The sequence below is a fragment of the Bacteroides sp. HMSC067B03 genome (genome assembly GCF_001811315.1).
Taxonomy (GTDB): Bacteria; Bacteroidota; Bacteroidia; order Bacteroidales; family Bacteroidaceae; genus Bacteroides; species Bacteroides faecis.
On record NZ_KV804450.1, the window covers coordinates 123,764 to 181,434 of the forward strand.

Consider the following 57,671-nt stretch of genomic DNA (forward strand, 5'->3'; position numbering starts at 1 on the left):
TGCAGTATCAGAATTGAATTAATTAGTCATAATTAAAAATTACGTAGCCACATTGAAAACATTGGAATCGGCAGAAGTGATTCTCCCGCATTTTCACATTTGGTTGTTAGTAAACAAAAACCATATAATGTATTCAATATTACAGAATAAGTGTAAATAGCATAAATTCTAGTAAACAAAAGGCCCGGCTTGTGAAAGCCGGACCTTTCTGTTTTTATATCCGGCGGTCTGTATTTACAGTTTCCATCCCGATGTCTGTTCCTGTATATTCCAGAGTTTGGCATACAGTCCCGGCTGACTCAGCAACTCATCATGAGTACCCTGCTCTGCAATTCTTCCTTCTTCCAGTACAATAATCTGATCGGCATTCTTAATTGTTTTGAGCCGGTGAGCGATGACAATTACCGTTCGTCCCGCAATCAAGGTATTGATGGCCTGTTGCACTTCTACCTCATTTTCCGGGTCAAGAGAGGCAGTAGCCTCATCCAGCAATACTACCGGAGCTTCTTTCAAGATAGCGCGGGCGATGGAAATCCGTTGTTTTTCTCCTCCCGAAAGCGTGCAGCCGCCCTCTCCTACCATCGTATCATACCCTTTGGGCAGGTGCATGATGAATTCGTGGCAACAAGCCTTTTTCGCTGCCGCTACGATCTCTTCATCCGTAGCATCCGTCCTGCCGAAACGGATATTGTTCTTCAGCGTGTCCTGAAACAGATACACATCCTGAAAGACCATAGAGCAATGCTTCATCAACGACTCCGGCTCCAGCTCCTTCATATCCATTCCGTTAAAACGAACCGCACCTTTACAGGGATCATAGAAACGTGCGCAAAGTTTCAGCATGGTACTCTTTCCACTTCCGGAAGGACCGACCAGAGCAGTGAGTGTTCCTTTTCTAAGAGTCACGGAGATATCATGCAATATCTCTTTTTCCTGATAGCCGAAGGATACATGGTCAAAGGTAATGTCTCCGCTTTCGGGCACGTCACGGTCCCCCTTCATCTCCGGTTCGTTCATCAACGAAAGGATACGTCCTCCCGCAATGGAAAAGTAGCGGAACTCGGCAAAGTTAGTCAGAGCGGACGTCAGAGGATCGAAGACACGGGAACCGACTACCAGAAACATGACAAACGTAAGCAGTGAAAGTTCCCCTCCTATCAACAGATAAGTACCACAGAGTATCATGAATGTCAGTCCGGCACGGATCAATGTGACCGAGAATAAGATAAAAGGACCGAGAAGTGCTTCCTGCCGGATACAGGCGCGACGAAGATCACTGAAAGCCATTTTCAGGCGTTCGAATTTACCGCCCAGCAGATTGTATGCTTTCATCACCCGTATCCCTTGCAGATATTCTTCCAGACGGTTTCCGGCATTAATCTTGGCTTCAATCTGCCGTACACTCAATTTGCGCTGGGCAATATTGCTAAGCAGCAGCACGGCAACTGCAAGCGGTAAAGCAACAAACATAGCCACTGCCATGCGCCAGTCAATCCAAAGCAACCCCAAAAAGGCAAGGACCGGCATCACCAATGCTCCCATCAATTGAGGCAAGTGATGCGAGATACCCGTTTCCGCCATAGTAAAATCAGTGATCAGCATCGAAGAAAGATCGCCCGGATCTCTGCGGGACAGGAAGCCTAATGATAATTTACGCAGATGCTCCGCCAGATGAATGCGCCCTTCGGCACTCATTTCATAAGCCCCCCGAAAGTTGGCACGATAGGCGGCACGTTCGGCAAAAGCCATTACCAGCATATACACCACCAATACAGCAAAAATCATCCAGAGACGATTGGTATCCAACGGTGTACCGCTACCGTCGAACGTGCGGAATATCACATTGATAGCTTCGATAGAAAGACAGAACGGGACAATATTCACCAGATTGGCAAGCATCGTGTAACCGACAGGCTTACGCAGACGTTCGGTATGTCCTACCGTAATATTCTTGATTACATTCATTTTGTTTCCTCCTTTTTAACAGTTAATTGCCAACGGAACGCGCTGGTATAGGCATCCCACATTCTTTTGTATACTCCATCCGTTTTACTTAATACTTCATGGCGCCCGCTTTGTATGAGTCTGCCTTCTTTCAGCACCAGTATTTGCCCGGCTGAAATAATAGACGAAAGCCGGTGGGCAATAATGATGACCGTTTTATCTTTTATAAGTCGCTGAATAGCTTGCTGCATCTTATATTCATTCTCCGGATCAGCAAAGGCAGTCGCTTCATCAAGCACCAGTATCGGCGCATTTTTCAGAATGGCCCTTGCCACACAGACCCGCTGCGATTCACCACCGGACAAATACACTCCTTTATCACCGATACGGGTATTATAGCCATCCGGCAGACTTTCTATAAAATCATGACATTGCGCCGCACGGGCAGCTTCGATCACCTGCTCGCGTGTAGCGGACGTATTGCCAACCCGGATATTCTCATAAAGGGTATCGAAGAAGAGAAAACTATCCTGAAAAACAAATGAAACAAGGTTCATCAAATCCTCGGTCGCTATCTCTTTTATATTGATTCCGCCTATACAAATCTCGCCTTCGCTGACATCCCAGAAACGGGGTATCAGATTGGCTACCGTAGACTTCCCGGAACCGGACGTCCCCACCAATGCAGTAATCGCTCCCTGCGGTGCAGTAAAAGAGATGTCTTTCAGTGCTTCGGTACGAGTCGTTTCCGCTTTGTTCTCATAGGCAAACGACACCTGACGAAACTCGATATCATAGGAAACAGGCAGACGCGAAACCTCTGCTTCAGGAAGTGCCTGTTCATCAAATATGCGGTCGATACGTTTCACTCCCTCATCGATTTCGTTCGTACTTGAACCGAGATACATCAACTTATAAATAGGAGATGCCACACCGGGCCCCATGATAATAAAGAAGAGGTAAATTGCCGCCAGAACAATATTCTGCGGTTCTCTGCTCAAAAGCAACAAGCCGACGGGCAAAATAAAGGTGATCAGCGAGTTCAGCAATACCGTAAAGGCGGTCATACCGGACTGATAGGTATCGCAGACCCTTAAGGCATAGCTCTTGTAAGCTTCTATCTCGCTATTAAACTGACGGAACGAACGGACACTCTGACCAAAGATCTTCACCACAGGCATACCCCGCACATACTGAACAGCCGAAGCACTCATACGCTCCTGCGTGTCATAATAGATCTTCATAAACTCTTTAGCTTTCTTGCCAAAGAAATTCATAAACTGCAAACCGATGCTGCAAACGATACAGACCACACAAATGGCTGCCATCCACCCGTTCAGCGAAAAAAAGATGATAAACATCAGCACAACGGTTGCCAGCACATTGACTAAATCGGGAATCGTGTGTGCCACAAAATTCTCGATCTTCTCTATATTCTGCTCCATCGTTTTCTTGATTGCTCCGGTAGAAGTACCATTCAGGTATCCCAGCGAAAGTCGTCCGATATGTTCGGACAAACGGATGCGCAACCCATAAAGAATACGGAATGCAGCTACATGAGATGCCATCAATGCTCCATACAGCAAAAGCAGTCCTGCCACCAGACCGATAAACGCTACCCATCCCCAGTGCATAAGTACACTGCTATCCAATTCATTGATCTTGCTGCCATGCAACAAAAGTTCTTTCAGCACTTCATATACTGACCAATAGGGAACCAACATACATAAGGCACTGACCGCCGAAAGTATTCCGGCCAATATCAGCAAGCCCTTCTTCTCGCCTGCTATCTCAAACAAGCGGGCTACACCACTCTTTCTTTTCTGTTTTTCTTTCATACCATTTATTTATATATCACTAAGTCTTTAAAAAAGAACAATCTTTCGAATCGTTCAAAAAAAAGAAGGAGCTCATGCGTTCATGAGCTCCTTCCAACCTGCCGTTTCAAAGGCTATATATTCTGCTATAAATTTCTGCATTTCTTCTTTCTTCACGTGGTGCAGCACCAGTTCTTCGAGCAAAGCAAACAGCCACACCGTATTGAGATGAATAAAGAAATCGGTGATACCTATATTCAAATGTGGATACTTCTGCTTCATTCCCTGGAAAAAGACAAAAATAGTACGTGTCATCGCATCGGTATATTCGGCGCGGAAGTTTTCCAGAGACGATCCCTGTGCCTGAAAAAGCAACATACGCAATCGGATGCGGTGCCCGGAAACCAAATCAATATACTCCTGCACAGATGCCTGCTGAAAATCTGAACTTATAAAAACATCTATCGTCATCTGGTTAGCATCATGACTGTATATCTTGGCATACAATTCATTCAGCACCGGCTTCAGAATCGTACGGAATATCTCATCCTTATTGGTGAAATAGTGATAGATGTTGCTGACTGTTATCCCCGACCGGGAAGCAATTTCGCGCATGGAAGCATCCTTATATCCTTTTTCGGAGAATACTTCTTCGGCTATATGGAGAATCTTTTCCTGTATGTCTTCTTTCAAATATTGCATAGTGGCGTTTTATTCACTCTGCAAAGTTGAGAAGAACTTTTGGTTTGAGAAATACCCATTTATAGGGATATTCTTACAATGTACTACCTATAGAAATGAAGAATGAAGAATTACTTTGCAGCGTGATAGCGCAGCCAATTCTTCATTCTTCATTCATCATTCTTAATTCTTCAGCCATTCTTTCGGGAGAACTTCCTTTTCGCCCTTTTCATTGACCAGTTCCATTTGCAACACTCCTCCGTTACAATCGAAGTAACGTACTTCCATCGGATGCAGTCCGGCTTTCAACGCCTTCTGTACAATGATCTCAACCGGAGAGTGTGCTCCGTCATTATCGCCCAGCAGTTCGCCATCCAGTTTCAGTGTACTGCCATCATCCGAGAGAAGAGCGAAAGTATAAATACCGTCAGCAGGTACTTCCAGATAGCCGGTCAACACAAGGCCGATATCACCTTTCACTTCTTCGGGAATGGAAACAGATTCTACGATATATTCTCCATTCACGGGAGCTGTATCAATATCTTCACAAAGATTGCCGCGGAATTTATGCCATACAGCTTTCAATCCGGGATTCAGAGAAGTCCGGGCCATTACCGCTTCTGCATAAGGAGCTTTGACATACCGAGTACGTGCTACATCCGAAGGAGAACCGTCGGGACGGAAGGTACGGAAAGTAAAATCTGTCGTTTCCGTCACTTTCAGATTGCCTTCGTAAAGAGTAGATTGCTTCGTCGGCATGCTGCCGTCCGTAGTATAGCGAACTTCAATGCCGGGTAGCGGACAGGTTAAATCAACCGAAGTCTCATCAAGGAAAGCATTCACTTGATAGAATCCTTCCAGATCGGGTACCCGATAATTCAAACCCATTACGTCCATCCGCTTGAAGTGCGGAACAAGCTGGCGATAGAACTCTTCCAGATTCGGTTTTGCCTCCGGCTGTACCCAGGCTATTTCACTCAATGCCACCATACGGGGAAGAATCAGGTATTCGACACGCTTCATAGACGGAATCCATTCTGCCCAGAGATTAGCCTGTACACCCCAGAAACAATCTTTCTGTTCCGGAGACAGGCGGTCGTCCGCATACGGGTCATATGCGAGTATCTTCTTCACGGAGTTTTTATCCTGCGCATAATCAAAATAGAAATATTCATTCGGACAGGCAATCACTTTTTGTCCTTGTGAAGTGGCCATAGGCACCGCCTCTTTCGACCAGCTTCTCCACCAGGTAATGGCAGCATCCGAGGTCAGACCGTCGGCTACGACCTCATCCCAGCCTATCAGTTTCTTACCATTGGCCAGGAAGAACTTCTCCATATCACGCACAAACCATGCCTGCAATTCTTCCACAGATTTGAGTCCTTCCGTATGGATTCGTTTCTGGCAACGGGGACATTTCTTCCAATTGGTTTTCTCTACTTCGTCACCACCCATGTGTACATATTCATAAGGGAAGAGATCGAATATCTCTTTAAAGACGTCCTGACAGAATTCGAGAGTAGCATCTTTCCCCGGACAGATAGGAGAAGAAAAGGTTTCCCCCCAACCAATCAGCCCGTCACAAGCGAGATCGGGATATTGGGTGATGGCAGCCAAGAAATGTCCCGGCATATCTATTTCCGGAATTACATCAATTCCTCTCTGCGCAGCATAATCCACAATTTCCTTGATATCTTCGTGTGTATAGTAACCACCGTACAGGGTATCCCCTTCCACAATCCGTATCTTATTTTCCGGAATCAGGAAGTCGGTGTTATCCTCTTCTACTGCACGTTCCATACAACCACGATCGTGTTTATTGAACTTCCGCCACGCTCCCTTTTCCGTCAGCAACGGGTATTTCTCGATTTCGATCCGCCATCCCTGATCATCCGTCAAGTGCCAATGGAACTTATTTAGTTTATACAGGGACATCAAATCCAATACATGCTTCACCTCATCCTTATTCCAGAAATGGCGGGAGGCATCCAACATAAATCCCCGCCATTCAAAACGTGGTGAATCTTCTATCTGCACAGCAGGAATAGAAAAAGTCTGCTTCGTACCCTGCACTTCTATTTCGGCAGGCAAGAGTTGGTGAAGGCTGGCAATAGCGGAAACAATACCCGAATAATCTCCGGCTTCTATCTGAACAGACTCGGGGGTAGCCTGAAGCTTGTAAGAACCCGATTTTCCATCGGTTTGTTCCAGTTGAAGATAAATATCCGCCTGACCGGCCTCGGTCACTTCTACTGAGGTAGATACTATATTCCGCAGAATATCCTGCAAATATCCGGCAGCCGGAAATAAAGACTGATCGGAAACACCGATTTTCATTCCATCCTTTAAGACGAAAGCACCCGACTGTTCCGTCAGACTAACGGGGGTAGGTAAAATTGCGATCTCTTGCTTCACCGTAGGCGTACAAGAGGATAAAATACATGCTGATACAATCAGTAAAGAAGTACTTAGTTGTTTGAGCATAAGGTTAACTGTTTAATAAATTGATTACTTTGACTTTTATTGACTATCTATATATAATACAACTCAAACAGCAAAACTACTAAAAGAGAAAGAGAAGTTTTTAGTGATTCCCTACTAAATGCACACCCTAAAAGGGTGGATACAACCTGCCAACAGCTAAGATATCCTATTTTTAAGAACTTCCTCATTTATAAAACATCCGGGAAGCAATCGTTTCATCACATTCCCGGATGCATAGTCCGCTACTCTGGCATCGGAAAATAACAGACCGGCATTGTTATTAATAACTAATCTTTACTCCCGCAAAAAAACTTCTCGGAAGTGCGGGGCCATAGATATAGCCGGAATCCCGGTTAGCTCCCCTGTCGAAGTCCTTCTGATAAGATTCGAAGATATTCTGAACACCTCCGCTAAGCTGTAAATCTACCGTTTTATATAGCTTAAAGTCATAGGCTATTTTTACTCCCAGATCGAAGAATTTCGGTGTAAGTATCGCTTCTGCTTTCCGTTCGGGCATATCTCCCATCGCTGCATTTTCTGCTGTGATATCCATACGCTGCACAAGCATATTACCGGTATATGTACCGGATAAAGCTATTGACAGAGGTTTGATCGGAGTATAAGTAGCGGTAAAATAGCCATATGTATCGGGAGTACGGAAGATTTTTCTTTCTGCCGGGGCGTCATCGTGCCATTTATGCGCTTCATCATAGCGACTACGCTGCAATGTTAACCCGGCTTGTATTTGCAACAAGGAAAGATAAGCCAGTTTTCCTTCCAAGGTGATTCCCATTACTTTAGCCCCCGGGCCATTGCTGCGGGGCTTCACCAATATACCATCTCCCCGGTCATAGGGTTCTCCCAGTACAAAGACGTCAGTCAGTCTTGTATAGAATCCCTCCACCAGCAGATTAGTCTGAAAAGCACCGAAACGATGATACATATCGGCAGACATACTAAAACTCTGCGATTTTTCTTCCTTCAAATCTTTAGCACGCTCAATCATAGCGACCGTTCCACCTACATTTTCGATATGCATATCTTCATCAAATGCTTGTGGGGCACGGAAACCGGAGGAATAACTCAAACGCAGATTGATATTATCCGTAGGATTGAAACGCAAGTTGGCACGCGGGCTGAAAATGATATCATCCACCATATTGTGTTTATCCAGACGACCACCAATCAGAATCCCCCAGTGTTTGTTCTTCCATTCGTTCTGTAGAAAGGCACTGTAAATATTGACAGTCTGATCCGTGTGGCGATCGTACCCCCACATATTATCCTTCAACCGGTCGCGATTGTATTCAAGCCCTGCCGTCAGATCGGAAGGCATGAACAACAGTTTATCAAAGGAGTGTACATACTGCGCGCCGCCCATCGCAGTGAGGTCCGTCGTTTTTCCATATGCTTTGAGCGGGTCGTTACCAGGTCCGTAATAGCTGTCACGATCCGTATTAGCCGCTGAAGCGAATACACTTAAACGATTCTTCTCATCCGGTGAGAAATAATCGTACTTCAGGCTTCCGCCATCTATGGAGTGCTGTAACTGTTCGGCAATATGGGCTTCATGCGGAGGACGGTTCAGCATATCGCCGCCACGCCGGAACTCCTGCATATGATGGTATTCAAACGTCAGTTTAGAATAGGTGCTCGTTTTCAGGTAAGAGCGGAAACCTACCGTCTGATTCTTCAGTTTCGGAAGTTCTGTGAATCCGTCTCCGTCGTAATCATATCCCGACCGATGACGATTCTGCCCGAAAATATATAATCCGGCACGATGATCGTCCGTCACCAACGAAGCATTCAGCGAGGTGTTATTGTCAAAGGATGAACTGCCGCCTATGGAAGTAATTGTATGCGATAACCGGCCGGAGTTTCGCAAAGGCTCTTTCGTGATGATATTAATCGTACCTGCAATAGCCGATGAACCGAACAATGCCGATCCTCCTCCACGCATCACTTCCACACGTTCAATCATGCTGGCGGGAATCTGCTCTAAACCGTACACACCTGAAAGGGCACTGAACACAGGACGGGAATCGATGAGTATCTGTGTGTAGGGGCCATCCAGACCATTGATTCGGACTTGTTGGAAACCACAATTCTGACAGTTTGTTTCTACCCGCACTCCGGGCTGAAAATTCAGTCCCTGCGATAAGGTGGAGGAGTTAGTAGTCTCAAACAGCTTCAAATCGACCACATTCACCAAAGTCGGAGCCAAACGCCGTGTTGTCTCACTACGATTGGCAGAAACGACGACTCCGTCCAAAGCAATCGCGTCTTCTTCTATTTCGAAATTTTCTTCCAATGTTTTCCCTTTCTTCAAGGTTACATTCCGGCTGATCGTCTTATATCCTACCGAACTGATTTCCAGTACAAAATTCCCCTCCGGCAAGTTTTTCAGAAAATAATGTCCGGTAGCATCCGTTACCGTTCCGATAGTAGTCCCTTTCAGTGCTACTGTAATATACGGCAAATGTTCGTTTGTTTTTTTATCTAATATATGACCGATGATATTCGCATCAGATTTTCTCAGTTCAGGGTACTCCGGGTGCTCAGCCAATGCAGGCAACAGGGCACAACACAGGCTGACCAGGACTAAAAGATATTTTTTCATTGTCGTTAGTCTTTTAATGTTTTTAATCAGAAAATAATAAGGTAGCGGAAGCAAATAAAGTATTTGTTTCTGAATGATAAATATCTGCCTCCTAAAGTGTAGACTAAACGGCGGGAGGTGCCCTTAAAGAAACGACACCCGGGCAAGAGCACGCATATCGCATGCCTCGCGGACGGGTGAAAAGAATACATAATATAGATAAAACAGCAGCAACAAATAAAGGAATGATTCCGCTATCTGTTGTCAATACATGATTCAATAAATGAAGTAACTGGAACTCAACAGTCGTATGGCTGTGTTCACTGCCTTTCTTAAAAGGGTGTGAATGGACAATTGTTACACCATTTACCACATGGGAGTGGGTAAACAAAGTAATCCCTGCCATGTACGATATAAATAGTACAGGCAGAAAACACTTCATTATATTCAGGTATAATTGTTTCATTCGTTCGTTTTTGTGCAAGAAATCTAATATGTTTAGTTTTGCGTGACAAATATAGGGATTGTTTCACAGACGGACAATCCCTATATATAACGATTTTAGAGCTAAAAAGGTTCTTAAACCATTATTAATAGCTAATCTTCACGCCGGCAAAGAAACTTCTCGGCAGTGAAGGACCGTAAATATAGCCTGAATCACGGTCGGCTCCCTTATCAAAATCGTTCTGATAAGCATTGAAGATATTTTGTATTCCGGCGTTCACCTGCAGGTTCACTGATTTATATAGCTTGAAATCATAAGCCGCCTTCAATGCAATATCAAAGAAATCCTCCGTATTTACTGTTATCGGCTTATCCAGGAATCCGGGAACGGGTTCGTGAGGCACCAGCATCGAACCGGTATAGGTGCCCGAAAGAGCAATAGACAACGGTTTTACCGGAGTATAGGTTGCAGTAAAATAGCCGTAAGTATTCGGAGTACGCATCATCTTCTTCACTGCCGGAGCATCCGGATTCCATTCATGAGGCTCGCTGTAATGACTCTGCTGCAAAGTAACTCCTGCCTGAATCTGGAATTTATTCAGATAAGCCATCTTTCCTTCCAGTGTCAATCCCATGACACGGGCTCCCGGAGCATTATAGCGTGTACGTGTCAGTATACCATCTTTTACTTCACCGTCGGTCAAAGCAAAAACATCCGATAATTTAGTATAAAATCCTTCTACCAGAAAATTGATCTGGAATGCCCCGAAACGATGGTAAATATCTGCCGAAGCACTCAAACTCTGTGATCTCTCCTCTTTCAGATCCTTTGCAAGCTCAACCATTGCCACTTTTCCACCCACATTCTCTACATGTAAATCTTCATCAAAAGCCTGCGGCGCACGGAAACCGGAAGAATAGCTCAAACGCAGATTGATATTTTGTGTAGGATTGAAACGTAAGTTAGCGCGCGGACTGAATATAATATGATCAATCAGGTTATGTTTATCCAGACGGCCACCAAGCAAAAATCCCCAGCGATCGTTCTTCCATTCATTTTGCAGGAATGCGCTACCGATATTTACCTTCTGGTCTACTGTACGATGGTATCCCCACATATTATCTTCCAGCTTATCCTGATTAAATTCTATTCCGGCTGTCAGGTCAGAAGGCATGAAAATACATTTTCCGAAACTATAGACATACTGTGATCCTGCCATCCAGTTCAGGTCGGTGGTATTTCCATAGGCATTCAAGTCCTGTCTACCTCCATAATAGCTGTCACGATTGATGTGCTGTGCAGAGGCAAACACATTGAAGCGATGTTTCTCGTTCGGTGAAAAATAGTCATATTTCAATCCACCGCCATTGATAGAATGTTCTGTCTGTTCGGCAACATTCGCTTCGTGAGGTGGACGGTTCAGCAAGTCCCCTCCCCTGCGGAATTCTTCCATATGGTGATATTCGAAAGTCAGTTTCGAATAAGTAGTCGTTTTCAGGAAGGAACGAAAACCAACAGTCTGACCATGTATTTTCGGTATTTCAGAGTATCCGTCTCCATCATGGTCGTAGGCCGAACGATGACGGTTCTGACCAAAGATATATAAACCTGCACGCTGGTCATCCGCAACCAGTGAAGCATTCAAAGCTGTATTATTATCGAAAGCGTCTCCGTCTCCAATACCTGTGATCGTATGAGACAACATTCCTGAATTGCGAATCGGTTCTTTGGTGATAATATTGATTGTTCCGGCAATAGCAGACGAACCGAACAAAGCCGAACCGCCTCCACGCATTACTTCTACACGTTCTATCATGCTGGCGGGAATCTGTTCAATACCATACACTCCTGAAAGCGCACTGAAGATGGGACGGGAATCAAGCAAAATTTGTGTATAAGGACCATCCAGACCGTTAATACGTACCTGCTGGAAGCCGCAATTCTGACAGTTGGATTCTACACGCACTCCCGGCTGGAAACTCAATCCCTGTGCCAAGGTAGTAGAATTGGTTGTTTCGAACATTTTCATATCGACTACATTCACCAAAGTAGGTGCCAAGCGGCGGGTAGTCTCGTTACGGTTGGCGGAAACGACTACACCATCCAAGGCAACCGCGTCCTCTTCTATTTCAAAATCCTCTTCCAGTGTACGGCCTTTTTTCAGTGTCACATTGCGTCTTACGGTTTTATAGCCGACTGAGCTAACTTCAAGCACGAAGTTACCTTCGGGAAGATTCTTTAAGAAGTAGTGTCCGGTAGCATCAGTCACGGTACCAATCGTTGTACCTTTCAATGCCACAGTGATATAGGGCAGATGTTCTTTCGTGTTTTTATCAAGGATATGGCCTACAATATTAGCATCCGATTTACGTAAATCCGGATATTCAGGATGCTCATGGAGAGCAGCTTGTCCTTCGAGGGCAGGCAACAATGCACAGCACAAACAGACAAGCGAAAGAATGTATTTCTTCATTTTTCGTTTGTTATTCGTTTTTTGTAAAGTGATGATGTAAACAAACAGATGATTACTCCTGTCTTGACACAAGACAGAATACCATCAGTTTAAATAGCGGAAAAACGAATAACAGGCGGAGCCCTGAGTGCCACCACCCCATGGTAGGGAGAATGGTAGTGCGTATGTTGCGTAATACCATGCAACCGCCACAAGATAAATGGGATGAAAAGAGAAAGAGCAAACACAACAGCCGCACCGTCCGTTGTCAGGTGAGACAAGAAATGAACTAATAACAGTTCGACTGTTGAGTGTTTATGTGCCGCCCCTTTTTTGAAGGGATGCGAATGGACGATTGTCACGCCATTGACCACATGTATGTGAGCAAAGAATGTGATACTTACCAGATACGATACAAACAGTACCGGTAAGAAACAGCGCATGATATTCAATGACAATCGTTTCACCTCATCTTTTTATTTGAGGCGGCAAAGATACGAACTATTTTTTAACAATCAATACCTATATATATTGATTTTCATTAATACACAGCTGAGGCTATCACCTGGATAAACAAAATAAGGAATACCATAGCTATCGGATAAACAGTTGCATAGGCTACACTTGGAATATTGCTATCCACCATCGAATCGGCAGCGGCCAATCCCGGAGTACTTGTCATACCTCCCGTGATGGTTCCCAGCAAGTCAAGCAGGCTGATTTTGAATACCAGTCGTCCTACAAGTACGGCTACCAGCATCGGCACCACTGTAATAGCTGCTCCTACTCCGAACATCAGCAGTCCACTTTCCTGAAAAGTAGCTACGAGGTTCTTTCCGGCGGAAGTTCCTACTTCGGCAAGGAAGAGAAGCAAACCTAACTGGCGTAACAACTGATTGGCGGGTCCGGACATAGACCAGAGAATAGGTCCGGTTTTACCGATTGCACTCAGAAAAAGAGCTACCATCAGCACTCCTCCTGTCAGCCCCGGAGAGAATGACAAGCTATCGGAGAAAGAGATATTCAGTTTGCCGAATAAAACTCCTAATACAATACCCATCGCAATAGGGAAGAAATCCGTATCGGAAAGCTTCTTCGCATCGTTTCCCAACAACCGAGCTACTCCTTTTATACCTTCTTTCTCTCCTACCACCATCAGCTTGTCACCAAACTTCAATGCCAAATCGGGGGACGGAGATAAATCAATACCACTTCGACGTACGCGGGTCACTGTACAACCGAAGTTTTTTTGTAAGTTCAGGTCTCCCAGTTGTTTATTAATCATGTCTTTTTTAGTCAGCAACAAAGACTCGATTTCCTGTGTCTTGTCCAAAGGCAGTTCACCTTCCTCCCGTTTACCCATCAATACTGCTAACTGATTCAGCGATTCTTCACTGCCTACTGCCTGAATATAGTCTCCTTCATGCAATACCGTATGCGCAGTGGGAATAGATATTTCATCTTTGTGCTTCAGGCGCGAAATGACCGCTCCTGTCATCGCACGTGCATTTATCTGCATCAGACTACGGTCAAAGACACTAGCGTTTGTGATACGATAAATACATGTGTTTAATTCAGGGAATTGTCCACGACGCTCTACTTCAAGGCGACGGGCTTCCTGGTCCAGATTTACACGCATAATTTTGGGAAGTAACTTCACGAACAGGATCACTCCAATGACCCCAAATGGATAAGCGATACCATAAGCAATAGATGCCAGCGGAGAGTTTGTACTGTCAATTGCTACCGCCAGTCCCGGAGTACTGGTCAAAGCTCCTGCAATCAATCCGACAACGCTCGGTGTATCAATATCAAATGCATATTTCAGTCCGACTGCTGTCAGGCAGGCCGAGCTAATAATAAGCATAGTAATCAGAATCAGCGTCTTTCCTTTACTACGGAAAGAATCGAAGAATCCCGGACCAGCCTGAATACCAATGGTAAAGATAAAAAGTACCAGACCGAAGTTTCCTAATTCTTTAGGAATGATAACGCCGAAGTGTCCGAAAAGAAGAGCAATAAAGATCACCGCTGACACATCAAGCGATAGCCCCTTAATCTTAATTCTACCCAACATAAATCCCAATGCAACAATCAGGAAAAGGGAGAAATAAGAGGAATGCAATAAGTCAGTAAACATAAAAATAAAAGGTTAGTTAGTTTTAAGGGCGCAAAGGTACAAAAAAAGTCTCCATAAAGTTGTTTTATAGAGACTTTTATTCTTTTCACTGATATAGATTCAGCTCCGCCTTTAGTAACTGGTCACCATATCTTCCGGTACACAAATGTAGAAATCAGCACGTTCTTTATTTTCATCATCCAATTTACTGATGGATTCCTGACGTACGGAAGTGACTGTCACCACACTCGTACCGGGACGGTAACGAAGCAGATAAGGGATAATTCCACTTTTAAAGTCCGAATGATAACTTCCGTTGATATGCAGGAATTTATCTTTCATGTTGCGGGCAATGAACCAGCCCATGGTAGCATCCTTTACGGCTTGTGCCTGAGCCAGTTTCTCATTGTCCCCGGTTTTCTTTCCTCCCATCATATTCATCAGGCTAAATGCCGCTTCACTTTCTTTCTCGTTATATTCAAAAGGAACAGGAAGGGGAGCTATATACTTCTTAGCTTCGGCAGATAAAGAATCAAGCACTTCAAGTCCTCCGTTTTTCACGCTATTGGCATAACGACGGGGGATATTGGTAGCAATAAACGGAATACCATGCTCTTTGGCAAAGAAAACAACCGGATAATAGTCTGTACTGTAATTATCCCATAAACGGGCTTCCGCTTCGAAACGGTCATAAGAAATTTTACGCTGCATGTATTCGTCCAGAATCAATTGATTATCGCTTTCCAACATTTCTGCCCCCAACATCAGTTTGTTCTTATGAAGGTGGTAAAGCGAACGAGTGATCTCAAATTCCAGCCAATGAGTTATGGGGCAATTATGTATCTCTCCCAGAAAGACAATGTCATATCCGGAAAGATGCCGAATCAATTCGCCGTAAGTGATTTCTTTGCCGGTATTATCAAATAAGGTATAAGCACGTCTGCCGGTTTCCTCCTGAGCATACATGATGTTCTGGAAACAGCAACACAAACATACCAGAGATAATACACGATTAATTATTCTTTGTGTCATTATTCAGTTGTTTTTTACTTAAATATAATAGAACGTAATTCTCGATATCCAGATAACGTTCAAATGCTTCGCGCAAAGCGGCGGGAGTTATGCTGTCAAGGCATTCCTCATACCGTTCGAAGTCAGCAAGTGATTCTCCGTTTTTCAGCAGTCCGACCAGTGTAGACCGCCATGTGGCAGATGCTTCTTCATTCAGTGCTTCACGCTTTGCTATCCGGAAAGAACGTTTGATGGTTTGCAGTTCTTCCAGATCCACTTCCTCACGTTGCAGCTTCTGCAGAATATCTTTCAATAAAACATCTATGCCCGGCATATTACGATTGTCGGCGGACGCATTGATATCAAAATAAAATATTCCCCACGGGATACCGTCGTACACTAAAGAGATGTAAGGCGAGTAAACGAGCGATTCGCGTTCACGGAGAACAGATATCAGGCGGCTGCGAATGACATCACGCATCAGTTTCAGCGTTAATGTACTTTTCAGTCCAGGTTCGAAATGCCCAAAGAAGAGATAGTCAAACAATGTCTGCGTTTCATTGTCATTTGGAAAACCTTCTACGTACTTGGCCGTAGGAAGTTCAAAAGGAGGATACGCGTATTCTGACGGAGACGATGAAGCAGGAATACGTCCGAATACCGATACAAACTGGCGCATGACACTGTCCGGATTGAAATTGCCGCAAATGACATACGTTGTCCCTTCAGGACGTGTATAGAGTTTCTGGTAGAAAGCCGCGATAGAATCAAGATTCAAACCTTCCATCTGTTCGAGAGACAGTTTACGCGAAGAACGGGGCAGAGCTGCTCCCATCAATTCATCCATACGGGCGGACAAGAGGCGGTCCGGTGCACGCTTCAACATTTTTTCTAAAACGGTTTCCTTTCCGTAATCCCGGAGTAATCCCTGACGTATTTCTTCGAAATCATTCCGTCTTAGTTCGGGGTCGAATATCTTTTCATAAATCAGATTAAAAAACTCCGTCGCACCGGTAACCGGAGCCATTCCCATGAAGCCATGCCAATGGTTCTCCATTGCCATCGTAAGCGAAATCTCTTTCTGGGAGAGATAGTCCGAGAGAATCTTTCCTTCTACCTTCGCAATGCCCCCCATGTCCATATATCCCGCCATACCCTCCAGTAGAGGATATTCTTCGTCAGACAAAGACGAGGTTCCGAAAGGGGCGAAAGAAGTCAGAAACAGAGATGTGTCTGCTTCTTGGGTAGGTTTGAGAATTAAGCGGATTCCATTTTTCAGCTCTATCTCGCGGACGTTCATTTTCGGGTATTCCGCAATGCGGGTAATAGAAGTAGCATCAAAAGGAGGACATACCGCAAGGCAGGGAGGAGTAGCGATTTCAGTTTCTTCCTCTTTCTCGGGACTCACATAGGTATAAGGAGAGCAGGTTGTTTGTTCACCATGCGACCATGCCCCAGCAATCTCCTCTTTGGTCAACGGAGCACCTAAGCCGGAATGACTACTACAAGCTACCAACAAAGCTTCCTTATAAAACGAGTACCATTCTTTCAATAATGCTTGCAGAGCGTTACCTTGTAGCTCACCCATGGCAATCTTTAGCTGTGTCTGCTGAATTGAGTCAGTCAGATACCGGTCGCCGGATATGACATAATCAACGAAATCGTCACACCAAGCGGAAGAAGAACGGGAAATATTGTTGGTACCGGATGCCATTTGACGGCAAAAATCATCTTTTATATCCCTTAACTCCTCTTCTTCCCATCCATTCCGAATCAGATGATTCAATTCGGCTACGGTAGCAGAGAGAGCAGTCAATAGCTCTTCTCTGTTTTTTCCCTCTACCGTCAGGACCAGATGATTCTTATCGCTCAGATACCACTGATCTGACACATTCGTCTTCAACTTCCTACCATTGAAACGGGAGGAAATAGCACGTACAAGTAATCTTCCCATATTTTTCCGCACTGCATCTCCCAACGTACGCTCTACCACGCAAGGATGCGGAATCATCAGTTCTACTTTTGTTTTCGTCTGCAACGAGTCACGGATTTCCGATAAATGAATACCTTTCTCATATTCCAGCGGATAAGTCCGGAAATCATCTGACGAACGTTTGGGCAATGAAGAAAAGTATTCTTTGATCCGGGCTTCTATCTCCTGTGGAGCCACATCGCCTACAATAATTAATGTAGCCAAAGAGGGGATATACCATTTTTGATAATACTCTTCCAGTATCTGTGGCGTTACTTTCCGAATATCTTCTGCTGTTCCCAACGGCATACGCCGTCCGAATATCCCCTGTCCTATCTTCAGTGAATAGAAGTCGTCTCCCAAGTCATAACCGCGCAGTTCTTCCAATATGATTCCCTTTTCATTCTCTACCTTTTCAGGGTTCATGGAAATACCGTCCAGCCAGTCACGCATGATCAGTAAGGAACGATTGACAGCTTCTTCCTTTTGATGGTCGGTAGGGACAGCAAACATATAGATGGTACGGTCGAAACCGGTAAAAGCATTGATATCTTGCCCATACTTCATGCCCTGAGATTCCAGGTATTCTACCAGCGAACGTTTGGGGAAATGAGTGGTTCCGCCGAAAGCCACGTGTTCCAGGAAGTGAGCACATCCTTTCTGCTGTTCGGTTTCCTGTACAGAACCAACACGCATCACCAAACGAAATTCAACGCGGGAAACAGGAGAAGGATTCTGCAATATCAGATAGTGCAAGCCATTGGGCAGATGTCCTTCCAGTGTCCCTGCGGGAAGAGAGACAGGGATAGACCGAGAATTGGAATAAACCGGTATATTGACATACATTGCAGCTAAGAAGATAGCCACTATGTATAAGCATTTTTTTATATTATTTCTTTTCATAAACGACATTGGCACGATTATACCCTCCGGCATACGCATGATCAAACACAAATTGGAAAGTCAGCTTCTTCGCTTTGAAATCAATTTTCCCAACCGGAGGCATAAAGGTTCCATCCTCCAACTCATCTATTGCAACATCAGACGCTTGCAAATAATGAGCCGGATTAGCTGTGCCGTCAGCCTCTTCCAGATCAATAGCTATCTGATTTCCCTCTTTAATCAGTTTTTTCTGGAGCTCCCACGGGCTGAATACATATTCAAAAGGAATAATCGTACGAACATCAGGTACACTCACCGGCAGAAAATCAACGGTAGCCGTTCCATCCGAAATATTTTTCAATTTTATTCCATCCAAAGACATCGTAAAAGTCCCGGGGTTCGCCTTATTCCAATTCAACAATTCCATAATCTGAGCATAAGCAGGACTTGCATATTCTCCATACCAGAATTCATCGTTTTCTATCGTTTCCTTTCTCAACACCCAAGCCAGATATTCTGTGAGTCCCATCGGATCATCCACCATCTTCAATACCGGCAGTTCTTCCGTAGACTGGTCACTCAGCGTTATTATCGTTTTTCCATCAAAATCTTTGGTGAAAGGCTCTGCAAAAGGAGGAAGATAATCACTGGCAGGACTCTCCACTTTTGTATGATAAGTTACAGCTCCCAGCCAATCGGTCAGATCAATGCCATATTTCGACTTATAGCCTTCAATCAGTATTTTCTGGGCTTCCGTCAGTTCAGGTATCTGAGGATTAGGCTTCACACGTACTCTTAACGAAGCATTCAACTTCATATTGTCTAAAGGAAATGTAGAAATACCAATTTCAAAGTAAGTATCTTCCGTCAATAGCTCTTTTTGGTTGGACACTACCTGAAAAATAGCCGATTTACTTCCTGCCGGAATAGTGACCGGATTGCTCTCCAACCTTAATATCTCTTTCTCATCATTCAAAATCTCGAAATTGAGCGTAATGTTCTGCTCACAAGCTTTAGTCAAATCAACATTCACCGTCAATGGCGTAGCTTCCGTTTCTTCTACTACCGGATTCTCAGCCGACAAATAAATCAGATTCACTCCTGTATATCCGCTATCTTCTTTGTCATCTCCACACGAAGCAAGGAAAGGCAATATTAAAGCCCCCATTGCATAAACATAAAACTTCTTCATTTTTTCTTCTTTTTATTTGTAATTCAAATTAGCTATCTTAATTCTCTATTTTAGTCCAGCCTTCATTCTGCGACACATTCTCATTATACAGATATTCTCCCCTGGGAATGGGGAATGTCCAACGATAATCATCTTTCTGTATTCGTCTGCCGTCCATTGAACCGGAAACATTCCAATCCGACAATATTTCTTTCCGGCAACGTTTCAAGTCAAAGTAGCGCTCTCCTTCTCCCGCATATTCTTTCCATTTTTCCGTAAGGACAGTTTTCAACAATACCTCACCGCTAAGATTTTCATCCAGCAAAGTCGCTCCCCGCCGTGCGAGATACTCGTTCATCACTTTCACCGCCTGCACATCATGCGCCTTCCCGTCACGGCAATAAGCCTCCGCAAGAATAAAGCAGGCACCTGCCACCCGGAATTTATTGATATACCGCGTTTCCTTTTTCTCCCAATTCATCTTGTTATATTTTCCCAAATAGGGAGACGAAGTGATCTCTCCTACCGTTTCTCCCGACATTGCAAACCAATAGACGGTCTCGTCATAACGAATATCTCCTTCGGAATAAAGACGGACCAAAGACGTGTTCAGCGTAAAGAAATCCCCCTTATCCCTATCGTAGTTCATATCGGTATAGTACGAACCGGAGGTATAAACAGAAAAGATACGTTCATCACAAACTTCGTTTCCAAACAACTTGCTATAGCCGGCTGTCGTCAACACATCATACCCTCCTTTAATATCAATCACCTTCTGCGCATACTCTTCTGCCTGTTCATAATTCCCGGCATATAATTCCAATTCAGCCAGCAGATAATACCCGCTATATTGAGAAAGCCAATATTCCTGTGCAGGATTATTCTCCACTTCTACAGCTTCTGTCAATAGGTTACGAATAGCTGTAACACATTCCCCTATGCTCGAACGCTTCAGGAATCCCAGTTTAAACTCATCTTTCAGAATGATACCGTCTTTCTCCGGACCATCGGCATAAGCAGGAGCAAAAAGGCGTAACAGATTAAAATAACAATAGGCTTTCAACAGTTTCGCTTCACTGACGATACAACGTATTTCCTGCCTTTCTTTATCCGAAGTTATGCTCACATTATCAATGCGCTCCAATACTGCATTGGCAATAGCTACTGTTGCATAATATTCTTGCCACATGGATAAGGAAATGTCTTCCAACGGCTGTGGCTGCCATTTATACAGATTACTCAAAGAAGAGTTACGAGCAATCAGATATGTCGGCTCAAAATCATCTCCCAATACAGACAAATTAAACTCCGGGGTCGGCAGTTCCGAATAAGCAGATGCCAGCAATTCACGGGCAGCAGCCGGAGTAGTGACAGCATCCGGATCGGAAAACTGGTTCTCATAAGGAATATCAAGCGAACACGATGCACCTACACAGCATATTGCCAATAAATAACTCCAATCTTTTATTTTATGTATTATTGTTATCATACACTTCTCTAATTAAAAAGTCAAACTTAGATTGATTGTTAATACCGGTTGCATTCCTCCTGCCAGTGTTCCCGTTTCCGGATCGGACTCACTATAAGGAGTAATCATAAACAGGTTGGAAGCCTGAAAAGCAACATTAGCATATTGAATAAAACGGATGTTCTTTTCAAGAAAAGCATGTGGAACACGATAGCGTAACGACACCATAGACAGTTTGAGATAATCACTTTTTCCCACCGTTTCCGTATTAGGATACAGCGTTAACGAAGCAAGGGCAGACGAGCTATAATAAGGTGAATGATATTTTTTACCTTCATCTCCCCGTTTGAACCACATATCCTGTACTTGTCCTTTAATGGCATTCTTTATCGAAGTGTCGGATGAACGTACATAACTGTAGTTATATCGCTTGATACCTCCGAATACATAATAAAAGTCCATATCCAAGTCAAAGTCCCTGTATGAAAAACTCAGATTTAATGTACCGCTATAGGGAGGAGTAGCATGCCCCAACGCTATAATATTCTCCTTCACCGGAGTTTCAGTAGCCGGTATTTCACGGCCATCCGCTCCCTGAAATACCGGAAGCCCGGTGATAGGATTAATGCCGAGAGACTTCAACCCGTAAACAATATCGTAAGCTTTTCCGACCTCATAAGTAGGAACGACCTCCTCTTCACTTGTATATAGACGGTCGGAATAATATAAGTCGACTACCTTATTGCGATTGTAAGCCAGCGAACCACGCAAAGACAAACGCCAGTCCGAAGTATCCAGCACCTTTACGGAAGCACTCAGTTCGTACCCCTCATTGCGAAGTACTCCAATATTACGTTTCATGGTATGAAAGCCGTTGGACAAAGGAACAGGAACATCCAGCAGTGCATCACTTGTTTCCCTCCGATAAATATTACCACTTAATGTCAGGCGTTTAAACAGTTCGAACGACAGGCTGACATCTGTAGACGTCGTCTGCTCCGGCTTCAAATCCGTATTATAAAGTGCAAGCAGTTGCAAGAGACGGGCATTGCCGTAATAATTTGTCGAATAAGAGAAAGTTCCGATAGTCGATGAAGCAGATACACCTGCCAGATTGGCCATTCTTCCATAAGAGGCTTTCAGGTTCAGATGAGAAATTACTTCATTATCTTTCAGGAAAGGATACTGACTCACCGTCCACCCCAAACCGACTGCCCACGCGGCATTCCATCGCTTGTCTTTGGGAAGGATCGAAGAAGCATCCGCCTTATACGTAGCAAAAAAGTCATAAGTAGCATCGAAGCTATACCCCATCACCCATCCAAATCCCATTTGAGCAGTCTTTTCTTTCAACGATCCAACCGACGGTTTACGATTACCGGATATAGACTGATTGATAGCCGCAGGAGACATTTGAGTACCTACTCCGTAACCTACAATGGAGACATTGTCAGCATCTGTCATATAGTAGTCCATATTGCCGCCGACCGTAAAATCATGTTTGTCGGCAAACACCTTATTGTAGGTAATACGTATATTGGAAGAAACATTCGTCGTCACGTTCTTGTCTTTCGTCAGTTTACCGAGTTCTTCCACAGGAGATCCGCTCTTACGCTCCTGAATAGAAGTGGAAGGTACTAATGTCAATGCTTCATTCAGTACCACATCAATACCTGCCACGGCATCAATATCCAGTCCTTTGACAGGTTGCAAGTTCAGACTTCCGCTCACTCCTCCCCGCTTATCGGTCGATTTGCTGTTATATTGACTAAGCAAATCTTTATAAGTATATTCAGACGACTCGTTGGAGTAAGATATTAATTTACTGGTAGGTGTCTCGTAAGGATTCAGTTGATAAACTAGGTCCGTGGGTGAATACACACTACCATTTGGAGTATCCGTTGCAGAATATCCTGCATTCGTACTTACCGAAAGGTAACCCCATCGACCCAATTTCTGGTCGAGACTCAAACTGGCAGTGAAACGGTGCGTATCATTTCCCGGCACTCGTCCACCTTGCTGGGCATAATTGACAGATGCATAATAAGAAGTATTCTCCGTTCCGCCCCTTACACTCAGGTTATGACGTTGGTAAGTACTCAAGTGTATCAATTCATCGAACCAGTCGGTATGGATATTTCTCAGAGAATCCAGTACAGACTGTCCTTCGGCTATCATTTGATTGAGATTGGGATCGGCAGCGTAATACTTCCGATAATAATCTTCACTGTAGCGATATCCCGGGGTGGAAGCATTTTGTAACAATCGCTCCAACTCCAGTTTCTCGTCAGTATCCATCATTTCCACTCCTCTGCGGCCACGGGTGGTAATACCCATATTAAAACTGTAATTGGTTGTCAGCCTCCCGTCCGGATTTCCACGCAAGGAAGTAATCTCAATCACTCCGTTAGCTGCTTTAATGCCATATAAGGCGCAGGCAACAGCATCTTTCAGCACTTTTATTTCCTTTATATCTGATGGATTGAGTGTCATAAAAGCATCCGACGAAATAACTTGTCCATCTTTCACATAAAGCGGCTCGTTTGCCGAGTCTCCTTCACGGAAAGATGAGTTTCCACGAATGCGTATCTTGGGCTTCGAACCCAAGTCACCCGTATTTGTCACTATCAGTCCGGGAACCGTTCCTTGCAAAGCCAAAGACATGTCAATCATAGGTTTGCTGTTTAACCTTTCCATATCTACCCGTTGCACCACGCCCGATTTTGCACGAATATCCAGCTCATTAATATTCGATTTGGCAACTATAACAACTTCATCCAGTGACTTGGTATCTTGCTGCATGGCAGCGTCCTGTACTTTTTGCCCGCTATACTTTATACGGACATCTTTCATTCCCACAAAAGAAAAGACAATTATCTCTCCCTCTTTCCACCGCCCACGCAACAGATAGCGTCCGTCAGTATCTGTTACCGTACCGAACTGTGTATTCCTGACACGAATGGTAACTCCGGGAAGTGGCTCACCTTGATGATCAGTGACCATACCGGTCAGTTCAACGTCTCTTTGTTGGGCATAAGTAGTTGTAGAATAAATTACAGAGATAAAAATTAAAGTGATAATAAATGCTCTCATTTTAGCGTTTGTTATATAGTATTATCCGGACTGCAAAAATAGACACTATTCACAGCCCGGACAATCACCATATATAACTATATCATCAGCTAAAAATACCTAAAAACAGTCATTTTCAGTTTCGCACGGTACGCCTTCACATTCAAACTCCAAAGTAACATGATGAATATCCGCTTCTTCCAACCGTGCTTTGATCAGATGTTTTATCTCTTCCATTCTTTCCATATTATCAATGACTATATGTGCAGTTAAAGCAGTCTCCGTAGTACTCAATGCCCATATATGCAGATGATGACAACTCTCCACGCCGGGCTGATCCAGTATTATCTGCCTTATTTCATTAATATCTATCCCCACAGGAACACCATCCAATGACAACCGAAGACTGTCACGGAGAAGTCCCCATGTTGAAATCACAATAACCACAGCTATCCCCAGTCCGATAATTGGATCGACAATACTCCATCCCGTATACATGATAATGATACCGGAAGCAACTACACCTATAGACACCAATGCATCTGCCGCCATGTGCAGATACGCACCTTTCACATTCAGATCCTTATCTTTATCCTTCATAAAAAGCCACGCAGTAAGTGCATTGATTACCACTCCCACTCCTGCTGTCCATGCAATAGCAGAACCGTCTACTGCAACAGGATAAAACAACTTATCAATACTTTCGGCAATAATTATTCCGACAGCGACCAACAATATAACCGCATTCAATAAAGATACTAATATGGTACTCTTTTTATATCCGTAAGTATAACGGCTGTTCGAATGAATTTTCTCCAACCGAAAAGCCAGCATAGCAAGTATCAAGCTTGCCACATCACCCAAATTATGTCCGGCATCAGAAAGCAGCCCCAAAGAATTGTAATAGAAACCAACTCCAAATTCAACTATCACAAAAGAGAGATTTAGAACAATACCTATTATAAAAGCTTTATTGAGCGAAGTTATCCGATGAGTATGTTCGTGATGATGAGATTCCATATTATATATAGTTTTATATCCTGTATCCAGGAAACAAATGCTAAAATAAATAGTTCATATTTTTCTCCCTAATCTTGAGCAGACTCCTGAGTTAAAGCTTATAAATGACTGTAAAAATATAAACCAGTTATCTTTAATACCTACATATGATTAAACGCCCTATTTCTTTTCATTTCTTTTAGGTATTGTCCTTGCTTATATATCCCCGTAACTTTGCAGACGAAAAATAAATTAATCATTATCTATCAAAATTAAGGATGAAAATATTAAACTTATGGATGATTGCCCTTATGGCATTATCATCAACTTTTGTTTCTTGTAGTGACAGCGACGACGATACCGACAATGCAGAACAAGCGAAAGCAATTGCCGGCACTTATAAAGGTTATTCTATTGGTGAAAGCAAAATGTTTTCCGACTATCTAATGGGAGCCGATGCCAGTGCCACCATTATAGCCAATTCGGATGGTACTATCAATCTGGTATATAAATCTGGGTCCGGAGATTTCATACTGAATAATCTGAAAGTTTCTTCTAAATCTTTCAAAGGTGAAGGTGAAGTTGCTTTGGCCATGGGTGGAAACACTCCGGGTAACTACGAATATACACTGGAAGGTAGTGTCAGCGATGCAAAGGTATTAACTCTCAAAGCGAATGTTCCCGTACCGATGGGCGGTATCGACATCGAATTCATTCAAGCAGAAACTCCGATTGCTTATTATGTAGCTTCTACCTATCAGTACAATACTAATCTTTCCATCAGTGTTATGGGAAGTTCATACGGTTCTACCGAAGATTGCAAAGCAATTGTTAAACGTGCTTCAGAAACTACAGTAAATATCACCCTGAACGGATTTGGCAATTTAACCGGAGGAGGAAGTAATATGAGTCTGGGAGATTTCACGATTAACGGAGTAAACGTTGAAAAAACAACTAGCGGCTACACACTAAGTTTAGGTGAATTCGAATCTGAGGCAGAATCTTCAACCGGCACTCCTACCCCAATTACAGGTGTAAGCCTGGAAGGTACAGTTGCAACAGACGGTACCGCTGAAATCACTGTAGCTTTCAAACCGGGAAGTATGCCTATGCCAATCACGGCAATTTTCATCGGAAGCAGCAAAAGTAGTGCACAATAACTAATTTGAAAGAAGATATGAGAAGAAGTAGTCACACTATTTTCAAAAATATCATGATACTGGGAGCGACGATGTCGCTCTCAGCTTGTAATGGAATGTTTGAAGGGATTTATGATGATCCCATCGAAAGTGAGATGGAAATTAAAGAAAGTAGCTTTTCACAAATCAATACTACCGAGTACACCAACTGGGTATATATCGATTTATCCGAACGCAAAGCAACAACTGTAGAAATCGGAGAGGAACATAAAAGTGAGATACCGGCAGAATGGGATCTCGCCATCCACCGTTACGATATCAAAACAAACGAAGGTGCAGCCTATCAGACGACCTATACTAATATTGATGAGCTGAAAGCAAGTGGAAAACTTCCTGCTGAAGAAAATTTTATAAAAGATGAATGGACAACTGATAAAATAGCAATCGATATGTCCGGCATGATGGAAGGAAACATTAAATATACAGAAGATTATCGCAATGAGATCTTATCCGGCTGGTTGAATGTAGATACTTCAAGTATGCCCCCTATTTATACGATGTCCAATCAAGTTTATCTGATACGGCTGAAGGATAACACCTATGCAGCAATTCGTTTTACCAACTATACCAATGCCAGAGGCATAAAAGGATATATCGACTTCGATTTTCTATATCCGCTTGATTTCGAAGAAAACAACTAAGAAACCAATTACAAAGAATGAAACCTACATATATAGTATCCATCTTACTATTCTCCTTTATAGCAACCTGTTCCACATTCGCACAACAATCAACAGAACATATCAGCGGACGTGTCACTGATACAAACGGAGAACCTCTCCCAGGTGCTACCATCTCCATAAAAGGAGAAAAAACAGGAGCTGTCACTACTGCTGACGGAACATATACATTACAACTCCCCGGAATCGGTTCATATATCATCACAGCATCCTACATAGGTTATCAAACAGAAGAAAAAAGAATAACTACCGAAAAGGAAAAGAAAGTGAATTTTCGTTTATCCGAAGATCAGTTCGACCTCGGAACGGTCGTTGTAACCGGTACCCGTACTCCCAAATTGCTGAAAGATGCTCCCATCATCACTCGGGTAATCACCTCGGAGGATATTAAGAAAGTAAATGCCAATAACGTTGCCGATCTGCTAAAGACAGAATTGCCCGGTATCGAATTTACCTTTTCCATGGATCAGCAAACCGCCATCAACATGCAAGGTTTTGGGGGTAACTCCGTGCTGTTTCTGGTAGATGGCGAACGGTTAGCAGGAGAAACACTTAATAATGTAGACTATGAGCGTCTGAATCTCGACAATGTCGAGCGCATAGAGATAGTAAAGGGAGCAGCATCTACCCTTTACGGTTCCAGCGCTATCGGAGGAGTGATTAATATCATTACCCGCGAATCGGATGATCCATGGAACCTCAATCTCAATTCGCGCTTCTCCGAACACAATGACCAGCGATATGGCGGCACTGTGGGATTCAATGCTGGCAAATTCAACAGCCTGACCAACGTACAATATAACAATGTCGACACTTATGCCGTAGACAACCCGGGAGACTTCTCTACAGTGTTTGGAAGCCGGGTATGGAACTTTAAAGAACGTCTAATCTATCATCCGCTTGAAACACTCAAACTGACAGGAAGAGCGGGATATTATTTCCGTGAACGTAATAAGCCGGGAGATACCCAAGACAGATATCGGGGATTCAGTGGCGGAATGAAAGCTAACTATACTTTCAATATTATGAGTAATCTTGAAGTTGGTTATACCTTTGACCAGTATGACAAAAGCGACTATCAGTCACTTTATAAAAATGATGTACGTGATTACAGCAACGTGCAACACAATGTACATGCACTCTACAATTATACCTTTAATGGAAAGCATACGCTAACTGTCGGCGCCGATTATCTGCGCGATTATCTGATGTCTTACCAGTTTACTGATAACGCGGACCATACTATGCATACAGCAGACGCATTCGGACAGTTCGACTGGAATCCGACAGAAAGGCTGAACGTAATAGCCGGATTGCGGTTCGACTATTTCTCTGATTCGAATGTACGTCATTTGTCTCCACATCTGGGAATGATGTACAAGATAGGCAGCTGTTCATTAAGAGGATCTTATTCGCAAGGATTCCGCTCCCCTACTCTAAAGGAGATGTATATGGTATTCAATATGGCAAATATGATGATGATCTATGGTAATCCGGATTTGAAATCGGAAACGAGTCACAATTTCTCCGTATCTGCCGAATATACCAAGAACCGTTATAACTTTTCTGTGACAGGCTATTATAATCTGGTGCATAATCGTATCAATACCGTTTACAGTGAAGACCCCAAGGGACAAATATATACCAATACCGACAAAATGGATATTGCAGGAATTGATGCCAACATCTCCGCAAAATATCCTTGCGGACTCGGCTATCGCCTGTCATACACTTATATTCATGAGTTCATGCGCGACGGACAAAAAAAGTTCACAGATACACGCCCTCACACAGCAACTGTTAGAATTGACTGGGGCAAAACGCTGAATAAAGTCGATTTCAACTATTCACTCAACGGACGCGTGCTGTCGAAAGTGAAAACCAACATATACAACGATAGTTTCAATAATCCGGCTGCCGGAAGTCAGGCAGTAGAGTATCCGGGATATATGATATGGGATCTTACCTTCTCGTTGGGAATCATCAAAGGAGTAAATATGAATCTGGCTGTAAACAATCTGTTCGATTATGTGCCTGATTACTATTATTTCAACTCACCTACCACAACGGGCACCAATCTTACGTTGGGACTTTCACTGGATATAGACAGGATCTTCAAGAAATAAACAGCAGCAATAGAACTACATACAAAGCTAAAAATAAGAGAAATGAAAAAGAAAAGTAAAATCATTTTAGGTGGATGCATCGTCGTAGCAGCCCTGACAGGGCTATCCGTATGGAATATCTGGTTCAGTACTACAGAGATTGCTTTCGTCAACTTCCAGACGATACAACAGGGAAGTATTTCGAAAGCCAACGACAATTCATTCATTAAACTTAGTGAAGTGTCTCTTGACAATCTCGATCGTCTGACCAATTATGACATGGTATTCATCAATGGCATGGGACTGCGTATTGTCGAAGAGCAGCGTCAACAAATACAGCAGGCAGCGGATAAAGGTATCCCTGTATACACTTCCATGGCTACCAACCCGGCCAACAATATCTGCAACCTCGACAGTATACAGCAGAATCTCATACGCGGCTATCTAAGCAACGGTGGAAAAACCAACTACCGCAACATGCTGAACTATATCCGTAAAGCCATCGACAGAAAGGCTTCTGCCGTACCCGAAGTGGAAGATCCGGTAGAAAGGCCTAGCGACATGCTTTATCATGCCGGAATCAGTAACCCGGATGATGAACTCGAATTCCTCACTGTTACCGATTATGAGAAATTCACGCGTGATAACAACCTTTATAAAGAAAAAGCACGAAAAATCATGATTACCGGACAAATGGCAGATGCCACCGATCTGATCAAAGCGCTCGAAAATGCAGGATACAATGTGTATCCCGTTCAATCCATGACAAGATTTATGTCATTCATTGATGAAGTGCAGCCCGATGCTGTTATTAACATGGCACACGGACGCATGGGAGATAAAATGGTAGATTATCTGAAAGCTAAGAATATCCTTTTGTTCGCTCCGCTCACAATCAACAGTCTTGTGGATGAATGGGAAAATGATCCGATGGGTATGTCGGGAGGGTTCATGTCGCAAAGTATCGTGACACCGGAGATAGACGGAGCTATTCGTCCTTTCGCCCTTTTTGCACAGTATGAAGATAAAGAAGGATTGCGTCATTCATATGCAGTTCCCGAACGTCTGAAGACTTTTGTATCTACGATAGATAACTATCTGAATCTGAAAACGAAACCAAATTTTGAAAAGAAAGTAGCAATCTACTACTACAAAGGTCCCGGTCAAAACGCATTGACAGCTGCCGGAATGGAAGTAGTACCTTCCCTTTATAATCTTCTGCTTCGGATGAAACAGGAAGGATATAATATATCCGGCCTCCCTGCCAATGCACAGGAACTGGGAAAAATGATACAAGCTCAGGGAGCAGTATTCAATGCTTATGCAGAAGGAGCTTTCAACGAGTTCATGCAAAACGGACACCCCGAACTGATAACAAAAGAACAGTATGAAGGTTGGGTGAAAGAATCACTTCGTCCCGAAAAGTATCAGGAAGTAGTAGATGCTTTCGGTGAATTTCCCGGCAATTATATGGCGACTCCCGATGGTAAACTGGGTATCGCCCGTTTACAATTCGGCAATGTTGTGCTTTTGCCACAAAATGCTGCCGGAAGCGGTGACAATTCTTTCCAAGTGGTACATGGTACCAACATGGCTCCGCCACACACCTATATTGCTTCCTATTTATGGATGCAGCACGGTTTCAAGGCCGATGCACTTATCCACTTCGGTACACACGGCAGTCTGGAATTTACTCCAAGAAAGCAAGTTGCCTTATGCAGCAATGACTGGCCGGACCGTCTGGTAGGGGCTGTTCCTCATTACTATATCTACTCCATTGGGAACGTCGGAGAAGGCATGATGGCCAAACGCCGTTCTTATACTACATTGCAGTCATACCTCACTCCTCCTTTTCTGGAAAGCAGCGTGCGGGGCATCTACCGGGAATTAATGGAAAAGATCAAAATCTATAATAATTCTCAAAAGGAAAACAAAGACCAGGAAGCACTGGCTGTGAAAATCCTGACTGTGAAGATGGGTATTCACCGTGATTTAGGACTGGACAGTATTGCCAACAAACCATATACAGAAGATGAAATCGTCCGTGTAGAAAACTTTGCCGAAGAGTTGGCTACAGAGAAAATCACAGGACAACTGTACACTATGGGGATTCCTTACGAACCGGAAAGAATTACTTCTTCTGTTTACGCAATGGCTACAGAACCAATTGCTTATAGCCTTTTTGCCCTTGACAAGCAACGTGGAAAAGCGACAGAAGCTGCCGGAAAGCATCGGAGTGTCTTTACACAACAATACCTCACTCCTGCCCGCCTTCTGGTAGAAAGACTGATGGCTAATCCTTCACTGGCGAACGATGAACTGATTTGTCGTACAGCCGGAATCACTCCGCAGGAACTGGCAAAGGCAAGACAGATAGAAGCAGAGCGTAATGCCCCCAAAGGCATGATGGCAATGATGATGGCTGCCGCAGCCCAGAAGGATCAGGCAGATAAAACAAAATCAGGCAATGGTCATCCCACTTCGGCAAAAACAGAAACAAACCCTCATGGCAAAATGCCCGAAAGCATGAAAGAGGCCATGAAAAAAATGGGAGCTAACATGGACCCGGAAAAAGCAATGGAAATGGCTAAATCTATGGGAGCCAGCCCGGAAGCATTGAAGAAGATGGAAGCCGGCATGAAAGCCAATAAAGAGCAAAGCAAAACTGCAAATACTCCGGGCAAACCGGAAAAAACGGAAAATGCCGAAAAACCACAGGGGATGTCAGCTATGATGGCTGCTATGGGAAAAGCTCCGAAAGAATACAGCAAAGAAGAAGTAGAATTCGCACTTGCAGTAACCGAAGTAGAACGTACAATCAAGAATATAGCTAACTATAAAAATGCACTGCTGACAAGCCCTGAAGAGGAACTTAGCAGTCTGATGAATGCATTAAAAGGTGGATACACGGCCCCTACTCCCGGTGGTGACCCGATCGCTAATCCGAACACGCTGCCTACCGGACGCAATATGTATGCTATCAATGCCGAAGCAACTCCGACAGAGTCTGCGTGGGAAAAAGGGATTGCTTTAGCCAAACAGACGATCGAGACATACAAGCAACGTCACAACGACTCCATACCACGCAAAGTCAGCTACACACTCTGGTCATCCGAGTTTATTGAAACCGGCGGAGCAACCATCGCACAAGTACTTTATATGTTAGGAGTTGAACCTGTCCGTGACGCTTTCGGTCGTGTCAGTGATTTAAAACTGATTCCTTCTGCCGAGTTAGGACGCCCACGTATTGACGTAGTGGTCCAGACTTCCGGACAGCTCCGTGATCTTGCCGCCTCCCGCCTCTTCCTTGTCAATCGTGCAGTAGAGATGGCTGCCACGGCCAAAGACGACCAATATGAGAATCAGGTTGCCGCCAGCGTAATAGAAGCCGAACGGGTACTGACCGAAAAAGGACTAAGCCCGAAAGATGCCCGCGAAATTTCAACGTTCCGGGTATTCGGAGGAACCAACGGCATGTATGGAACAGGTATTCAGGAAATGGTGGAATCCGGCGACCGTTGGGAGAATGAATCGGAAATCGCAGATACTTATCTCAACAATATGGGAGCCTATTACGGCAGTGAAAAGAATTGGGAAGTATTCCAGAAGTTCGCTTTCGAAGCCGCACTGACCCGAACGGATGTTGTAGTACAGCCACGACAAAGCAATACTTGGGGAGCTTTAAGCCTCGACCATGTATACGAATTTATGGGAGGTATGAATCTTGCCGTACGCAATGTGACCGGCAAAGATCCGGATGCCTATCTCAGTGATTATCGCAATCGGAACCACATGAAGATGCAAGAACTGAAAGAAGCTGTCGGCGTAGAAAGCCGTACCACTATTCTGAATCCGACTTACATCAAAGAGAAAATGAAAGGTGGAGCCTCTTCCGCAAGTGAATTTGCAGAAGTTATCACAAACACCTATGGATGGAATGTGATGAAACCAGCCGCAATCGACAAAGAACTCTGGGATAATATATATAATGTATATGTGAAGGATGAACTGAACTTGGGAGTCAAACAATATTTCGAGCAACAGAATCCTGCAGCTCTGGAAGAGATGACTGCTGTAATGCTTGAAAGCGCCCGCAAAGGGTTGTGGAAAGCAAGTGAAGAACAGGTTACAGAGTTAAGTAAACTTCATACGGAAATCGTCAATACTTACCGTCCGTCGTGTTCCGGATTTGTTTGTGACAATTCCAAACTCCGTGACTTCATTGCATCTAAAGCTGACGCACAAACCGCTACACAGTATAAAGAGAATATCTCTAAAATCCGTGAAGCAAAAGCCAGCGGAAACAATAAGGGAGTGGTCATGAAAAAAGAAGAAATAAATCAGACAGCCGAAAAGCAAACAAATACATTGAGCAATGTAGCTGTAGGCATCGCTGTTATAATCGTTATTCTTGCTCTGATACTCTTTGTACGCAAGCGTCGCAAAAACAGTCAGATGTAAGTCCTGAGCGGTGAATTATCAATCATAAATTGTAAATCGTAAAATCGTATAATGGATACAGTTGTTCTTGTACTTATGCTTCTTACAGCATTCAACTTTCTGTTGAAGCAAACGTTCTGGAAATTGATAGCGGTCTGCATTATCGCCGCTATCTGCGCTGTCTTCACCGGATTAATGTGGCCATATGCTATCGAGCAATCGAAAACTCAGATAGCAAACTGGCTGAGCAATCAGCCTTTGATGCTGGATACTTCCGTGCTTCTCAGTGTGGAAGTCTGCATACAAATGGCTTATGCCATGCTTGCCGTCCACGTGGCCAATGACTATCCGGTCAAACCGCGCATGATACTCATGTACCGTTTCCTCCGCTGGTTTCCGGGATTATTGATTTTTCCCGTTCTATTCAGCGGTCTGGTATATCTCATCTTTGCTTTTCCCGGCACTTCATTCCAGACGATAGCCTGGAGTTATGCAGCCTTTATTCTGGCAGCTATTCCTTGTGGCAGATTTATACTCCTCCATTTACTGCCGGAGAAAGAGCTACGCCTCGAACTATTTTTCCTGACCAATGCCTTGGTAGCCGTTCTGGGAATTGTTGCCACAGTCAACGGAAAGACTTCCGCAGCAGGTGTCAGTGAAATAGACTGGAAAGCATTGGCAGGCGTCATAATCATTGCATTGGCTGGTGGAATTCTCGGTCTTCTCTGGTGGAACATCCGAAATAGAAATAAAGAAAAAAGTGTGAAACAATAAAAGAATAAATAACGCATTAAATTATCAATAACAATGAATCTTATATCAGACATTTTATACTGGATCTCAACAGGCCTACTTGTTCCTGTGATCGTTTTATTAATCATCCTCTTTTGCCGTGCAATCATACTTGCCGGTAGTTTCTATGGTCAATATCTGTCTATCCGTAAAACAGAGGCTCTGCTCCGTAACGAACTGAACAAACTGACTCCGGATACCGTCGGAGAACTTGGCTCCAATCTTCCGGAAAACTCCAGATCCCTTGTCATTATGTATATGCGCCAAGTATTGGATGCGCGTGATACTCCGGCACAGGTACAACGCTTATTAGCTAATTTTGAAATTGCAGCAGACAAAGATTTAGCCATCTCTAAAACTCTGACTAAACTGGGCCCTATCTTAGGGTTGATGGGAACGCTGATCCCAATGGGCCCTGCCCTTGCAGGACTGGCCAGTGGTGATATTGCTTCCATGGCTTACAACATGCAGATTGCTTTCGCCACCACTGTAGTCGGACTGGTAGCAGGTGCCGTAGGTTTCCTCACACAGCAGGTGAAACAACGCTGGTACTTACAGGATATGACCAATCTTGAATTCATATCCGAACTGCTCAATGACAAACGTTCAATCAATAAAACTACAGAGAAATGAAGCATAACCTATTACGAAAAGAAGAAGACGCCGATCCTATCAGTGTAGTATCCAACCTGTTCGACATTGCGATGGTTTTTGCTGTTGCATTGATGGTAGCACTCGTCAGCCGGTATAACATGACAGAGGTCTTTTCGCAGGAAGACTATACGATGGTGAAAAATCCGGGTAAAGAGAATATGGAAATCATTACCAAAGAAGGTAATAAGATCAACCGATATACTCCATCTGAAGATCAGGATAAGAAAGAAGGAAAACGTGGAAAGAAAGTAGGTATCGCCTATGAACTGGATAATGGTGAAATCATTTATGTACCCGAATAACCGATTTAAGATTGGTTTAAAGTAAATATATACATAGTATCTTGTTATTCTGAATTTGCCGAAAGATCTCCTTTTCTTATACATAAACAGAAAGGAGACTCTTTGGCAAATTTCAAGTGACAGATCGCACAGATTTAACACACACATGATAGTACTCTTGCCAAAAGATCACAAAAAGCAATCACATTTGTATATAAAGGTAGTCCTTGCCCTCATTGTCATGATAAGCTGCTTCAATCTGTTTGTCATTACACAGCAGCGATAACCCCGAATGTACATGCCTGTTTGCCTGATGAATAATGTTGATGAAAATGAGTATATCTACAATCGCTATTTCCCTCTCATCAGCATCTTCTGTTTATTACTAATGCTTCTGCCTGTCTACATTCTCCACCGCCGGCAAACGAACAAGAGAAAAATCTCTTAAAAATTGATTTATATCAAATCCTTTGAAAAGAATAGTCTTCTCATGCTCTATCATTTACTTTTTTAATTACCTTTGCGCCGATTTTAAAAATCCCTTTGAACTAACCCTTTAGTACTATGTTGTATTATGTATCATTTAAAAGGGTAAAAAAGATGTCTACAGAAGTATTAGTGGATACTGTATCCACAACAACAGATAGCTGCCAGATGGTAGCAACAGAAACAACACTGCAAGTAACAGCCGTCGCCAAGTCTGACAATCAGACTACCACTAATGAGGCTTACGCAGCTATACCTCCACGTCGTACTTTCAATGAACAGAAGCCGTTTGTATTTTCAATCATAGGCTTTGCCGTGGTATATATTGCAGCACTCGTTATCGGACGAATTATCAAAGTACGAATGGTTCATCATTCTTAAAAAGAACGACCGCAGCAAACAAAAAAAACAAGTCACCGAAATGATCACTCATTCCGATGACTTATCCCCTTTAAACACCTTTAAACAAAATGGAAAAAATATGCCTCATTACTAACTAAACTAACTAACCCTTTGAGGCATATTTTGAAGAGGCTGACACATCAGCCTCTTGTTTTATATAGATGGCTTTCGCCGTCTAATCTTACTTGCGTGCTTCAGCGATATAGCCGAGAGCTTCCTCGCATTTTGCAGTTACATAAGCCCAGTCTTCTGCCGCTACCTTATCTTTCGGGAACAGTTTAGAGCCCATACCTACACAGAATACACTGGCTTTGATCCATGCTGTCAGGTTTTCTTTGGTAGGTTCTACCCCGCCTGTCACCATCAGCTTAGACCATGGCATCGGAGCCATTAACCCTTTTACAAAGTTAGTTCCGTAGACATCTCCAGGGAATACTTTGCAAAGGTCACAGCCTACTTCCTGCGCAAAACCAACTTCTGATACAGAGCCACAGCCCGGAGTGTAAGCCACCAGACGACGGTTACATACCTTAGCGATTTCCGGGTTGAACAACGGACCTACTACAAAGTTAGCTCCCAGTTGAAGATACATTGCAGCAGTAGCCGGATCAACGATTGAACCGATACCGATAGCCATTTCAGGACATTCTTTTGCTGCATATTTCACGATTTCAGCAAACACTTCCTGCGCAAAGTCACCACGGTTGGTGAATTCAAAAGCGCGGACACCACCGTCATAACAAGCTTTTACAACTTTCTTTGCCACTTCTGCATCTTTATGATAGAACACAGGAACCATACCTGTAGAGCCGATTTTATTCATTACGGCTATTTTATCGAATTTTGCCATCTTATTATTTACTATTTTAAATGAATTGACTATTCAAATTTTCAACTCTCTATTCTCAACTTATCTCTGTACGCGACCACTTGCGTCACCACCAGCCAAAGCTTCAACTTCTTCTATAGAAACTAAATTGAAGTCACCATTGATAGTGTGTTTCAAAGCAGATGCAGCAACAGCGAATTCAAGAGCAGCACCTTGGTTAGGCTTAGTCATCAAACCATGGATAATACCACCGGAGAAAGAATCACCACCACCTACACGGTCAATAATCGGATCGATATCATAACGTTTCGAAGTATAGAATTCTTCACCATTGTAGATCATAGCTTTCCAGCCGTTGTGAGTAGCCGAGAAAGATTCACGCAATGTAGAAACAACATATTTGAATCCGAACTCTTTCATCATCTGCTGGAAGATACCCTTGTAACCTTCAGCATCTGTATGACCTGCTTCAACGTCAGCATCCGGTTTGAAGCCCAGACAAAGTTCTGCATCTTCTTCGTTGCCGATACATACATCTACATACTGCATCAATGGTTTCATGATAGACTGAGCTTTTTCTTTAGTCCACAGTTTCTTACGGAAATTCAAGTCAACTGATACAGTCACACCGTGACGCTTCGCAGCTTCGCAAGCCAGACGAGTCAGTTCGGCAGCTTTATCGGAGATAGCAGGGGTGATACCAGACCAGTGGAACCAGTCAGCACCTTCCATGATAGCATCAAAATCGAAGTCAGCGGCATCAGCCTCAGCAATAGCAGAATGAGCGCGGTCATAGATAACTTTGCTAGGACGCATAGAAGCACCAGTTTCCAGATAATAGATACCTACACGGTCTCCACCACGAGCAATAAAGTCTGTCTTCACACCATATTTACGCAAAGCGTTTACAGCAGACTGTCCGATTTCATGTTTTGGCAATTTGGTTACGAAATAGGCTTCATGTCCGTAGTTGGCACAGCTTACTGCAACGTTTGCTTCTCCACCACCATATACTACATCAAAAGAGTCAGACTGAACAAAGCGAGTATTACCCGGAGTTGACAATCTAAGCATGATTTCGCCTAATGTAACGACTTTCTTTCCCATAATCTTATGTTTTAAATTCTAAGTTATTAATATTATGAAGTTTCAATTTATCATTTTCAGTCCATTTTAGGGTTTAAACAGCTGATTATATGATATTTAATCTATAAACAGAGTAACGCCACACACCTTTCGTGTGCGGGCACAAATATACAACAATTTTCGTAATTACAAAAATTGTTATATATTTGTGTCGAAAATATTAAGATTATTATTGTGTGCGAGCACATAAACCTATATAAATAAGGTGATCGTATGAATAAATTGCCCGAAAGAATCAGAATCAAAGACATCGCCCGCTTAGCAGACGTGTCAGTAGGAACAGTAGACCGCGTCATTCACGGGCGCAGCGGCGTATCAGAAGCAAGTAAAAAACGGGTGGAAGAAATTCTGAAGCAGCTTGACTACCAACCTAATATGTATGCCAGCGCTTTAGCATCCAACAAAAAGTATACATTCATTTGCCTTCTGCCCCAACACTTGGAAGGTGAATACTGGACCGCAGTAGAATTGGGCATCCACGAAGCCATCGCTACCTATTCAGATTTCAATACTTCAGTGAAAATCAACTATTATGATCCTTACGATTACCATTCGTTTGTAGATGCCAGCGAAGCAATTCTGACTCAACAACCGGACGGAGTTATGGTAGCTCCTACAGCTCCTCAATATACTAAAGGATTCACTGACCAGTTGCAAGCACTGGATATACCTTTTATATATATAGACTCAAATATTAAAGACGTCCCTCCCCTCGCCTTCTTTGGGCAGAACTCACGCCAAAGCGGATACTTTGCCGCCCGTATGTTGATGTTGCTTGCCAGAGACGAAAAAGAGATTGTCATTTTCCGCAAAATACATGAAGGAATTGTCGGTTCTAATCAACAGGAAAACCGGGAAATCGGATTCAGGCAGTACATGAAGGAACATCATCCGTCTTGTAATATACTGGAGCTCGACTTACATGCAGAGCGTAATGATGAAGATAACGAAATGCTGGATGAATTCTTCCGCGCCCACCCGAGTGTAAAGAATGGAATCACTTTCAATTCGAAAGTCTACATCGTTGGCGAATATCTGCAAAGCCGCGGAAAGAAAGATTTCAATCTGATAGGTTATGACCTTTTGGAACGAAACGTCACCTGCCTGAAAGAAGGAAGCGTTTCTTTCCTCATAGCCCAGCAACCGGAGCTACAAGGTCTCAATGGTATCAAGGCACTGTGCGATCACCTCATTTTCAAGAAAGACGTGACCTGCATCAACTATATGCCAATTGACTTGTTGACTGTAGAGACAATAGACTATTACCATAGCAAATAACAACAAAATCCAACTAAACAAGTACATGGAAACAAAGTATTTAAGAATTAATCCTGCCGACAACGTTGCTGTTGCCATTGTTAACCTCCCGGAAGGAGAGCATCTCTCTGTAGATGGCATTGAGATTACACTGAATGAAGACATTCCTGCCGGTCATAAGTTTGCACTCAAAGATTTTGCAGAAGGCGAGAACGTAATCAAGTATGGTTACCCTATCGGCCATGCCCGCATGGCGAAGAGACAGGGAGACTGGATGAACGAAACGAATATCAAGACGAACCTTGCCGGACTATTGGAATATACCTATAATCCGATTCAGGTTGCATTGGATATCCCCCATAAAGACCTAACTTTCAAAGGTTACCGCCGTAAGAATGGTGATGTCGGTGTAAGAAACGAAATCTGGATTATCCCGACTGTAGGTTGTGTAAACGGTATCATCGGACAACTAGCCGAAGGTTTGCGTCGCGAAACAGAAGGAAAAGGGGTAGATGCTATCGTTTCATTCCCCCACAATTACGGTTGCTCACAGCTTGGTGACGACCATGAAAATACGAAAAAGATTCTTCGTGATATGGTACTTCATCCCAATGCAGGTGCAGTATTGGTGGTAGGTTTGGGATGTGAAAACAACCAGCCGGATGTATTCCGTGAATTTCTGGGTGATTTCGATCAGGATCGTGTAAAGTTTATGGTTACTCAGAAAGTAGGCGATGAATATGAAGAAGGAATGGAAATTCTGCGTGACTTATATGCTGAGGCATCTAAAGATGAACGTACGGAAGTGCCTCTGTCCGAATTGCGTGTTGGTCTGAAATGTGGCGGTTCCGATGGTTTCTCCGGTATTACAGCCAATCCGTTATTGGGTATGTTCTCCGACTTTCTGATTGCGCAGGGTGGTACAAGCGTGCTGACAGAAGTTCCGGAAATGTTCGGTGCAGAAACAATCCTGATGAATCGTTGCGAAAACAAGGACTTGTTCGAACAGACTGTGCATCTGATTAATGATTTCAAAGAATACTTCCTGTCACATGGAGAGCCTGTGGGTGAGAATCCATCTCCGGGTAACAAAGCCGGAGGCATCTCTACCTTGGAAGAAAAAGCATTGGGATGTACACAGAAATGTGGGAAGAGTTATGTATCCGGGGTGATGCCTTACGGAGAACGCCTGCAAAAGAAAGGGCTCAATTTACTTTCTGCCCCGGGTAATGACCTGGTAGCTGCCACTACTCTCGCAGCCAGCGGATGTCATATGGTACTTTTCACTACCGGACGCGGAACTCCTTTCGGTACTTTTGTTCCGACAATGAAGATTTCTACCAACTCTACTTTAGCAAAGAACAAACCGGGATGGATTGATTTTAATGCCGGAGTGATCGTTGAAAACGAACCGATGGAGAAAACTTGTGAACGTTTTATCGATTATGTGATTAAAGTGGCAAGCGGCGAACTCGTGAACAACGAGAAGAAAGGTTATCGCGAAATTGCGATCTTTAAGACAGGAGTTACTTTATAAAAGTAATGTACATTTAACGCAATAGACTAAAACGAAACCTTAAAAGGTACGTAGAACAATATGAAGAGTTGCTATCCAATAGCCAACATAAGTTGGACCGGACAGCAACTCTTTTCATTATCAAAAACTCTTTTTATCTACAAGAACTTCAAAGCGCCTACTCATATTAAACCATATCATCCCCTGTCCTAAGGAATGTAACACGAATCGTTTTATGAAACGGGATAAAACGGGAGACAACAGCAATAATAACCGATATTACCAACAGATATCCCAGAATCTCTTTTAAAGCAAGCAGCAAACTTTGCTGTTGTAAGGTTGCATGGAGAGAATTAGTTGCTATTTGTACAGCTTCGTCATACTTGTGACCTTGTGACAGAGCCATGTTTAAAGACTGACTGTATTTCCCCCGAATTAGTCAAACATTTGACTAATTTCGTTTATATATCGAATTTAGTGATTACATACAACTTCATTTATCCATATACTAATCAATTATCAACGTATTAATAGTATATCTCAACATTTCTCTTCAAAATAATCCGATTAAAATCTTGTTCATCTGAAATCTTTTATTTTACTTTGCACTACAAAGTACTTTTTATATGAATAAAGACAAAGCATTAGAATCAGTAAATGAGATAAAAGAGTTGATGGAAAAGTCCTCAAAGTTTATCTCTTTCAGTGGTCTCGCTGCAATTATGGCGGGCATTTACGCATTAGTGGGCGCCTATGTCGCTACACAAGTTATTACACCAGACACAAAGTTGAGCACAGCTTTGGAACTAATGATCATAGTAGCTTCACTTGTATTGACAGTCTCCGCTGTCACTGCCTGTATCCTTTCCTACTATAAATCCAAAAAGACTGGGCAAAAGTTTTTTAGCCGGCTGACTTATCGGGCATTGTGGAATTTTTCTCTCCCGATGTTGACCGGAGGCATATTATGTATTTCCATTCTATTGCATGGATATTATGGCATAATAGCATCAATCATGCTTTTATTTTATGGTCTGACATTAGTCAATGTTTCCAAGTTTACCTATTCCAGCATTGCCTGGTTAGGATATGCCTTTATCGGACTGGGAATCATCGACTGTTTTTGGGAAGGTCATTCCTTACTGTTTTGGGCCATCGGTTTCGGTGGGTTCCATATTCTATATGGCATATTGTTCTATTTACATTACGAAAGAAGGAAATCATAAATGATAGAAGCATTCCAAAATATTAATAAAGCATTCGAAAGCAAAGTCCGGTTGGGGATTATGGCTGTGCTGATGGTCAATGAGGAAGCTGATTTCAATTTTCTGAAAGAACAGCTTTCCCTGACAGATGGCAATCTGGCAAGTCATACCCGTGCACTGGAAGAGCTGAAATATATCGAATGCATAAAAGGTTTTGTAGGCCGAAAACCACGAACAGTTTTCCGAGCTACAAAATTAGGCAGAGATGCCTTTAAATCCCATATTGAAGCCTTAGAGAATTTTCTAAAGTCAACATAATAATTCATCTAAACACTATTATCTTATGGACGGTTTCAATGAAAAATCAAACGAAGAGGTAGAACAGCAGCAACCATTAGGATGCCTGCATCGCTTCTCAAAAACAATCAAAATTGTGATTATCGGAGGATTAATTATTCTTCTGATGATACCTATGTTTATGATCGAAGACCTCATCTCGGAACGAGGACGCACACAGGAAGAAGCAATTAACGAGGTAAGCGAAAAATGGAGCCTTGCACAGACCGTCACCGGACCGTATCTGAATATCCAGTATCCGGTCGTTACGGAAAACAAAGGGGAAAAGAAAGTATCTATCAAAGACCTGATGTTATTCCCTGACGAACTTTCAATCAATGGCCAGCTAAAAACAGAAATACTCAAAAGGAGTATCTATGAGGTCAATGTATATCAGTCGGAGCTCACATTGAAAGGTTCATTCAGCTCGGAAGAACTGAGAAAAAGCAGAATAGATATAGAGCAACTACAATTGGACAGAGCTGCCATTTGCCTGAACCTGACGGACATGCGGGGAATCAGCGAGCAAATCAGCATTGCTTTGGGAGATTCTGTTTATATCTTTGAACCGGGAATGGACAACAGGGGATTAAGCAGTACAGGTGTGCATGCCATCGCTAATCTGTCGGAGTTGAAGACGAACAAGAAACTGCCTTATGAGATAAAAATAAAACTGAAAGGTTCTCAATCTCTAAACTTTATCCCACTGGGGAAAACAACTCGTGTTGATCTGAAAGCTAACTGGAGCACCCCCAGTTTTACAGGCAATTATTTGCCTAATAACCGGAATGTCACAGAAAAAGATTTCTCGGCTCAATGGCAGGTTTTAAATCTGAACCGTAACTATTCACAGGTCATGATGGATTACAGTGGTGCCAATATTAAAGAAGTGGATAATTCCAGTTTTGGTGTCAACTTTAAGATTCCGGTAGAGCAATATCAACAATCTATGCGTTCCGCCAAATATGCAATTCTGATTATCCTGCTAACGTTCGGAGTAATCTTCTTCACAGAAATCATGAATAAGACCCGTATCCACGCTTTACAATATTTATTGGTAGGTCTGGCATTATGTCTGTTTTACAGCTTACTACTCTCCTTCTCCGAACATATCGGTTTCAACCCGGCATATTTAATATCGGCTGCATTAACCATTATGTTGGTAGGAGGATACATGTTTGGTATCATCAAAAAGAAGAAACCTGCACTGACCATGTCCGGATTGTTGAGCATCCTTTACCTTTATATCTTTATTCTCATTCAGCTGGAGACCTTCGCTTTACTGGCAGGTAGTTTGGGATTGTTCTGCATTCTGGCATTAGTAATGTACTTCTCTAAAAAGATAGACTGGTTCAATGAATAGGAATGCCTGGATGGCAATATAAACAGTCTTAACATGGTGACACTATCCCATTGTTATGGTGTCACTATATCTGTGTGATGGTGACACTATGACAGCAGGATAGTGTCACCATGTTTTTGACCGTCAATACAACCACCCGATCACTATACGGCACAAAACATCACCGCCGATAATTCCTACTAGTGCAACTGTCCACAACTGCCAGCTCTTCAGGTTGCAAGATACCTTCAATGCGTTAAACATCCATACAAGCATAACGATCAGAAAGGGTAATCCCAGCAACGACAAAACCACCGCTTGCAAGAAATAAGGTTGTGCCAGCAGCTTTTCGGGTGACATGTTCATATCCATTTGAGACAACATTCGCATAGGCGGCAATAAACTAATTAAACTCATCACCAGTAACGGTAACTGGGCAAACAGCACAGTGCCCAACACATCTACTATACGAATGTGGGAATGTGACAAAAAAACACCTCCAAGAAAGAACAGTAACGCAGGAATCAGCCACACGATCAAATGCTCCGCCAAATAACACCACCAAGCCGGATTGGGAGCAGGACCGAAATGAAGCAATCCGTGATAATGATAACCGGATATCCAACAGATCCACGTAGAAACAGCCAGACCTAAAACTCCCCAGCCCAATGCTTTCATACCGGCAATCCGAATGAACGGATTTACGATTTGTTCTATTACCTTATTTCCCATCATACATCCATTTTTGTTAGTTTTTCGATTAAATCATCCAATATATTTCGAACAGTAGGGTAACTGACTCCTATATTTTTTGCCATATCTTTCAAACTGCCACTCGATTTTACAAAGTCGAGTACAAACTGCTGTTCCTTTTCCGACAGCCGTGCCAGCAGAGGCAGTTCAAAATTACCGCAAACCTCTGTATTACACTCTTCGCAAAACAACCGGTTCACTCTCAAAGGAGCATCACATGCCGGGCACTGTAATGGTAAACGCTTCTTTATCTCCCCCATATTACTTTGGTTTCTTTATAAATGAACTGACAGAAGATATTAAAATGGTATTCACAGGTAACGAAGGATTAGTATAAACAGCAAGTTGCTGTTGCTGATCCGTCACATCACAATCTTTCAAAACATGATTCATACGATCGATCAGAAGGAATCTGGCAGCAGGACAAGCCTTCTTCAATAGTTCCGCATCTTCCACGGAAACTTGAATGTCAGTTTTCCCCTGTACAATCAGAACGGGTACTTTCAAAGCAGCAATAATAGTCTGAGGATTATATTTGTACCATGAAATAAGGTATGGCTGAACAGAAGCACGAAACAACGATTGTAAATACACAGGAACATCCGTCACCTCTTTACCACCCTTCAGCGACTCATTAATGGAAGCCACTTCTTTCAGCATCGCTTCAGGTAACTTCTGAGCGGCAACCTGAATTTCTATCAATTCATAAGCCGGACGCCCGGCTCCCGCCAACGAAACAAATCCCTTTACTTTCGGACGGTCCTTACAAGCCAACATACCAATCAACGAACCTTCGCTATGACCAACTACCGTAATACCGGTGAAACGACGGTCCTTTGCCAAATAATCAATCCATCCGATCACATCATTCACGTAATCTTCAAAACGTAGTTTTACCTCCTCCTTTCCGGCAGCAGCACTACTTGCTATCCCCCGCTTATCAAAACGCAAAGATGCGATGCCATTCTTCGCCAAACCTTCAGCCAGAAACTTCAACGAGTTATTCTTCATGTTACCAACAGCTGAATTTCCATCCATGTCAGTTGGTCCCGAACCAGCTATCAATAATACTACCGGCCATACTTTCCCTTCATCAGGAAGCAGCAGCTTTCCTTTTATATCCCCCTCTTTTGTATTCAAGACTACTGCTTGCTCTTCCACAGGAAGAATCTGAGCCTGACATAAAAAGCTACACAAGGATAAGAAAAGAGCTAAAGTAAGAGAGATACACTTCATATGATTTACATTTAGATGATTTAATTTATCACAAAAGTAATCACAAAAACGAATAAAACAAATAATTATTTGAATATAATTAAATCTATATTTAATTATATTCAATACTAATTGAATTTATAGTCACTTTTGTGAGTTATAATAAGACGAATATTTAAGAAATCATATGTTCCACATAACTTTTTCATATTTGAATATTGTTTTTAATGATTAAATAAAATCGGTTCTTACTACCCTGAAACCAACATTGACATAGCCTTGCGTACCCGTTCTTACGACATCCGATTTTTCGCTGCGACAATCATCACGGTCAGAGTCCCAACTACCACCTTTGACAATATACAAACCATCTGCGTTCGTGGATGAAATCCATTCCCAGCAACTGCCCCAGAAGTCAATACCTCCACAAGCACCTGTGGTTTGATTGCCGTAACCGTATATGATTTATAAATACTTCACGAGTAGAACAAATATAATATGGGACACTGGTCTTCCGATTAATGCCCCATTTTTTTATAATTCCGCTTATATTATTATATTTCTTGTTTCATCCACACAATCGGATAGCCTAAATCTCTTTTGATAGCTTCCATTTCCGCACTATGCCACATTTCATGTTTGAAGCTCCATGCCAGTACTTCATACTTTACTTCTGCTACCGGATGTTTAAACGGAAGAGGTTCCAAACAATCGGATAAGATATCATCATTTAATGTTTCCAAGCTACTGATACAAATTTGGTGAACAATCTCAAACTCTTCTTTTAATTTAAGTACGGGAATCATATCTTTTTCTATAGAACGGTGCATGGTTCCCATTCCATTAAATATTCTGTTATATTCTTTAATAGGCAACAGCTCTCCTACTTTCTTATTTACTCCTGTCACAGCAGTCATAGTATGAAAATTCTGCGAAACCAATAAATGTCCCACCTGCCAGATGAAATTTGAATCCGTACCCTCGGGAATCACATACCATAAATCTTCCGGCAATTCGGACATCAAACGTTTCACAAAAGCGCGAGCCTCTATCATCTGCTCTTTTAAAAATTCAATTTTACTCATAACTATATGTTTTTAAATTATACATATAGTTAGTGAAAACACACATGAGGTTTGTGACAACTTACAGCAAAAATCTCTCCCAATAATTTTTTCGAGGCAACTCTTTTTCAAATTTCCGGTATAAATCTGCCAGCCTCATCATTCTCTGCACTATTGCGTATTCCTTATCCATATCAATGGAATGTACCGGTTTACAAATACGACACTTACAGGTACCACCGGAATTATACAACGGACAGGTATCATTCATAAAAAGAGTGATTTTTTGAATTGAACGGTTATAGATTTGCCGTACATTGCTTTCTTTCAGTTCCATTATCGCACTGATTTGCCGATAGGGCAACCCTACATTTTCTCTAAAGATAAAAATCAGTCGGGCATCATTATTCAGACAATGATTCAGAGCAGTAATACACCAGTCGCATCTTTCCTTTATCCATTCCCGCTTTGCCTCTTCCTCACCGGAATATTCGATTTCAGGCAACGAACGGAAATATTCTACCTCGGTCATCTTCATCTGCCTTTCACCTTCCGCATACCTGCCGATGGTACGCCGGGCAATAGTATATATCCATGTAGAAAGTTCCGAATCGCCTTTAAAACTATGGAAACTTTTGCAAAGTTCATACCACACTTCCTGCGCCGCTTCGCGGGCTATTTCTTTATTCTGAATCATCCGGTGTGCAATCGTGGAAATCATATTCCCATATTCTTCCACCAACCGGTTTACATCCATTTCCATTACAGAGTAAACACTAAAATGTCTTTTTCAGATACACCATATCTACCAGTTGTTCACCGTCTTCATACATAGGGTGGTCATAATTGTCGGTAAAAAAGTTCTCTACCCGATGAGAGATGGTGAAGCCACAATGTTCGTAGAAAGATCTCGTAGAAGGCACATCTCCCGTGCCAACCAACATTTCAGAGCACCTCCCTTGATAATGTTCAAATAAAAATTGAATCAAGCGTTTACCGTATCCCTGTCGCTGGAAAAAAGAGATCGTAGCTATATTCTTAATTTCGTAAATCCCCTCCCCTTCACAGGTGACGACACAGCACGCTTTCAACCCGTCATCATACAGGACAAACATATCACCACGTTCCAGATAACGGTCGATCATACTTTCCTGTTCATCAGCCAGCAGCAACAGTTCCAAAAACTCTTTTTTATCAGAAATTACTTTTTTTATCTCCATATTGTAAAACTTTGAACATCTTATCAGTATCTTGCAAAGGTATAAAAATTCACCTGATAAACAATTTCTCGAAAGTATATCTTGAGAACCGGTCCAGCCGGTCCCTGCTCTGATATAAATGCTGAAATTGAGAATATCACATTCTAAGAATATACAGATACAATCAGACAATCGTCCAAATCAATAGAAAAATAATACAATGCGTTTGTTTTCTCCTATTATTATCGTTTACTTTGTTGGCAAATTTTAATCGTAGAATCATGAAAAACCTGTTATTAGCAGTCTTGCTCTTTTGCACAAACACAGCTGTTGCACAAGGTACCATAGAAGATTACCGCCGCGCTTACTCATCAGGAGAAAAATTCAGTGCCAACAAAGTATTCTATTCCAATGTGAATCCGGAGTGGATTGATGAAACACATCATTTCTGGTATGTGCGAAATACTCCCGAAGGACGTCTCTATGTATTAGTGGATGCCGACCATAAAAACAGGAAAGACTTGTTCGACCACAAACTTATGGCAACGGCTTTAAGTGAAGCATCAGGACGTAAAATAGAATCGACTTCTCTTTATCTGGATCGTCTGTCAGTCAATAAGAAGTTGGATACACTACGTTTCGTCTTCAACAATCATCGATGGATGTATGCCATCAACACCAATCAGCTGACAGACGAAGGCACTCTGCCGGCTCCACACAAACAACGCCACTGGATGGAAACTGACGACGAAAAAACAGCAACTCCCGTCTCCTCTCCTGACAGGAAATATGTAGCATTCACTAAGAATCATAATATATATGTAAAGGAAATAGCCACCGGAAAAGAAAGACAGTTAAGTCTCGACGGTACTTTGGGAAATTATTACTCAGCCTATATCCGTTGGTCTCCCGACAGTAAAAAAGTGGCTTCCTGCAAGATCCGCCCGGTAGAAAAACGCTATGTATATTATGTTGAATCCTCCCCTGCCGACCAACTTCAACCTAAACTCCACAAACAAGAGTATGCCAAACCGGGAGACGAACTTCCATTTAGGATACCCTGCATTTACGAAGTAGAAACAGGACACGGTGTGATTCCATCAACAGATTTATTCTCTCAACAATATTATCTTACGAGTCCCGAATGGAATAAAGACAGCCAAGCCGTTACCTTCGAATACAACCAACGCGGCCATCAGGTTTACCGGGTATTGGAGCTTTCGGCTACAACAGGAAAAGTACGTCCGTTAATAGAAGAAACAAGTGATAAATACGTCAATTATTCCCGCCATTTCCGCCACGACTTGCAAGATGGAAAACGGATGATATGGATGAGTGAACGTGACAACTGGAATCATCTGTATATGTATGATCGCACCACAGCCCAACCTGTTCATCAGATAACCAAAGGCGAATGGTATGTACGTGATATTCTTCGTGTAGATGAAACGAACCAACTTATTTATTTTTCGGCAAATGGTGTACAGGCCAATGAAGATCCCTACCTGATCCGTTACTATCGTATCGGCTTCGATGGCAGAAATCTCACTTGTCTCACTCCGGAAGAAGGAATGCACAACGCATGGTTTTCCAAAGATATGCAATATCTGGTCGATGTATATTCAATGGTAGACAAAGCCCCCATAGCCGTACTCCGCAATGCTGAAAACGGAAAAGTCATCATGCCACTCGAAACTGCCGATATCAGCCGTTTGATAGCGGAAGGCTGGAAAGCCCCCGAAGTATTCACAGCCAAAGGACGTGACGGGAAAACGGATATGTGGGGAATCATCATTCGTCCCTCCAACTTCGACCCCGCCAAGAAATACCCTGTTCTGGAATACATCTACCAAGGGCCCGGCAGCCAATACGTCCCCAAGAATTTCATCCCCTATAACTATTATATGAGTGGTATTGCCGAACTCGGTTTTATTGTTGTAATGGTAGACGGTATGGGAACTTCTTTCCGTTCACGCAGTTTCGAAAACGTGTGCTACAAGAATCTGAAAGATGCCGGGTTACCCGATCATATCGCCTGGATAAAATCTGCAGCCCAAAAGTATCCTTATATGGATATAGATCGTGTCGGAATATATGGTTGTTCCGCAGGTGGACAAGAATCAATGACAGCAGTACTGTTTCATCCGGACTTCTATAAAGCAGCATATTCAGCCTGCGGTTGCCATGATAACCGCATGGATAAAATCTGGTGGAATGAACAATGGCTGGGATACCCCATTGGGGAGCAATATAAAGAAGGATCGAATGTTGAAAATGCCCATCTGCTTAGCCGTCCGCTAATGCTGGTAGTAGGTGAAATGGATGATAACGTAGATCCGGCTTCCACCATGCAGGTAGTGAACGCTCTGATCAAAGCTAATAAAGATTTTGAATTAGTCGTCATCCCCGGAGCCCATCATACGATGGGAGAAAGTTATGGTGAACATAAACGCTATGATTTCTTCGTGCGCCATCTGCTAAATACAACTCCACCGGGATGGAATGAAATAAAGTAGCATCCGTCTTCACTATGGATTATCAGGCGCAAATGAAGTCCTGTTTGTTTTCATTTGCGCCTAATAACACAATTGCCCTGACTGATCAGCTGCCTTTCCTATGCTCCAGAATCGTATCCATATTTTCTAAAGCCCAGCCAACCAATCCTTCAAGATGAGGAATTAAAGTTCCTCCTGTATCTGTCAGGTAATACTCTACACGGGGAGGAACTTCTGCATATATTTTCCGTTCAACCAAGCCGTCAGATTCAAGCGTACGAAGAGTAACAGTTAACATCCGCTGTGAAATATCCTCTATCGTTTTATGAATATCACTAAAACGCATCGTGCCATTGGCATTCAAAGTAATGAGTACCAGCATCGACCATTTGTCTCCCAAGCGGCATATAACATCTCTTACGGGACAATTCCCTGTCGGGTGAAAGTTTTTCATCTTTTAACGTTTTATATATTGTTGAGTTTCAGCAATAGTTACTTCCATGTAACTTCCTTATTCTGAGGTTCGTTATTGTATTTCTCAATCAAGGTAGATACATTTGCATCACAAAAGTAATAAACTTACTAAAAATAACTATTGTTTCACTCTAATAATGATGATTATGGCAAAGAAAGTAGCAGTTTTAGCAGTTAATCCGGTAAATGGGTGTGGTTTATTCCAGTATTTAGAAGCTTTTTTCGAAAACGGCATTCCATATAAAGTATTTGCCGTATCGGATACGAAAGAAATCAAAACTAATTCAGGAGTTACCCTGACAGTAGATGATGTAATAGCCAATCTAAAAGGACATGAGGACGAATTTGACGCACTCGTATTCTCTTGCGGTGATGCAGTACCTGTATTCCAGCAATACGCAGACAAGCCTTACAATGTAGACTTGATGGAAGTCATCAAGACCTTCGGAGAAAAAGGAAAGGTGATGATCGGGCATTGTGCCGGCGCCATGATGTTTGACTTTACAGGTATAACGAAAGGCAAAAAAATAGCTGTTCACCCGCTAGCCAAACCGGCAATTCAAAATGGAACCGCCACGGATGAAAAATCGGAAATAGATGGCAACTTTTTTACTGCACAAGATGAGAATACGATCTGGACAATGTTACCAAGAATCATAGAAGCATTGAAATAACCCTGGCAGTACATCTTAGAAGAATTCTACACAAAAGAAGAATGATTCATGCAATTGGATTATTAAGTCATTCGTTCCTTTAAAACCAACGGCCCGTTGCACACCGAGAAACGGGTCCTTGGTTTTAAACCAACAGGGTGTTGGTTTAAAAGGGAAAAAACAATACTCATATAGTATTAAGAACCAACGACTTACAAAATCCGCTTCCCACTCACCAATTTTCCCAATCCGTTCGTCAATAAAACACAACAATGAGCAGGTAACTATTGATAAAAAACAGATAGTACCCATTCCATACACCTACATATGGCGATTACTCTCTATAGCTAAGAAAAAACTGCTGTCACTCCTTCTGTTTTCGTATCAAAATAAAGAATAACGGACTATTACAAAAAAATAGTAAAACATTATTATCTTTCAAAAGTTTGTATATTAGCGACCTGAATATTTGAAAAGAAAAACGATACACATGCAACGTATCTAACCTTAGGTATAAACAGTATATGAACAAAGAGAAACAAGGATTTAGCGCATTTTTACTTCATTTTCTAGAACGATTGAACAGTGATAAAACTATCGAAGCAAAAATCACAGAATCGCTAACTGATATTTGTAAATACTATGGGTTTAAAAATTGTCGGTTTTGCAAGCCTCCTTGTCGAGTCAGACAGCAAAGAAGAGCGCCGGGAATACATTAATATTATGCAAGAGAATACAGATTTGCTGTTACAGTTAATATCAGATATTCTGGATCTATCAAAAATAGAAGCCGGAACTCTTGAATTCACGATGGACCATCTCAATGTCAAGAGCTTCTGTGAGGATATTATGCGCAATTACGACATAAAGGAGGACAAGGCAGTACCCGTTCTACTTGCTTCCAACCTTCCAGATTACTGCATTTATACAGATAAGAAACGTTTAATGCAGGTTATCACCAATTTCATCAACAATGCTCTCAAATTCACCAGTGAAGGTCAAATTCTTCTTGAATATCATCTGAACGAAAATAGTCAGACAATCGAATTTTCCGTGACAGATACAGGGATGGGCATCGCTCCGGACAAAAAAGAACATGTATTCGAGTGTTTTGTGAAATTGAATTCTTTTTCGAAAGGAACGGGGCTGGGATTGTCCATCTGCAGAAGTATCATAGATCATCTCGGCAGTCATATCGGGGTAGAATCCGAACAGGGAGCCGGTTCTCGCTTTCGGTTTACGCACCTATACAACATAAAAGATGAAATTCTTTAGTTAATATTTTCATTTTATCATTTTTTGAAGGGATATTATCGTTTTTCAGATTGTTTTTACTACTTTTGTCCATATCAAATCAACCATTAATTATTAAATCGAGCACAAACAGACCTCTTTATGAATATAAAAAAACATCTGCTACTGTTTTTTCTATGTTTCGTATCTATTACCCCTATTTTAGCGCAAAGAGACCACATAGATATCTCAAATTACATTTTGTGTATCAATTCCTATGCAGAATCTGCTCCATGGAGTAATCGGATGATCTCCGCTATATCAGAATATGTACAAAAAGTTCCCCAATTAACTTTATATGCGGAACATATGAATATGCTAATGATTGATACCGATACCACCTTGAAGGAATTCAAGAATCTTATTCAGGAAAAATATAGTAAACATCATCCACGTTTACTGGTATTATTGGGTAATTCAGCTCTATTGCTGCGCGACGAATATAGAGAACTATGGGGGGATATTCCTATCGTATTATGTTCGGAAGAAAACTATATAGGCTCACAAGAAGTCTATATATGCAAGCAACCGATTGTAAAAGCCGACTGTATACCACTCTCTCAACTGGCCGATCCATACAACTTGGTTCATTTATACTCTAACCTCTATCTTCAGGAAAACATACAACTAATATCTCATATAGTCCCCGATATGAAGAAATTTATATTTATCGGGGATGAACGGCAAATCAACCAAACCAATAGCATTGAGATACAGAGCAAGTTGAAAACCATGAATCCGGACATCGAATATCAGTTCATCACTCCGAAGAAATGGACAACCAACCAATTACTGGATTCATTGTATTTTATCGATCCGAATACAACAGGAATACTATTTGCTTCCTGGCTCTATAAAACTAAATTTGCGGGAAATACATACTTAGCTTCTAATGCCTACAAACTTATCGTGACAACCAGCGCCCCTATTTTCACCCTCAATATGGCCGACATTACCGAGGAAAACGGAGGTATGATAGGTGGCTATACTTACAATCAGAAACATTACAATCAGCAATTGATTCATATTGTCTCCGAAATACTTAATGGAAAGCAGGCACGGGAAATTCCTTTCTATACACCATCGGACGGTGTGCCCATCATTAATTATACTATCTTGCTTCGTAAAGGATACTCCCCCTCCATGTGTCCGCCCAACACCTGTTTTCTAAACAAACCACTCACTTTTTGGGAACAGAACAGGTACTTTATTATAGGAACACTTTTCTTCATTCTATTATTGGCATTATTTTTTTTCTATCGTATTCATAATCTGAATATCATCAAAAAAGCACAGCAAAAAGAGATCGAAGCAATGGCAAACTATAAAAGCCTGATTAATAATATGCCTATTCTATATATGCAGGAAGAAGTGATTACTGACAAAAACGGTACTCCTATAGAATTGATTTACCGTAATGTGAATGCTCACTTTGAAAAGAAATTTTTCCGCAAAGAGAAAGTTATCGGAAGAAAAGCGAGTGAAATATTCCTTGAGTCAATGCCCCCATTCTTACACTTCACTCAAATAGCTTTGTCTGAAAATAAGATAATAACTTTTCCCTATTATTTCAAGAAAATAAATACTTTCTATGACATTGTGCTCAAAGCGAATCCTCAAAACAAGATGATCGATGTATTCTGCCTGGACAGTACGGAATTACACAGGGCACAACAAAAACTAAGTACTATCAATAATAAGCTAGCCATGTCACTCGATGTGGCAAACATTGTACCCTGGAAATGGGATTTGCAAAGCAAAACAATCCTATGTGACATCAATAAACCGATAGAGCTAAGCACACAAGGAAAAGACATTAATGAAGATCAATTGGCTGTTCCGGACAATCAATATTTTTCCAAGATATTCAAAGAAGCCCGAAAACGGGTAGAACAAGCTTATCAGAACCTGATAGAAGGTCATTCGAAAAAAGTGAAAGAAGAGTACCGTGTGATCAGCACACAAAACGGATTTCATAGAATAGAATGGGTGGAAGCCCAGGCAGCTGTTGAAACGCGGGATGAGAACGGCAAACCGTTAACTTTGATAGGCTCCTCACTCGTTATTACCGAACGGAAAAAAATGGAAATGGAATTGATCAATGCCAAAGACCGTGCCGAAGAATCTAATCGTCTGAAGTCCGCCTTCCTCGCCAACATGAGTCACGAAATTCGTACTCCATTAAATGCTATCGTCGGCTTCTCCGGCATATTGGCCTCTACGGAGGAAGAAGAGGAAAAACAGGAATATGTCAGCATCATTGAAAACAATAATACCCTATTGTTGCAACTCATCAGTGACATCCTCGACCTATCCAAAATAGAAGCCGGAACATTGGATTTACATTATTCCGATATTGAACTCAATGATTTAATGAAAGATCTGGAAAACAGCTGCCAACTGAAACTCAAGTCGGATACTGTAAAGCTGGAATTTGTAGCTCCTGCAGAACCTTGTTTTGCACATATAGAAAAAAACAGGTTATCCCAGTTAATTATCAATCTTATAACCAATGCCATAAAGTTTACACCTCAAGGCAGCATCCGGTTCGGATATGAACACCAAAACGATGAGCTCTATTTTTACGTAACTGACACAGGTTGCGGCATCCCCCAGGATAAACAAGAAAGTATCTTCGGACGTTTTATAAAATTGAATTCCTTTACACAAGGAACAGGATTAGGGCTCTCAATTTGCCAGACACTCGTTGATCATATGGGTGGTAAAATCGGAGTGGAATCAGAAGAAGGAAAGGGGGCTACATTCTGGTTTACATTGCCTTACAAACAAGCCGAAACAGTAGAAAAGCCTCTCCCGAAGAAAACACAGACGATTTTCATAGAAAAGGACAAACTGATCATTCTGATTGCTGAAGACAATGAAAGCAACTATAAGTTATTCGAGTCTATTCTAAAATACGACTACCATCTGATTCATGCCTGGGACGGTCAGGAAGCTGTGAATATGTTCAAAGAATATAATCCGCAAATCATACTGATGGACATCAACATGCCCGTTCTGAATGGATATGAAGCAACTAAAGAAATTCGCAAATACTCCGCTAAGGTACCGATTATTGCAGTCACGGCTTTTGCATACGCTTCGGACGAACAGCAGGTAATGGAAAGTGGTTTCGACGGTTATATGCCGAAACCAATCAATGCCCGTCAGTTGAAGGCACAACTTACAGACATTATGCAAAAGCGCATTATATTGCTATAAAATGACTAATAATTCAGCCACATCCTGAATGAAGCCATTTTGTCTTTGCTCACCACGATCTTATCTTTGAAAGGTGGTTGCACATGAACAATCGCTTTTCCCAAGAAGTAGGATTCAATACGCTGAATGGCATCAATACAGACCAATGTCTGACGGTTCGTTCGGAAAAAGTGATCCGGGTCAAGTTGTTCGCTCAATCGGTCTAATGCCAGATCAATAAGATACTCACGATTCTTATGAGTCACGGCAAAGGTGAGCTTATTCTCTGAGTAGAAGTAGGCGATATCACTCACTTGCAAAGTAAAAAGCTTCTCACCACCGGAAATCAGGAAACGGGTACGATACTTTTTCTGTGCTGAAGAAGAAGCTTCCTGTACAACAGAAAGTTGCTGCAATATTTCCAGCATCCGGCTTTCATGGTTGAAATCATGAATATAATTCTTTGTCAACCCTTCAAAACGAAGAATAGTCTGCATCAAACGGTCCTCATGGATTGGCTTTAAGAGATAGTCAATACTATTCACAGAGAAAGCACGTACGGCATATTCATCATAAGCTGTAGTAAATACAATCATGCTCTCCGGGTGCGCTTGTTCTATAAAAAGGAAGGAATTACCATCCGTCAGCTGAATATCCAGAAAGAGAATATCCGGATGAGGATGTTGTCCGAACCATTCTACCGCCTCTTCAATGTTACCGGGCAACAACTGAACTTCCCAATCGGGACGAAGAGACAATAATGTATCCTTAAGCAGACGGGCTGCCGGAATCTCATCTTCTATGATGGCTGCTTTTATTTTATTCATAGAGCAAAGGTATTTTTACGGTAAACTTCTGTAAAGTGTTTTCTACTACTATATCACGATTGCACAACAATCTATACCGGGCAGCAAGATTCTTCAATCCGGTCCCTGAAATTGTTGCTGATTTTTTAGCCTGCATCCGGTTACTGACTACCAGTTCCCTTTCCTTTTCCAGATAAAACAGTTCAATAGTCATTGGTTTCCCCATATGAATCACATTATGTTTTATTACATTCTCCGCCAGTAACTGAATCGTAAGCGGGGGAAGTTGAGCTTCCAGACAGGCTTTCGGAATACGGTTATCTATATGGATGCAATCCCCTAACCGTACTCGATGCAAAAAGATATAAGAGTTCAGAAATTCCAGTTCTTCCCTCAATGTTGTCAGTCGTTGATTCTGGCACTGAAGAATATAACGGTACACATCGGAAAGATGCTGGGTAAACAACTCCGCATTTGCCGGATTGTATCGAATTTCCGAAATTAATGTATTCAGGCTATTGAATAGGAAATGAGGATTCAATTGGTTCTGAAGAGCCGTATATCGTGCCGTATTATTCTCTTTCTGCAAGGCAGCCGCTTCTTGCTGCAACTTCAATGTATTCCGCATGGAACGATTAGCCAGCAGCAATCCTAAAATGACAAGCTCTACCAGCCATACAGTAATAAGAATCCGCCATCCTCCGTTGGGAAACGTAAACGGATGGGAAGCTC

The 57,671-nt window shown here is 42.4% G+C and carries 42 protein-coding genes and 2 pseudogenes (1 of these 44 cut by a window edge); 17 read left to right on the forward strand and 27 right to left on the reverse strand.

Going from position 1 to position 57,671, the window contains the following annotated elements; translation table 11 throughout:
• Positions 1-234: 234 nt before the first annotated feature.
• The 15 genes from HMPREF2794_RS22255 to HMPREF2794_RS22315 all read right to left on the reverse strand — a co-directional run bounded on the left by HMPREF2794_RS22255 (position 235) and on the right by HMPREF2794_RS22315 (position 25,137).
• Entirely contained in the window at positions 235-1,965 is a 1,731-nt protein-coding gene (locus HMPREF2794_RS22255; protein WP_010538453.1) for an ABC transporter ATP-binding protein, read from the reverse strand.
• Positions 1,962-3,782: an ABC transporter ATP-binding protein gene (locus HMPREF2794_RS22260; RefSeq protein WP_055269682.1), complete on the reverse strand. Its 1,821-nt coding sequence runs from the start codon at positions 3,780-3,782 to the stop codon at positions 1,962-1,964. The genes HMPREF2794_RS22255 and HMPREF2794_RS22260 overlap by 4 nt, the downstream gene beginning before the upstream one ends.
• Positions 3,783-3,854: 72 nt before the next feature.
• Positions 3,855-4,463, reverse strand: coding sequence for a TetR/AcrR family transcriptional regulator (locus tag HMPREF2794_RS22265; protein ID WP_010538455.1), 609 nt, complete (start codon positions 4,461-4,463; stop codon positions 3,855-3,857).
• 162 nt (positions 4,464-4,625) lie between these two features.
• Positions 4,626-6,926 carry a family 20 glycosylhydrolase gene (locus tag HMPREF2794_RS22270; RefSeq protein WP_055269680.1) on the reverse strand — a complete coding sequence of 767 codons (2,301 nt, stop codon included), beginning with the start codon at positions 6,924-6,926 and terminating at the stop codon, positions 4,626-4,628.
• 280 nt (positions 6,927-7,206) lie between these two features.
• Complete coding sequence (locus HMPREF2794_RS22275; protein ID WP_010538457.1) at positions 7,207-9,546, reverse strand: TonB-dependent receptor; 2,340 nt, start codon at positions 9,544-9,546, stop codon at positions 7,207-7,209.
• Between the two features lie 103 nt (positions 9,547-9,649).
• On the reverse strand, positions 9,650-9,991 hold the full coding sequence (locus HMPREF2794_RS28125) for a hypothetical protein (protein ID WP_010538458.1): 342 nt from the start codon (positions 9,989-9,991) through the stop codon (positions 9,650-9,652).
• A 124-nt stretch (positions 9,992-10,115) separates the two neighbouring features.
• The gene (locus HMPREF2794_RS22280) at positions 10,116-12,443 is read right to left on the reverse strand and encodes a TonB-dependent receptor (protein ID WP_055269678.1); all 2,328 of its coding nucleotides are present in this window, start codon (positions 12,441-12,443) and stop codon (positions 10,116-10,118) included.
• 89 nt (positions 12,444-12,532) lie between these two features.
• Entirely contained in the window at positions 12,533-12,865 is a 333-nt protein-coding gene (locus HMPREF2794_RS28130; protein ID WP_050544933.1) for a hypothetical protein, read from the reverse strand.
• Positions 12,866-12,963: 98 nt separating this feature from the next.
• Positions 12,964-14,562 carry an aspartate:alanine exchanger family transporter gene (locus HMPREF2794_RS22285; RefSeq protein WP_055269676.1) on the reverse strand — a complete coding sequence of 533 codons (1,599 nt, stop codon included), beginning with the start codon at positions 14,560-14,562 and terminating at the stop codon, positions 12,964-12,966.
• 111 nt (positions 14,563-14,673) lie between these two features.
• Complete coding sequence (locus HMPREF2794_RS22290; protein ID WP_010538461.1) at positions 14,674-15,573, reverse strand: ChaN family lipoprotein; 900 nt, start codon at positions 15,571-15,573, stop codon at positions 14,674-14,676.
• Positions 15,554-18,427 carry a M16 family metallopeptidase gene (locus HMPREF2794_RS22295; protein WP_055269721.1) on the reverse strand — a complete coding sequence of 958 codons (2,874 nt, stop codon included), beginning with the start codon at positions 18,425-18,427 and terminating at the stop codon, positions 15,554-15,556. Before HMPREF2794_RS22295 ends, HMPREF2794_RS22290 begins: the two co-directional genes overlap by 20 nt.
• Positions 18,414-19,598 carry a DUF4929 family protein gene (locus HMPREF2794_RS22300; RefSeq protein ID WP_055269674.1) on the reverse strand — a complete coding sequence of 395 codons (1,185 nt, stop codon included), beginning with the start codon at positions 19,596-19,598 and terminating at the stop codon, positions 18,414-18,416. The genes HMPREF2794_RS22295 and HMPREF2794_RS22300 overlap by 14 nt, the downstream gene beginning before the upstream one ends.
• A 37-nt stretch (positions 19,599-19,635) precedes the next feature.
• Positions 19,636-21,066, reverse strand: coding sequence for a RagB/SusD family nutrient uptake outer membrane protein (locus HMPREF2794_RS22305; protein ID WP_055269672.1), 1,431 nt, complete (start codon positions 21,064-21,066; stop codon positions 19,636-19,638).
• A 12-nt stretch (positions 21,067-21,078) separates the two neighbouring features.
• Positions 21,079-24,138, reverse strand: coding sequence for a SusC/RagA family TonB-linked outer membrane protein (locus tag HMPREF2794_RS22310; protein WP_010538465.1), 3,060 nt, complete (start codon positions 24,136-24,138; stop codon positions 21,079-21,081).
• A gap of 99 nt (positions 24,139-24,237) precedes the next feature.
• Complete coding sequence (locus HMPREF2794_RS22315) at positions 24,238-25,137, reverse strand: cation diffusion facilitator family transporter (RefSeq protein ID WP_010538466.1); 900 nt, start codon at positions 25,135-25,137, stop codon at positions 24,238-24,240.
• A gap of 257 nt (positions 25,138-25,394) precedes the next feature.
• On the opposite strand from HMPREF2794_RS22315, the gene HMPREF2794_RS22320 reads away from it, so the two are divergent.
• The 8 genes from HMPREF2794_RS22320 to HMPREF2794_RS22355 all read left to right on the forward strand — a co-directional run bounded on the left by HMPREF2794_RS22320 (position 25,395) and on the right by HMPREF2794_RS22355 (position 36,134).
• Entirely contained in the window at positions 25,395-26,276 is an 882-nt protein-coding gene (locus HMPREF2794_RS22320) for a calycin-like domain-containing protein (protein ID WP_055269670.1), read from the forward strand.
• 17 nt (positions 26,277-26,293) lie between these two features.
• Positions 26,294-26,956, forward strand: coding sequence for an HmuY family protein (locus HMPREF2794_RS22325; RefSeq protein ID WP_029425604.1), 663 nt, complete (start codon positions 26,294-26,296; stop codon positions 26,954-26,956).
• 17 nt (positions 26,957-26,973) lie between these two features.
• Positions 26,974-29,121, forward strand: a complete 2,148-nt coding sequence (locus HMPREF2794_RS22330; protein ID WP_055269668.1) for a TonB-dependent receptor — start codon at positions 26,974-26,976, stop codon at positions 29,119-29,121.
• A gap of 42 nt (positions 29,122-29,163) precedes the next feature.
• Entirely contained in the window at positions 29,164-33,561 is a 4,398-nt protein-coding gene (locus tag HMPREF2794_RS22335) for a cobaltochelatase subunit CobN (protein WP_055269666.1), read from the forward strand.
• 51 nt (positions 33,562-33,612) lie between these two features.
• Positions 33,613-34,314: a hypothetical protein gene (locus HMPREF2794_RS22340; protein ID WP_010538471.1), complete on the forward strand. Its 702-nt coding sequence runs from the start codon at positions 33,613-33,615 to the stop codon at positions 34,312-34,314.
• A 33-nt stretch (positions 34,315-34,347) separates the two neighbouring features.
• Positions 34,348-34,965 (forward strand): MotA/TolQ/ExbB proton channel family protein, encoded by a 618-nt coding sequence (locus tag HMPREF2794_RS22345; protein WP_010538472.1) that lies wholly within the window; start codon positions 34,348-34,350, stop codon positions 34,963-34,965.
• Positions 34,962-35,288 carry a DUF2149 domain-containing protein gene (locus HMPREF2794_RS22350; protein WP_010538473.1) on the forward strand — a complete coding sequence of 109 codons (327 nt, stop codon included), beginning with the start codon at positions 34,962-34,964 and terminating at the stop codon, positions 35,286-35,288. Before HMPREF2794_RS22345 ends, HMPREF2794_RS22350 begins: the two co-directional genes overlap by 4 nt.
• 579 nt (positions 35,289-35,867) lie before the next feature.
• Positions 35,868-36,134 carry a hypothetical protein gene (locus HMPREF2794_RS22355; protein WP_010538474.1) on the forward strand — a complete coding sequence of 89 codons (267 nt, stop codon included), beginning with the start codon at positions 35,868-35,870 and terminating at the stop codon, positions 36,132-36,134.
• Between the two features lie 202 nt (positions 36,135-36,336).
• On the opposite strand, the gene HMPREF2794_RS22360 is transcribed toward HMPREF2794_RS22355, so the two are convergent.
• Entirely contained in the window at positions 36,337-37,005 is a 669-nt protein-coding gene (locus HMPREF2794_RS22360; protein ID WP_070752733.1) for a bifunctional 4-hydroxy-2-oxoglutarate aldolase/2-dehydro-3-deoxy-phosphogluconate aldolase, read from the reverse strand.
• A gap of 60 nt (positions 37,006-37,065) precedes the next feature.
• The gene (locus tag HMPREF2794_RS22365) at positions 37,066-38,091 is read right to left on the reverse strand and encodes a sugar kinase (RefSeq protein ID WP_010538476.1); all 1,026 of its coding nucleotides are present in this window, start codon (positions 38,089-38,091) and stop codon (positions 37,066-37,068) included.
• A gap of 252 nt (positions 38,092-38,343) precedes the next feature.
• Here HMPREF2794_RS22365 and HMPREF2794_RS22370 point away from each other — a divergent pair, with 252 nt between their 5' ends.
• The gene (locus tag HMPREF2794_RS22370; protein ID WP_010538477.1) at positions 38,344-39,408 is read left to right on the forward strand and encodes a LacI family DNA-binding transcriptional regulator; all 1,065 of its coding nucleotides are present in this window, start codon (positions 38,344-38,346) and stop codon (positions 39,406-39,408) included.
• A 25-nt stretch (positions 39,409-39,433) separates the two neighbouring features.
• The gene (locus HMPREF2794_RS22375; protein WP_070752735.1) at positions 39,434-40,924 is read left to right on the forward strand and encodes a UxaA family hydrolase; all 1,491 of its coding nucleotides are present in this window, start codon (positions 39,434-39,436) and stop codon (positions 40,922-40,924) included.
• A 166-nt stretch (positions 40,925-41,090) separates the two neighbouring features.
• Here HMPREF2794_RS22375 and HMPREF2794_RS22380 read toward each other — a convergent pair.
• Positions 41,091-41,327, reverse strand: a pseudogene (locus HMPREF2794_RS22380) (MFS transporter); the annotation flags it as partial.
• A 202-nt stretch (positions 41,328-41,529) separates the two neighbouring features.
• Between HMPREF2794_RS22380 and HMPREF2794_RS22385 the strand changes: the two are divergent.
• From HMPREF2794_RS22385 to creD, 3 genes are read left to right on the forward strand one after another with little or no spacing between them, the layout of a single operon-like run.
• Positions 41,530-42,129 carry a hypothetical protein gene (locus tag HMPREF2794_RS22385; RefSeq protein ID WP_055269652.1) on the forward strand — a complete coding sequence of 200 codons (600 nt, stop codon included), beginning with the start codon at positions 41,530-41,532 and terminating at the stop codon, positions 42,127-42,129.
• Entirely contained in the window at positions 42,130-42,426 is a 297-nt protein-coding gene (locus HMPREF2794_RS22390; protein ID WP_010538481.1) for a winged helix-turn-helix domain-containing protein, read from the forward strand.
• A 25-nt stretch (positions 42,427-42,451) separates the two neighbouring features.
• Positions 42,452-43,807 (forward strand): cell envelope integrity protein CreD, encoded by a 1,356-nt coding sequence (gene creD / locus HMPREF2794_RS22395; protein WP_055269650.1) that lies wholly within the window; start codon positions 42,452-42,454, stop codon positions 43,805-43,807.
• A 123-nt stretch (positions 43,808-43,930) separates the two neighbouring features.
• On the opposite strand, the gene HMPREF2794_RS22400 is transcribed toward creD, so the two are convergent.
• From HMPREF2794_RS22400 to HMPREF2794_RS22425, 6 genes are all read right to left on the reverse strand, one after another.
• Complete coding sequence (locus HMPREF2794_RS22400) at positions 43,931-44,518, reverse strand: hypothetical protein (protein WP_070752777.1); 588 nt, start codon at positions 44,516-44,518, stop codon at positions 43,931-43,933.
• Positions 44,518-44,799 carry a DUF2089 family protein gene (locus HMPREF2794_RS22405; RefSeq protein WP_010538484.1) on the reverse strand — a complete coding sequence of 94 codons (282 nt, stop codon included), beginning with the start codon at positions 44,797-44,799 and terminating at the stop codon, positions 44,518-44,520. The genes HMPREF2794_RS22400 and HMPREF2794_RS22405 overlap by 1 nt, the downstream gene beginning before the upstream one ends.
• Position 44,800: 1 nt before the next feature.
• Positions 44,801-45,775 (reverse strand): alpha/beta hydrolase, encoded by a 975-nt coding sequence (locus HMPREF2794_RS22410; protein WP_070752737.1) that lies wholly within the window; start codon positions 45,773-45,775, stop codon positions 44,801-44,803.
• Positions 45,776-46,308: 533 nt separating this feature from the next.
• On the reverse strand, positions 46,309-46,839 hold the full coding sequence (locus tag HMPREF2794_RS22415; RefSeq protein WP_070752739.1) for a DinB family protein: 531 nt from the start codon (positions 46,837-46,839) through the stop codon (positions 46,309-46,311).
• 61 nt (positions 46,840-46,900) lie between these two features.
• Entirely contained in the window at positions 46,901-47,581 is a 681-nt protein-coding gene (locus tag HMPREF2794_RS22420; protein WP_010538487.1) for an RNA polymerase sigma factor, read from the reverse strand.
• Between the two features lie 13 nt (positions 47,582-47,594).
• Positions 47,595-48,038: a GNAT family N-acetyltransferase gene (locus tag HMPREF2794_RS22425; protein WP_055269644.1), complete on the reverse strand. Its 444-nt coding sequence runs from the start codon at positions 48,036-48,038 to the stop codon at positions 47,595-47,597.
• 260 nt (positions 48,039-48,298) lie between these two features.
• Between HMPREF2794_RS22425 and HMPREF2794_RS22430 the strand changes: the two genes are divergently transcribed.
• Positions 48,299-50,533 carry a S9 family peptidase gene (locus HMPREF2794_RS22430; protein ID WP_070752741.1) on the forward strand — a complete coding sequence of 745 codons (2,235 nt, stop codon included), beginning with the start codon at positions 48,299-48,301 and terminating at the stop codon, positions 50,531-50,533.
• Positions 50,534-50,618: 85 nt separating this feature from the next.
• Here HMPREF2794_RS22430 and HMPREF2794_RS22435 read toward each other — a convergent pair whose 3' ends face one another.
• A complete protein-coding gene (locus tag HMPREF2794_RS22435; protein ID WP_010538490.1) occupies positions 50,619-50,966 on the reverse strand; it encodes a winged helix-turn-helix transcriptional regulator in 348 nt (115 codons plus the stop codon).
• A 166-nt stretch (positions 50,967-51,132) separates the two neighbouring features.
• Here HMPREF2794_RS22435 and HMPREF2794_RS22440 point away from each other — a divergent pair, with 166 nt between their 5' ends.
• From HMPREF2794_RS22440 to HMPREF2794_RS22450, 3 genes and pseudogenes are all read left to right on the forward strand, one after another.
• Positions 51,133-51,660, forward strand: a complete 528-nt coding sequence (locus HMPREF2794_RS22440) for a DJ-1/PfpI family protein (protein ID WP_022301164.1) — start codon at positions 51,133-51,135, stop codon at positions 51,658-51,660.
• Positions 51,661-52,293: 633 nt separating this feature from the next.
• A pseudogene (locus HMPREF2794_RS22445) lies at positions 52,294-52,914 on the forward strand (sensor histidine kinase); the annotation flags it as partial.
• A 120-nt stretch (positions 52,915-53,034) separates the two neighbouring features.
• Positions 53,035-56,154: an ATP-binding protein gene (locus tag HMPREF2794_RS22450; protein WP_070752743.1), complete on the forward strand. Its 3,120-nt coding sequence runs from the start codon at positions 53,035-53,037 to the stop codon at positions 56,152-56,154.
• Between the two features lie 5 nt (positions 56,155-56,159).
• On the opposite strand, the gene HMPREF2794_RS22455 is transcribed toward HMPREF2794_RS22450, so the two are convergent.
• The gene (locus HMPREF2794_RS22455) at positions 56,160-56,960 is read right to left on the reverse strand and encodes a LytR/AlgR family response regulator transcription factor (protein WP_010538494.1); all 801 of its coding nucleotides are present in this window, start codon (positions 56,958-56,960) and stop codon (positions 56,160-56,162) included.
• A protein-coding gene (locus HMPREF2794_RS22460) for a sensor histidine kinase (RefSeq protein ID WP_055269638.1) crosses the window boundary here: on the reverse strand, positions 56,953-57,671 show its 3' portion. It continues 337 nt past the right edge of the window; 719 of the gene's 1,056 nt are visible here — the last part of the coding sequence; the start codon falls outside the window, past its right edge; the stop codon is at positions 56,953-56,955. Before HMPREF2794_RS22460 ends, HMPREF2794_RS22455 begins: the two co-directional genes overlap by 8 nt.

Bases quoted from the DNA above. Each gene is read 5' to 3' on its own strand.
- HMPREF2794_RS22255 (WP_010538453.1), bottom strand. From the start codon at position 1,965: ATGAATGTAATCAAGAATATTACGGTAGGACATACCGAACGTCTGCGT.
- HMPREF2794_RS22260 (WP_055269682.1), bottom strand. From the start codon at position 3,782: ATGAAAGAAAAACAGAAAAGAAAGAGTGGTGTAGCCCGCTTGTTTGAG.
- HMPREF2794_RS22265 (WP_010538455.1), bottom strand. From the start codon at position 4,463: ATGCAATATTTGAAAGAAGACATACAGGAAAAGATTCTCCATATAGCC.
- HMPREF2794_RS22270 (WP_055269680.1), bottom strand. From the start codon at position 6,926: ATGCTCAAACAACTAAGTACTTCTTTACTGATTGTATCAGCATGTATT.
- HMPREF2794_RS22275 (WP_010538457.1), bottom strand. From the start codon at position 9,546: ATGAAAAAATATCTTTTAGTCCTGGTCAGCCTGTGTTGTGCCCTGTTG.
- HMPREF2794_RS28125 (WP_010538458.1), bottom strand. From the start codon at position 9,991: ATGAAACAATTATACCTGAATATAATGAAGTGTTTTCTGCCTGTACTA.
- HMPREF2794_RS22280 (WP_055269678.1), bottom strand. From the start codon at position 12,443: ATGAAGAAATACATTCTTTCGCTTGTCTGTTTGTGCTGTGCATTGTTG.
- HMPREF2794_RS28130 (WP_050544933.1), bottom strand. From the start codon at position 12,865: ATGCGCTGTTTCTTACCGGTACTGTTTGTATCGTATCTGGTAAGTATC.
- HMPREF2794_RS22285 (WP_055269676.1), bottom strand. From the start codon at position 14,562: ATGTTTACTGACTTATTGCATTCCTCTTATTTCTCCCTTTTCCTGATT.
- HMPREF2794_RS22290 (WP_010538461.1), bottom strand. From the start codon at position 15,573: ATGACACAAAGAATAATTAATCGTGTATTATCTCTGGTATGTTTGTGT.
- HMPREF2794_RS22295 (WP_055269721.1), bottom strand. From the start codon at position 18,427: ATGAAAAGAAATAATATAAAAAAATGCTTATACATAGTGGCTATCTTC.
- HMPREF2794_RS22300 (WP_055269674.1), bottom strand. From the start codon at position 19,598: ATGAAGAAGTTTTATGTTTATGCAATGGGGGCTTTAATATTGCCTTTC.
- HMPREF2794_RS22305 (WP_055269672.1), bottom strand. From the start codon at position 21,066: ATGATAACAATAATACATAAAATAAAAGATTGGAGTTATTTATTGGCA.
- HMPREF2794_RS22310 (WP_010538465.1), bottom strand. From the start codon at position 24,138: ATGAGAGCATTTATTATCACTTTAATTTTTATCTCTGTAATTTATTCT.
- HMPREF2794_RS22315 (WP_010538466.1), bottom strand. From the start codon at position 25,137: ATGGAATCTCATCATCACGAACATACTCATCGGATAACTTCGCTCAAT.
- HMPREF2794_RS22320 (WP_055269670.1), top strand. From the start codon at position 25,395: ATGAAAATATTAAACTTATGGATGATTGCCCTTATGGCATTATCATCA.
- HMPREF2794_RS22325 (WP_029425604.1), top strand. From the start codon at position 26,294: ATGAGAAGAAGTAGTCACACTATTTTCAAAAATATCATGATACTGGGA.
- HMPREF2794_RS22330 (WP_055269668.1), top strand. From the start codon at position 26,974: ATGAAACCTACATATATAGTATCCATCTTACTATTCTCCTTTATAGCA.
- HMPREF2794_RS22335 (WP_055269666.1), top strand. From the start codon at position 29,164: ATGAAAAAGAAAAGTAAAATCATTTTAGGTGGATGCATCGTCGTAGCA.
- HMPREF2794_RS22340 (WP_010538471.1), top strand. From the start codon at position 33,613: ATGGATACAGTTGTTCTTGTACTTATGCTTCTTACAGCATTCAACTTT.
- HMPREF2794_RS22345 (WP_010538472.1), top strand. From the start codon at position 34,348: ATGAATCTTATATCAGACATTTTATACTGGATCTCAACAGGCCTACTT.
- HMPREF2794_RS22350 (WP_010538473.1), top strand. From the start codon at position 34,962: ATGAAGCATAACCTATTACGAAAAGAAGAAGACGCCGATCCTATCAGT.
- HMPREF2794_RS22355 (WP_010538474.1), top strand. From the start codon at position 35,868: ATGTCTACAGAAGTATTAGTGGATACTGTATCCACAACAACAGATAGC.
- HMPREF2794_RS22360 (WP_070752733.1), bottom strand. From the start codon at position 37,005: ATGGCAAAATTCGATAAAATAGCCGTAATGAATAAAATCGGCTCTACA.
- HMPREF2794_RS22365 (WP_010538476.1), bottom strand. From the start codon at position 38,091: ATGGGAAAGAAAGTCGTTACATTAGGCGAAATCATGCTTAGATTGTCA.
- HMPREF2794_RS22370 (WP_010538477.1), top strand. From the start codon at position 38,344: ATGAATAAATTGCCCGAAAGAATCAGAATCAAAGACATCGCCCGCTTA.
- HMPREF2794_RS22375 (WP_070752735.1), top strand. From the start codon at position 39,434: ATGGAAACAAAGTATTTAAGAATTAATCCTGCCGACAACGTTGCTGTT.
- HMPREF2794_RS22385 (WP_055269652.1), top strand. From the start codon at position 41,530: ATGAATAAAGACAAAGCATTAGAATCAGTAAATGAGATAAAAGAGTTG.
- HMPREF2794_RS22390 (WP_010538481.1), top strand. From the start codon at position 42,130: ATGATAGAAGCATTCCAAAATATTAATAAAGCATTCGAAAGCAAAGTC.
- creD (WP_055269650.1), top strand. From the start codon at position 42,452: ATGGACGGTTTCAATGAAAAATCAAACGAAGAGGTAGAACAGCAGCAA.
- HMPREF2794_RS22400 (WP_070752777.1), bottom strand. From the start codon at position 44,518: ATGGGAAATAAGGTAATAGAACAAATCGTAAATCCGTTCATTCGGATT.
- HMPREF2794_RS22405 (WP_010538484.1), bottom strand. From the start codon at position 44,799: ATGGGGGAGATAAAGAAGCGTTTACCATTACAGTGCCCGGCATGTGAT.
- HMPREF2794_RS22410 (WP_070752737.1), bottom strand. From the start codon at position 45,775: ATGAAGTGTATCTCTCTTACTTTAGCTCTTTTCTTATCCTTGTGTAGC.
- HMPREF2794_RS22415 (WP_070752739.1), bottom strand. From the start codon at position 46,839: ATGAGTAAAATTGAATTTTTAAAAGAGCAGATGATAGAGGCTCGCGCT.
- HMPREF2794_RS22420 (WP_010538487.1), bottom strand. From the start codon at position 47,581: ATGGAAATGGATGTAAACCGGTTGGTGGAAGAATATGGGAATATGATT.
- HMPREF2794_RS22425 (WP_055269644.1), bottom strand. From the start codon at position 48,038: ATGGAGATAAAAAAAGTAATTTCTGATAAAAAAGAGTTTTTGGAACTG.
- HMPREF2794_RS22430 (WP_070752741.1), top strand. From the start codon at position 48,299: ATGAAAAACCTGTTATTAGCAGTCTTGCTCTTTTGCACAAACACAGCT.
- HMPREF2794_RS22435 (WP_010538490.1), bottom strand. From the start codon at position 50,966: ATGAAAAACTTTCACCCGACAGGGAATTGTCCCGTAAGAGATGTTATA.
- HMPREF2794_RS22440 (WP_022301164.1), top strand. From the start codon at position 51,133: ATGGCAAAGAAAGTAGCAGTTTTAGCAGTTAATCCGGTAAATGGGTGT.
- HMPREF2794_RS22450 (WP_070752743.1), top strand. From the start codon at position 53,035: ATGAATATAAAAAAACATCTGCTACTGTTTTTTCTATGTTTCGTATCT.
- HMPREF2794_RS22455 (WP_010538494.1), bottom strand. From the start codon at position 56,960: ATGAATAAAATAAAAGCAGCCATCATAGAAGATGAGATTCCGGCAGCC.